A 54299-nucleotide genomic window follows, 5' to 3' on the forward strand; every position below is an offset into this window, starting at 1 on the left:
CAAGCCGCTGGTGCAGTTCACCGCCGAGCGTATGCCGGCCTTCCCGGACGTGCCGACGGCCAAGGAGCTGGGCGTGGAGATCGAGTACTACATGCAGCGCTCGGTCAACGGCCCGCCGGACATGGATCCCGAGGCGGTCGAGTGGTACGTGAACCTGTTCCAGGAGCTGTTCGACAGCGAGGAATGGCAGGCGTTCTGCAAGTCCGATGGTTTGACCTGCGAGACGATGATGAAAGGCGAGGACCTTGCCACGTTCCACGCGAACCAGAAGGTCGCGCACGAGAAGCTGATCGAAAAGGTCGGCGCCGCGTCCATCACCGGCGAGTAAAACAAGGGATATCACCGAAGAATTAACGGTGGTTGAAGGTCAAGGGCGGCGCAGGTGATGCGTCGCCCTTTTCAGTGGTCGATCAGGTTAACGGTGCCGGATTCTTCGAAAATGGCACGTCGGTATCGCGTCGGTATCGCTGGAGGTACTGCATCGGTACGCATTTCAAACTCCGCGCGATTTAACGGAACGTGCGCTGCAAAAGTCTTGGCCTGTGGAACGGGGGTCAGGGGCGGAGCAGGATCTTGCCGCGGTGGGTGGCGGATTCCATCAACTCGTGTGCCGCCGTCGCTTCCTCGAACGGGAATACCTTGTGAGTGTAGGTGCCGACCGTGCCCTCGGCCAGAAGCGGCCAGACTTTTTCCAGGAGATCTTGCGCCACGCGGGTCTTGAACGTGTCGGGGCGCGACCGCAGGGTGGAGCCGGTATAGGTGAGCCGCTTGAGCATCACGGGCATCAGGTCGATTTCCATCTTCGAGCCGCCGTTGAACGCGAGTTGCACGATGCGGGCATCGGCATGGGCGGCCTTGATGTTGCGGGCCACGTAATCGCCGCCGATGATGTCGAGGATGAGATTGGCACCGCCGGCCTCGCGGACGATGGGCACGAAATCCTCGGTCTTGAAGTCGATGGCGCGTTCGGCGCCGAGCTGCGTTACATAGTCGGCGTCGTCCTTGCCGGTGCAGGTGGTGAAGACGCGCATGTCCAGGGCGCGGCCCAACTGGATTGCGGTGGAGCCGATGCCGCCGGCGCCGCCATGGACAAGCAGGAGGTCCTTGGGGGCCGGGGGCCTGTCGAGGAAGAGGTTGGACCAGACGGTGAAATACGTCTCGCAAAGGCCGGCGGCATCGGTTGCATCCATGCCCGTTGGAATGGGCAGGCAATGGGTGGCGTCGACGGCCACGTATTCGGCATAGCCGCCGCCATTGGTCAGCCCGCAGATCGCATCGCCCACGGCCCAGCCGGTCACGTTGTCGCCCACGGCGGCGACCTCGCCCGAGACCTCGAGCCCCAGAAGGTCGGAGGCCCCCTTGGGCGGCGGGTAGTGGCCACGGCGCTGGACGAGATCGGGGCCGTTGACGCCCGTGGCGGTGACCTTGATGAGCACCTCGGACGGCGCGGGTTCGGGGACGGGGCGTTCGCCTATCTCCAGCACCTCGGGTTTGCCGGGTTCGCGCATTTCCACGGTTTTCATCGTCTCGGGCAGCATTTGGGTCGTCCTTTTCTTGAGCTTGACCCTGAATGTGCATTTAATGCGAGGGGTTTCAACCGGATTGGCCGGGATGGTGGGTTTTCACCCACCCTACGAGAGGCGGCTAGCCGAGTTCTGACAAGTCCACATCGGGCAGGCTGTCGAGGGCGTTCTTCAGCGCCTCGCCCCAGCCCTCGGAGACGGCCTGGAAATAGGGGCTGTCGGCCTCGATCCGGCCAGTCTGGCCGATTGTCAGGCTGTCGGTTTCGTAGATGTGGTAATCGAAGGGCGCGCCCACGGTCAGGTTGGCCTTGAGCGTGGAATCGAAGCTGACCAGCAGGAGCTTCATCGCGGCCTCGAAGCTGAGATCCGGATCGAAGGCGCGCACCAGGATGGGGCGGCCGTACTTGGTTTCGCCCATCTGAAAGAAGGGCGTGTCGTCGCCCGCCTCGATGAAATTGCCCTCGGGGTAGATCAGGAAGAGGCGGGGCGGGCTGCCGGCGATCTGGCCGCCCAGCATGATGGTGGCGTTGAACGTGCCTTCGGCGCGCTGGCCGGATTCGCCCGTGCGCTCGATCACCTCGCGCAGGGTGTCGGCGACCATGCGCGCGGCCTGGAACAGCGAGGGGACGCCCAGCAGGGAGGGCGTGCGGTCGCCGGGGGACTTGGCGCGCTCGTCCAGCAGGCTGATGACGGATTGCGTGGTGGCGAGGTTGCCTGCGGACAGTAGCGTGATCATCCGCTCGCCGGGGCTTTCCCAGCTTGTCAGCTTCTTGAAGGTCGAGATGTTGTCCAGCCCGGCATTGGTGCGGGTGTCCGACATGAAAACGAGGCCCCGGTCGAGAACCATTCCCACGCAATATGTCATGCCCGTCCTTCGCTATTGTTGGGTAACGTCGATCTCGACCTCGAGCTGTTCCTCGGGGCCGCCGATTCTGGTGCCTGTGATGGGCGCAGCATCGGCGTAATCGAGGCCCGTTGCAACGCGGACGTAGCGTGTGTCGGGCGAAATTCCGTTGGATATGTCGAAGCCGACCCACCCCAGCGCGTCGACATGCGCCTCGGCCCAGGCGTGCATCGCCTCCTGCGCGGTGCGGTCGTCGAGCATGAGGTAGCCCGAGACGTAGCGGGCCGGAAAACCCATGGCGCGGGCGCAGGCCAGGAAGATGTGGGTGTGGTCCTGGCAGACGCCCTTGCCGTGGGTGATGGCATCCTCGGCGGACCAGCTGGGCTCGGACGCGCCGACCTCGAAGGGCACGCTGTCGCGGATCGTCTTGCTGAGCGCGTGCAGGCGGTCGAGCGGGTCCGGCTCGTCGACCTTGCGGATCAGGGCGCGGGCTCCGGATTTGGCCTCGGTCCGCTTGGTGGGCTGTTCATAGAGCCAGAGCGGCGCGGGGCCGAGGTGCCGCCCCAGGATGCCGCTGACATCCTCGAGTACGACCTCACCTTCGCTGCTGACTGTGAGCTCGGTCGTGTCGCGGTCGAAGCTGATGAGCTCGACGGCGTTGTTGTGGTGGTCGGTGAAGTCCAGTTCCTTACGGCCATTCTCGATGCTGGTGGTCCAGTTCAGGATGTGCTGGGCGCGCGTGGTCTTGGGCGTCTTGCGCAGCTGTTGCAGGCCATAGGTCACGGGGCCGGAAAAGCGGTAGCGGGTGATGTGCTTGATTTGCAGATGCATGGGTGTGGGTCACTCGTAGAAGCGGTATTCGCGCTCGATTTCCTGCGCAAGGTCGGCGAGGAGGGCGATGATCTCGGTGATGAATTCGTGCAGGCCGTAGTCGAAGATCGCGTCGACCTCGTGGGCGAGGTACTTGCGGTTGATGAAGTCGAGCTTCTTCATGGCGTCGGAGGGATGCGCGTTGCCGGCATTGAGGCTGCGCAGGTTTTCCTGAAGCTGGGCGGCGCAGAAGGCGAGACTGCGCGGCAGGCGCTGGTCGAGAATGAGGAAATGGGTGATGTCGCGAGGGCCGGAATCGGCGCCGTATTCCATGCGGAAGCCGCCGCGCGCCGCGACGGAGCGCAGGATGGTTTCCCATTGCACGTTGTCGAGCGCCGAGCCCACGGCGCGCGCCGATGGCAGAAGGACGTAGTATTTCACGTCGAGGATACGCGCGGTGTTGTCGGCGCGTTCAAGGAAGGTGCCGAGCCGGGCGAAATCATAGCGTTCGCCACGCAGCATGGTGCCGTGGGTCATGCCGCGCACCAGCGAGGTGTTCTGGCGCAGGGTGCGCAGGCAGCCGGGCAGGTCGCGTTCGGCCACCTGGCGGGCAAGGTTTTCCTGTGCGTTCATGTAGGCGCTGTTGATCGCTTCCCACATGTCGCCGGTAAGGGCGGTGCGCACCAGTCGCGCGTTCTGGCGGGCGGCGCAGATGCAGGAATAGACGGATGACCCGTTGTTGCGGTCGCGCAGAAGCCAGTTGATCGCGGCCTCCTTGGTGACCTCGCCCTTTGCCGCCTCGAAAGCGGGCCAGACGCCGGCGGATTGCAGCACCGAGCGCCATTCTGCCGCGCTGTCACCCATGCGTGTCAGCGCGATGCGCTGGCCGGTTTCGATCAGGCGGGCGGTGTTTTCGGCCCGTTCGAGGTAGCGGAAAAGCCAGAAGAGGCCGTTTGCGGTTTTGCCTAGCATCGCATCAGTCCTCCAGCACCCAGGTGTCCTTGGTGCCGCCGCCCTGCGACGAGTTCACCACCAGCGAGCCTTTCTTGAGAGCAACGCGCGTCAGACCGCCGGGGGTGATCTGGATGCCGTCGGGATTGACCAGCACGAAGGGGCGCAGGTCGACGTGGCGCGGGCTGAGACCCTTGTTCGTGAAAGTGGGCACGGTCGACAGGCTGAGCGTGGGCTGGGCGATGTAGTTCGAGGGCTTGGCGTCGAGTTTCTTGGCGAAGTCGGCGATCTCCTTTTTCGACGCGGCGGGGCCCACGAGCATGCCGTAGCCGCCCGAGCCGTGGACCTCTTTCACCACCAGTTCGGCGAGGTGCTCGCGGACATAGGCGTAGTCGTCGGCCTCGGAGCAGCGCCAGGTGGGGACGTTGGGCAACAAGGGCTGTTCGCCGGTGTAGAACTCGACGATATCGGGCATGTAGGAATAGATCGCCTTGTCGTCGGCGATGCCGGTGCCCGGCGCGTTGGCGATGGTGATGCCGCCGGCGCGGTAGACATCCATGATGCCCGCGACGCCAAGCTGGCTGTCGGGATTGAAATTGAGCGGATCGATGAAGTCGTCGTCGACGCGGCGGTAAAGCACGTCGATGGGTTTGTAGCCGCGGGTGGTGCGCATCGCCACGCGGCCGTCGACCACGCGCAGGTCGTGGCCCTCGACGAGGTCGACGCCCATTTGGTCGGCCAGGAAGGCGTGTTCGAAATAGGCGGAGTTGTAGATGCCGGGGGTCAGCACGGCCACGACGGGCGCGTCCTTGGTGCCTGCGGGCGCGCAGGCGGCGAGCGAGCGGCGCAGGTTGGTGGGGTAGTTCTGCACCGGCTGGACGCGGTTGCGCGAAAACAGCTCGGGGAACATCTGGAGCATGGTTTCGCGGTTTTCCAGCATGTAGCTGACGCCTGATGGCGTGCGGGCGTTGTCCTCGAGCACGAAGAACTCGCCCGGGCCGGTGCGCACCACGTCGATGCCGACGATATGGGTGTAGACGCTGCCGGGCGGCTCGACCCCGATCATGTGGGGCAGAAACGCCTCGTTCTTGGCGATCATCTCGGCGGGCAGGCGTCCGGCCTTCACGATTTCCTGCTTGTGATAGATGTCGTGCAGGAAGGCGTTGATCGCGCGCACGCGCTGTTCGATGCCGCGCGACAGCTTGAACCATTCGTTGCCGGACAGGATGCGCGGAATGATGTCGAAGGGGATCAGCCGTTCTTCGGCCTCGGCCCGGCCGTAGACGTTGAAGGTGATGCCGGTGAGCCGAAAGAGGTCTTCGGCCTCGCGCTGTTTGGCGCGCAGGCGGGCGGGGTCTTCGGAGTCGAACCACTCGTGGAAGCTGGCATAGGGATCACGCAGGGTTTGGCTGGTGCCCCACATTTCGTCGAAGAAAGGTTCTGATGACATGTTCACCTCCGGCGTTTCATAGAAGCAGGCAGGCGCGAAGCTGGCAAGATAGTGCATTGCCGGAGGCTGAGTGGGTTGGGCTAAGGGGCCGGAACTGCTGGATTTTTGTGCAGGGCCTTGTCAGGCGAAGCGGAAGAAGACCGGCGCGGTGCGGCGGATATAGTCCTCGAAGAAGGTGGTGAAGGTGGCCACAGGCGGCGGAAACGCCTCGTAGGGCGGGTAGAAAAGCGTGAGCCAGAGCGGTGTGACCTGCCAGTCAGGCAGAAGGATCGTGACATCGCCCGAGGCAAGCCCGTCGGCCACGAGAAAGTCCGGCAGGACGGTGATGCCCTGGCCGTGGCTGGCCAGTTGATAGAGCAGGTCGCCATTGTTGGTGATGAGGCTGCTTCCCGCCTGGACGCTGCGATGGGCCTGCTCGCGGGTGAACTCCCAGGTCTCCGGCGTGCCGGTGGCGCTGTAGGAGAGGCACATCTCGCGCGGCAGGTCGGCGGGGTCGGTGGGTGCGGCGGTGCCCGCAAAGAGCGACGGGGCGGCGACGGCGTGGCGTGGTACCTCGCAGATCTTGCGCCAGATGGTGGACTTGTCCGACGGTGGGCCGGAGATGCGGATCGACAGGTCATAGGGGTCTTCGATGATGTCGACGAAGCGGTCGGTCAGGGTGACGCTGAGATCGACCCGGGGGTAGGCGTCGCGGAAGGCGGCGATCAGGCCCGGCATCAGGCGCAGGCCCAGCGACATGGGCGCGTTGAGGCGCAGGCGGCCGGCGTCGGGATGGGCGGCGTGCATCAGCGCGTCGGTGGTGGCATCGAGTTCCGCCAGAAGGGGGCGATAGCGGGCCGCCACCACGGCGCCGGCATCGGTGAGCGAGACCTTGCGGGTGGTGCGCAGGAGAAGCTGCTGGCCAAGGCTGTCTTCGAGCCGCGCGACAATGCGCGTGACGCTGGAGGGGGTCATGTCGAGCGCGCGGGCGGCGGCGGCGAAGCTGCGCCGCTCGGCCACTTCGAGGAAGACGCGGATGGGTTTGATATCCTGCATGAGAGCATTATTGCCCCATGTGCAATAGTCTATGCAAGTTTGTTGCTATTCCCCTGCGAGGGTCTTTGCCCCAGATTGCACGGTAACAGTTCTTCAACCGAAAGGGCGACAGCATGATTACCGAGATCAAGGGTCTGCATCACGTGACGTCGATGGCGGGCGACGCCAATGACAACAACGCGTTCTTTACCAAGGTGCTGGGATTGCGCCGGGTGAAGATCACGGTGAATTTCGACGCGCCGGAGGTCTATCACCTTTATTTCGGCGACGAGGTGGGCACGCCGGGGGCGGTGATGACGACCTTCCCCTTCGGCCAGATGCCGCGCGGCACGCGGGGCGTGGGCGAAGTGGGCGTGACCGAGTTCGCCGTGCCACATGGCGCGCTGGGCTATTGGAAAGACCGGCTGGCCGCCGCAGGCGTGACCGGGCTGGCCGAGGACGAAGCCTTTGGCGAGAAGCGTCTGGGCTTTGACGGGCCTGATGGCGATGGTTTCGCGCTGGTCGAAACGGACGTGCGCGGGCGCACGCCCTGGACCGGGGCGGACGTGCCGGAAAGTGCCGCGATCCTGGGCTTTCACGGCGCGCGCTTTGCGCTGCGCGATGCGGATGCCACGGGCGAGCTGTTGCGCTTCATGGGGTATCAGAAGATGGACACCCAGGGCGACCTGACGCGATACGTGATCGAGGGTGGCAATGCGGCCGACACGATCGACCTGCAGGAGGCGCCGAGTGCCAAACCGGCCCACCAGGGCGCGGGGTCGGTGCACCATATCGCGTTCTCGGTCGAGGATCGGGCGACGCAGCTGGACGTGCGCAAGCGGCTGGTGGACACAGGGTATGACGTGACGCCGGTGATCGACCGCGACTATTTCTGGTCGATCTATTTCCGCACGCCGGGCGGTGTGCTGTTCGAGGTGGCCACCAACGAGCCCGGGTTCGACCGGGACGAGGATACGGCGAACCTGGGATCGGCGCTGAAGCTGCCGGACCGGTACGAGCCGCACCGTGCGAAGATCGAGGCGCATCTGCCGCAGCTGGTGGAGTGAGGCGATGGCGCTGGATCTGTACCATGCCAAGACGCGGGCGCCCGATGCGGGCGCACCGCTGGTCTTTGCCTTTCACGGCACGGGCGGGGACGAGTCGCAGTTCTTTGACGTTGTCCGGCAGGTGAACCCACGGGCGGGGATCGTTTCGCCTCGCGGGGACGTGTCGGAACATGGCGCGGCGCGGTTTTTCCGGCGCACGGGCGAGGGGGTCTATGACATGGACGACCTGGCCAGGCGCACGGAGGCGATGGTGCGCTTCGTCGAGGCGCGGAAAGCCGCGTTTCCGGGCGTGCAAACATATGGCTTCGGCTATTCCAACGGGGCGAATATACTGGCCTCGGTGATGATGGCGCGGCCGGAGCTGTTCGACCGGGTGGGGCTGCTGCACCCGCTGATCCCGTGGGAGCCAGCGCCGGTCACGGGGCTGGACGGGCGACGCGTGCTTGTCACGGCGGGGCGGCAGGATCCGATCTGTCCCTGGCCGCTTAGTGCGCGGCTCATCGAATGGCTGGCGGCGCAGGGTGCGGACGTCGAGACAGTAATCCATGATGGCGGGCACGAGATACGGCCCGAGGAAGTGCAGGCGCTGGCGCGTCATTTGACCTGAAACAGGAGAGCGAGATGAGTTGGAACCCGACGCAGAACCCCGATTGTCCCGATGCCGCTGGGCTGGAGGGCATAGAAACGCTGATCATCCCGCGCGCGCGGGACCTGGGCGGCTTCGAGGTGCGGCGCGCGTTGCCGAGCCCCGAGCGGCAGATGGTCGGCCCGTTCATCTTTTTCGACCAGATGGGGCCGGCGGAGTTCATCACCGAGGGCGGGATCGACGTGCGGCCGCATCCGCATATCGGGCTGGGGACAGTGACGTATCTGTACCAGGGCGAGTTCGAACATCGCGACAGTTTGGGCACGCACCAGATGATCTATCCCGGCGAGGTGAACTGGATGCTGGCGGGGCAGGGCGTGACCCACTCGGAACGCACCAGCGAGGAGACGCGGGGCACGCGGCATAACCTCTTTGGCATCCAGACATGGATTGCCTTGCCAGAGGACCGCGAGGACATGGCGCCGGATTTCGAGCATCACAAGGAGGCGGCGCTGCCGTTCCTGAACGATGGCGGCGCGGAGGTGCGGTTGATCCTGGGCACGGGCTGGGGTGAAAAGAGCCCGGTGACGATGCAGTCGGAGATCTTCTATGCCGATGCGGTGCTGGCGCCGGGGGCGACTTTTCCGCTGCCCGACGAGCACGAGGACCGAGGGCTGTACGTGACGCAAGGCAGCGTGGAGATCGCGGGCGAGGTGTTCGAGGCAGGCCGGATGATGGTGTTCCGCCCCGGCGACCGGATGAGCGTGAAGGCGGGGCCGCAAGGCGCGCGGGTGATGGCGCTGGGCGGTGAGACGTTTAACGGGCCAAGGTATATCTGGTGGAATTTCGTGTCGTCCGATGTCGAGAAGATCGAGGCGGCAAAGAAAGCGTGGAAGGCGGCGGATTGGGACGGCGGACCGTTCAGGCTACCGCCGGGGGATGCTGACGAGTTCATCCCCATCACGGACGACATGGAGCGGATGAAGGTGAAGCGGCCCAAGGGGTAGAGCGTGCGGACGTGGTGGGGTGGAACCCCACCCTACGCAGCGTTCAGTAGAGCTTGATCGCGCCGGAGGTTTCGTCCGGCTCGGGCGTTTTTCCGGCGATGACCGAGGCGACGGACTGGTCGAGGATATCGTCCTCGGCCTTGCGCAGGCGGGTCAGCAGGTCGGGCAGGGTGCCGGTGGTGCCCGCCACCTGCTCCAGCGAGGGGCGGTCGCTCATGTCGCGGGTGCGACCGAGGCTGAGCCCGATGTCGCGGGCCAGTTCGGCCACGGTGACCCGGTGCAGGTCGCGCGAGAGACAAAGTTCGCCGTCCTCGGTTTCGACGATGTAGTTGGCCTCGAGCAGGGCCTCCACCGTGGAGTCACGCGCCAAGAGCGGCACGGCTTCGGCGAGGTCGTCATGGCTGAGCGACTGGCCATTCGGCGCCAGCCGGACCAGCGCGGCAAGAAGGGCGACGGCGACTTGCAGCGTTTCGGCGGGGGTGAGCGGACCGCCCGAGAGCGAGTCGCGGCGGCGCCACCAGTCGGGAAAGGAGGCGGTGAGCACGGCACCGAGGATGATCACCGTCCAGGAAGAATAGATCCAGATCAGGAAGATCGGGAATACCGCGACGGCGCCGTAGATCGTGGAATAGGTCGCGGAAGAGGTAACGAAGGTGTTGAACCCCCATTGCAGCAGTTGGAAGGCGACCGCGGCGAAGGCGCCGCCGATGAGCGCGTTGCGGACCTTGACCTGCACGGCGGGCACGACGCAGTAGAGCAGGGTGAAGACGAAGGTCGTGTTGACCACCGCGAGCACCGTGCGGGGCCAGTCCGAGCGCAGGTTGAGCGACGGCAGGTAGCCCGTGTCCTTGGCCCAGTCCTGAAGCGGGCGCATGACGTCGGTGGTCAGCGTGAAGCTGGCCCCGATCAGGAGCGGCCCCATGGTCAGGACCGCCCAGAAGGTCAGCAGCCGCACATGCAGGGGACGGGGCCGGGCGACGCGCCAGATGCTGTTGAGCGTGGCCTCGATGGTGGCCAGAAGCAGCACGGCGGTGACCGGCAGGGCAATGATGCCCGCCACGGTCAAGTCACTGGCGTTGCTGGTGAAATCCGAGATGTAGGTGCGCACGTCCGAACCGACTTCGGGGATGAGGATGCCGAAGAACATTTCCTGCATGCGGATCTTGACCGGATCGAAGGCGGGAAAGCCCGAGAGCACGGCGAAGGCGATGACGAGAAGCGGCACCAGCGCCAACAGGGTGGAGTAGGTGAGCGCGCCCGCCGCCTGGGTCAGGCCGTCATTCACGAAGCGGCGCATGGCGAAATAGAAGAAGCTTCCGATATCCTTGAGGATGTCGATCGGGCTGGTTTCGCGCCAGTATTCCAGACGGGATTTCTTGTTCGCCATATCGGGGAGATAGCATAGGTCCCGGACATCGTCTTTCAAACCGATGGCCTGACAGCGGCGATTTCCGCAAAGCGTGGGCTTTGAGACACCCTGGGGTTGAGGTCCCGGGTCAGGCCCGGGACGGGTGGCGCGTAGGGCGGTGTCCCTTGTTTTTTGCCCGGTCGGCGGGCTCAGGCGTCTTCCAGCACGAGTTCGGCGCATTTCTCTCCGATCATGATCGCGGGGGCGTTGGTGTTGCCCGAGACGATTTCCGGCATGATGGAGCAATCGGCCACGCGCAGGCCCGTCAGCCCATGCACGCGCAGGCGGGCATCGACGACGGCATTCGCATCGTCGCCCATCTTGCAGGTGCCGGTGGGATGGTAGATCGAGACCGAATTGTTGCGCGCCCAGTCGAGCGTGGCGGCGTCGTCGTCCATGCCGAGGTCACCCGAGGGCCGGAATTCCTCGGCGATCTTGGTCGACAGGGGCGCGTGGCGGGCGATTCTGCGGGCGATCTTGACGCCCTCGGTGAGGGTGCGGCAGTCGAGGTCGGTCGACAGGTAATGCGGGTGGATCTTGGGATAGGTCTTGGGGTCGGGGCCGTTCAGACGGATCTCGCCGCGGCTTTCGGGCCGCAACTGGCAGACTGACATGGTGAAGGCCGAGAAGGGATGCACGCCCTCACCGGGGCTGTCGGCGGACCACGGCTGGACATGGAACTGGATGTCGGGGGTTTCCACGTCGGGGCGCGTCTTGAGAAAGCCGGTGGCGAGGCTGGCGGCCATGGTCATCGGGCCGGCGCGGAACAGCGCGTATTTCAGCGCGATTCGGGCCTGCGAGGCGAGGCTGCGGACCTCGTCGTTCAGCGTGGGTTCGTTGCACTTGAAGACAAGGCGGGCTTGCAGGTGGTCCTGCAGGTTGCGACCCACGCCGGGCAGGGCGTGGTGCGGCGTGATGCCGTTTTCCTTGAGGTGGTCGGGGTCGCCGAGGCCCGACAGCATGAGGATCTGCGGACTGTTGATGGCGCCGCCCGACAGGATGACCTCGCGGGTTGCGCCGATGGTCTGCAACTGGCCGCCCTTGTCGCGGTACTCGACGCCGGTGACGCGCTTGCCGTCGAGAAGCACGCGGGTGACTTGCGCGTGGGTGACGATGTTCAGGTTCTTGCGGTCGCGGATGGGGCGCAGGTAGGCCACCGCCGCGCTGCATCGGCGGCCGTTGCGGGTGGTGAGCTGGAAATAGCCCACGCCCTCTTGATCTTCGCCGTTGTAATCGGGGTTGAACGGGTAGCCTGCCGTCTGGGCGGCGGCGACCCAGGCGTCGCAGATGGGGCGCTGGATGCGCATGTTGGACACCGAAAGCGGCCCGGCGTCGCCGTGGTACGCGTCGGCGCCGCGCTCGTTGTTTTCGGCCCGTTTGAAAAGGGGAAGGACATCGTCCCAGCCCCAGCCGGTGTTGCCCATCTGGCGCCAGCGGTCGTAGTCCTGCGGCTGGCCGCGGACGTAGAGAAGCCCGTTGAGCGAGGACGACCCGCCCAGCACCTTGCCGCGCGGCCAGTCGATGGCGCGACCGTTGAGGCCCGGGTCGGGTTCCGTCCGGTAGCACCAGTCGACCGTGGGGTTGTGCATCGTCTTGAAGTACCCGACGGGGATGTGGATCCACGGATTTCGGTCGGGCGGGCCTGCCTCGAGCAGCGTCACGCGCACCTTGGGGTCCTTGCTGAGCCGGTTGGCCAGGACGCAGCCCGCAGAGCCCGCGCCAACGATCACGTAATCGGTATTCACCAGTTTTCCTCCCATTTCACGAAAAAACTCTATGCAGAACGGGAAAGCTATTCTAGTGTTTTTTGAAACGATACGTCTCAAAAGTTGTCAAAATGGGAGGATTAAATGGCAATTTATGACCGAGTGAAGGGCGTTTCGCGCCGGGATTTTTTCAAGATAGCAGGGACTTACGGCATGAGCTCGACGCTCTTGGCGGCGGGTGCCTTTGGTGGCGCGATGACGTCGGCGAACTTGGCCCGTGCGGCGGAATCGACCTACGAGAGGCGATTCTCGAAAGAGGCCAAGCACACGCTGAAGTTCGGTGCGTCGGGTTTCAACCCGCAGAACCTGCTGATCGAGCGGGCGGGCGCGCTTGAATTCGCGCGTGACCTTGAAAGCCGCACGGACGGCGAGATTCGCGTCGAGTTTATCGGCAACAACCAGATCTGCGGCCAGCTGAGCTGTGTCGAGAAGACCCAGCAGGGCATCATCGACATCTATGCCGCGTCGACCCAGAACTCGGCCGGCGGCGCGCCCTATCTGAACGTGCTGGATTATGCCTACATGTTCCCCGGCCGGGCGTCGCAGTACCACTTCCTTTACAGTCCCGAGTCTCAGCGCATCCTGCGCGACCCGCTGGAAAAGCGGCACGGGCTGAAATTCCTGTTCTCGCACTGTGAATTGCGGGGCATCCAGTTGGGTCTGTCATGGGAGGACAAGCCGACGGTGACCAAGCTGGAGGAGCTTTTCGGCACCAAGAACCGGGTCACGGGCACGCAGCTGGGCCGGATCGCCATGCAGGCGCTGAACCTCAACCCGGTGCCGGTGGCATGGGAAGAGACGCTGGACGGGCTGAAGCAGGGCCTGATCGACGGGGCGGAGACCTGGGCCTCGGCCGTGGCTTATGCCAACATGTCTCCGGTGGTCAGCCAGTGTGTCGACCTGAAGTTTTTCTGCGGGACCGAGCACACGTCGATGAGCGCGAGCGTCTTCGACGGGCTGGACGCGCATCTGCAGGAGGCCGTGATGGAAAGCGCCTACTGGGCGCAGACCCATGTGCAGGCGGCGAACGAGGCGGCTTTGGTCAAGACCGTCGGATTCTCGGACCCGCAGCTGCCGAACACGATCTTTGCCGAGAACAACGTGCGCAACGCGTTCCTGGCAGACGACCAGATCAAGATGGCCGAGGAAATGTGTTCGCCGGAATACCAGCCGGACCTGTGGGCCGACTGGCGCGAGCGCCTGAACAACTGGGCCGGTGGCATCGATACCTATCAGGAAATCTATGACATCGCACGCGAGGTCCCCGCGGACATGCTGCCCGAGAATGTCGAGCCGCGTCGCTGGTGGAAATCCTGATACTGACTTAAGAAAAATATCGCCGGCCCCCTGACCCGGGCCGGCGATATGCGGTCAGGACCGGCGTGATAGGCCGGAAGTCAACGAAAATGGGAGGGCGTCATGTCGATCTTGTCCGACGTGGGAGCAATTTTCTCTGCTGTCGCATCGAACGATGCGTGGATGATCCGGGAAGCGCTGAGTGCCGATGCGGCGTGGTACCTTGGAACGGCGGTGGCCTTGGTCGGGGGGCTGGCTCTGGCGGGGATGTACCGCGCGCTGCCTTTCGTCGAGCGGCACCTGGAGCGCACGATCATGGTGGTGGCTTACCTGGCGGTGGCGTTCATCATTTTCTGGGGCGTGATCGACCGCTTTATCTTTTCCAACCAGCAGCCGTGGTCGACGACGATCCCGCCCTTGCTGTTCATGATCATGGCGTGGTTCGGTGCGACCTATAACGTCGCGCTGCGCACGCATCTGAGTTTTTCCGAATTCCGCAGCCGGATGCCGCGGCCTGCGCAGTTCGCCTGCCTGATGCTGGACGCGGTGCTGTGGTTCACATTCTCGGTGATCGTGATGGTCACAACGGCGCGGGCCGCGGCCCTGTCGGCGTCGAATTTCCAGATCGTGCTGGGCACGGACAATACCCTGCAATGGTGGTTCCTGATCACCGCGCCCATCGCGTTTCTGCTGATGGCGGCGCGGACGTTTCAGAACCTGTTCGAGGATATCGCCAACTGGCGGTCGGGCCGGCCGCTGATCAAGCAAGCCGTGATCGGGGGGGACGTATGATGACCGATGGCACCCTCATTACGCTGATTTCACTGGGCGTGACGTTCCTGTTCATGCTGGGCGTGCCGGTGTTCCTGGTGATCGCCTACTGGGTGATCGGGTGCAGCTTCGTGCTGAACCTGACGCTGGACAACCTTGGCGCTGAACTGCTCAACGTCTTCAACAAGGGGTTTGCCCTGTTGGCGATGCCGCTGTTCATCCTGACCGGGGACCTGATCAACAAGTCGGGGATCGCACGACGATTGTCCGATTTCGCCTATGCCTGTCTTGGGTGGTTACGCGGCGGTCTGGCCATGGCGAGCCTTGGGGCCTGCGGGCTGTTCGCCGCGATTTCGGGGTCGAACTCGGCCACCACGGCGACCATCGGTTCGATGCTGCATCCCGAGATGGTGAAAGGCGGCTATGACGAGCGGTTCTCGGCGGCCACCGCCGCCGCAGGTGGTACGGTGGGGATCATCATCCCGCCGTCGATCATCTTCATCGTCTACGGCTTTCTGATGAACCTGCCGATCTCGGACCTGTTCGTGGCGGGGATCCTGCCCGGCGCGCTGATGGTGTTCGGCATGCAGTTCGCCTGCTGGATCATCTGCCGGATGAACGGCTGGGGCTACCTGATCCCGCTCCAACTGAACCGGGTGCTGAAGACGGCGTTCGGCGCATGGCTGGGGTTTTTTGCGATCGGGCTGGTGCTGTGGGGCATCTATACCGGCAAGTTCTCTCCGACCGAGGCGGCGGGCGTGACGGTTGGCTTCTGCATCATCGCGGGCCTGCTGAGCTGGGTGGTGAGCCGGATCTTCCGGGTCAGGAGCGACAGGCCGTGGGAGGAACGGTCCTATGCGTCGATGTTGGTGGTTGAAGGGTTCACCATTCCTGAAATCCCGGGCATCGTCATGCGCTCGGCCCAGATCACGGGAATCCTCGCGCCGCTCATCGCCATCTCGGTGGTGATGCAACAGATCCTGTCGCTGTTGGGTGCGCAGGAAGTGATCGGCACGTTCCTGACCTCGATGGGCGGCTATTACCCGGTGCTGTTCACCGCGATGCTGATCGTGTTCTTTTCGGGCATGATCCTGGAATCGCTGCCGGTCACGATCATCCTGGCGCCTATTCTTGCGCCGATTGCGGCCAGCGTGGGTGTCGATCCGGTGCATTTCTCGGTGATCTTCCTGGTGGGCGCGTCGATCGGGTTCATTACGCCGCCCTATGGGCTTAACCTTTACGTCGCATCCGGCGTGACGGGGGTGCCGTACTTCCGCTTGCTGAAGTATACCGTGCCGTATCTTGTCGCCTTGATCAGTGTCTGGGTTCTGGTGTCTGTTGTCCCCGAACTTGCGCTGGTCTTGTTGCCGAACAGGTAGGAAAGACGTGACATGCCCGACGATCAATCAGAAGACGGAAAGTACCTGATCCCTACCAACCTGCGCCTGCTGGTGCTGCTTGAAGAGGTGGCGAAGGCGGGCGTACCGGTGGCGCCGTCGACGCTGGTCGCGGCGCTGGGCCTGCCGAAGCCGACGGTGCATAGGTTGCTGAGCACGGCGGAGGCGGAGGGGTATTTGCAGCGCGATGTCGACGGGCGCTCGTTCGGGCCGGGCAAGAGGTTGCGGACACTGGCGATCAACACGCTGTCGTCGCAGCGCATCCGCACCGAGCGGCTGATGATCATGAAGGGGCTGGCCGAGGATGTGGGCGAGACCTGCAACCTGGCGGCGCCGGGACGGTACGGGATGGTGTATCTCGACCGGGTCGAGACGCATTGGCCGCTGCGCATCCAGTTGCCGGTGGGCACGCAGGTGCCGTTCAATTGTACCGCCAGCGGCAAGATGTACCTGTCATCGCTGCGCACCGACAAGCTGTCCCGGCTGTTGCAGAACCTGGACATGCCGCGGCGGACCGAACGGTCGCTGACCGATGCGGATGCGCTTATGGCGGAGCTGGCGCGCATCAGGGAGCGGAATTATTCGACCGACAACGAGGAATTCATGGACGACATGACCGCCGTTGCGGTGCCGATCCGGGACGATCAGAACCGGCTGGTGACGACCTTGTCGCTGCACTCTCCGATCCAGCGGTGCAGCCTGTCGGACCTAGAGGCTTACCTGCCGCGCCTGCGCGAGGCGGCGCGGCAGTTGGAAGACCTGATCTGAGGACGGACTGGGCGGCCTGACGGGGGCGGGGATGCGCCGCCGAAGATCGCCCTGCGGCCCTCGTGGATCAGGCTTTCTTGTCTTCTGGGAATTCGACCGGACCGCCCTGGTCGGCCCAGGTGGAGAAGCCCTCGCGCAGGTGCGAAGCCTCGAACCCCATGTCCTGAAGCGCGGCTGTGGCCAGCGCCGAGCGCCAACCGGACGCGCAATGCAGCACGTAGCGCTTGCCGGGTTGGGCGAAGACGTCGCGGTGATAGGGGCTTTCGGGGTCGACCCAGAATTCGAGCATCCCGCGCGGGGCATGAACACTGCCGGGGATGAAGCCGCTGCGCTGGCGTTCGCGCACGTCGCGGATATCGACGATCACGAGATCGGGGTCTTCGTGCTGCGCGATCAGGTCCTTCGTTTCGACCTCTTGGATGCGGGCGCGGGCGTCGGCGACCATCTGGGCGGCGGTTGTCTTGAGTTGGGTCATCAAAGCTCCTTTGGGGGCGTTCAGGCGTTGGGTCGCGCGTCGAGCCAGGCGATCTGGTCACGAATGAAGTTCGGGTCGGTTTCCATGCGGATGAAGACTGCCGTCAGCGCGGCGACCGCTGCGGGCATGTCGTCGTCCGGGCTGCCAACGGGCATCAGGATTTCGCAGGTGCCGTCGGGGGCGACGGTCAGTGCAAATGTGTCGGACGGGATCACGGTGCCGGTATCGGAATGGGCTTGCATGGGTCTCTCCTGACGGTTTTCCCAGCAATAGAGACGGGGCGGCGGGCTGTCAAAACGACGCGGCGGGCGCGCGCGCGTGGTGCTGTTTGCGCGAACGTGATCGCGGGACCGCCCGGATTTGTGGAAACGCCGACGTGACCGGTCTATGTTGCGCGATCAGGGAGGTGCCATGCGCGTTGTTCGACTTGCTTTCATGCTGATCTTTGCCGGGCTGGCCGCGCAGGCGGATCAGCGCGAGGACTACCTTGACATGGCGCAGCGCGGCTGGAGTTACGAGCTGCGTACCACGATGATCGGGCGGGACATGGAAATCCCGGTACGGATCAACGGGCGCGACATGGCGGGGGCCGCGCTGTGCGTGGTGGGCGAGAAGCCCCACCCCGAGACCCGCGCGGTGCTCGATGCGTTCCGGGGCCTGATCGGAGACGTTTACGGCAAGCCGCTGCCGATGCGGTTTGCCGGGGACACGGCGCAGGGCTGTGGGGCGGGGCGGGTCGTGTTGTTGCGGCTGTATTCCGGGCGGCCGCCGAACCGGGCGCTGTCGCAGGACGTGGACTGGATGAACAGCGCTTTCGGTCTGGGCCTGCCGCGGGGGCGGGACTATGCGGCGATGTCGCCGGCGATGGCGCAGACGTTCTTTGGCCACCTTGGGCAGGTGACGCATATCATGGTCAAGCAGCCGGGGCCGTCGACGCCCGGAAAGCTGGAGCGCAAATTCTATCGCTCGATCCTTGTGGAAGAGTTGTTCCAGTCGTTCACCTTCGGGATGGATGTGCTGAAGTTCGACCGCGACGCGCGGTTCGTGTCAAAACTGCAGGAATTTCCCGTGAACATGGGCAGGATGCCGTGGAGCTCACGCGGGTTCATGCGGGCGATCCTGGGGTCGAACCCGGTAGGGCTGTGCCGGTTTGACGTTTTCATGCTGCATGCGGTGGCGCAGTCGCCGGGGGCCGAGACAAACGCGCCGGAATTCATAGATTTCATCGACGTGAACTACGAGCGACTGGATGCGCTGAGCGCGGAAAGTTTTGCCGATGCGCGGTTTGCGCCACTGATGGACCCGGACTGCGCGGCCGACCGGACGGTGCGTTAGGGATTACGACTTTCGGTTAGGTAGGCGGCGACTGGCCGCTTGCCCTAGCGTTGATGTGATGCGCCGCGCGGTGGGAGAGGCTGCGGGGTGCTGTCAAACGGTGTGTTTCGGGAGGACAGGATGTGCTGAAAGAGGCCGGCCAGCGCGATATCGCGGGATTGTTGCAGCAGTTGGGAGATGGGCTGATCGGGCATGAGAGCCTGATCGAGCGAATGACGATCGCGCTGTTGACCGGGGGGCATCTGCTGGTCGAAGGGGCGCCGGGGCTGGCCAAGACGCGGGCGGTGAAATGCCTTGCGAAGGCGGTGGAAGGGTCGTTCGCGCGTATTCAATGCACGCCCGACCTGATGCCGGCCGACCTGACCGGTACGCCAGTCTACAAGCCCGGCGATGGCAGTTTCGAGTTCGTCAAAGGGCCGGTCTTTCACAACCTCGTCTTGGTGGACGAGATCAACCGGGCGCCGCCCAAGGTGCAGTCGGCCCTGCTGGAGGCGATGGGCGAAGGACAGGTCACGGCAGGCAGCGAGACGCACGGTTTGCCCGATCCGTTCCTGGTGGTGGCGACGCAGAACCCGATCGAGCACGAGGGGACCTTTCCGCTGCCCGAGGCGCAGCTGGACCGGTTCCTGCTACACGTGGTGCTCGACTTGCCGGATCTCGAGACCGAGCGGGCGATCCTGAACCTTGTCGAGGCCGAGACGCATGGCGAGGCGGTGGCGTCGGACGCAACGATCAGCCAGCAAAGCCTGAAGGAGGCGCGCAAGGCGGTGGCGGACGTGCATCTGGCCGCGGAGTTGCGTGACTATATCGTGCGGCTGGTGATGGCGACGCGGGGCGGGGATTTGGCCGGGGATATCCAGCACGCGGTGTCGCCGCGCGGCACGCTCGCGCTGGCGGCGGCGGCGCGGGCGCGGGCGTTTCTGAAGGGGCGCGACCATGCGCTGCCCGAGGACGTGGCGGCCTTGGCACCCGATGCGCTGGCGCACCGGATGGTGCTGAGCTGGCGGGCGATGGCCGAGGGGCGCCGGGCAAGGGACGTGGTGGCGGATATCGTCAAAGCGGTGGAGCCGCTGTGAGTGCCGCGTTGGAGCAGCCGGGGGTCCGGCTTGCCGCCGGGGACCTGATCGCGCTGCGCGCCCATGCGCTGACCGGGCCGGGCGGCGCGGAGCAATGCGCCACGCTGCCCGGAGGCCATGCGACACGGGTCAAGGGGCAGGGGATCGAGGTGGCGGATATCCGGGACTACCTGCCCGGCGACGACATCCGGCATCTGGACCGGGCGAGCACGGCGCGGACCGGCAAGCTGCATGTGCGGCAGTTTCAGGCGGAGCGAGACCGGGTGCGGTACCTTGTGGCCGATATGCGCAGCGAGATGCTGTGGGGCTTGCGCCGGGCGCTGTTGTCGGTGGCGGCCGCCGAGGCGCTGGTTCTGGATGCCTGGCCGCTGATCGAGCAGGGCGGGCGTGTCGGGCTCTTGGCGGTGACGGACCGGGATGTGACCGTGGTGCCGCCACGCGGGCGCATCCGCGGGATGCTGGACGTGATCGGCGGGCTGGTGGAGGCCCATGCACGGGCGCTGGAGGATGCGGCGCAGGACAAGGGCTCGACCGGCGGGGCGCTGTCGCTGGACCGGGCGCTGCACCGGCTGGAGCGGCTGGCGCCATCGGGGGCGGAGATCGTGATCGCCTCGGGGTTCGACGCGCCGGGCGAGGAACTGGTGAAGGTGCTGGACGGGTTGGGGCAAAGGCGGGCAATCCGGCTGCTTTTGGTGTCGAACACCGACGCGTTGCCGGCGGGCCGGTACCCGGTACGGCTGGCCGATGGGCGACGGGCGAATTTGCGGATCGGTGTGAATGACTCGGTTCCGACAATGGTACGCATCGCGGGGCGCGAGGCGCTGGTGGTGGATGCCGGGGCCGACCCACGCGAGACGGCGCGGGTCTTGATCCGCTATCACGATGAGCATGCGGCATGAGCGGCGCGCCCCTTTCCGAAGCGGCGATGCGCGACAGCCTGCTGGATATAAGGTTGCCGCCGGGAGGCGCGGTGGAGGCCGTGGCGGACGTCCTGGTGTCGGCGGGGCTGGCGGGGTGTGCTGCGCTACTGGTGATCGGAGGGTTGCGGCTGGCATTTACGCGACGGCGCAGCGGCGCGACACCGGGGGTTGAGGCGCGTATTGCCGCGCTGGCGGAGTTGCCCGAGGACGCACGGCGCGTGGGTTTGCTGCACTTGCTGAAGGAGGTTGCGCCGGAGCGGTATGATGCGTTGCGCCCCACTCTGTACCGGCGGGAGGCGGAGATCGACGTGGAGGCGGAGGTGAGGGCGCATGTTTGAGCTCGCGCAGCCGCTGGCGCTGTTGCTGCTGCCGCTGCCGTGGTTGGTGCAGCGGTTCGTGGCGGCGCGGAGTGCGGGGGGACGGGCCTTGGTGCTGCCACGCCGTGTCGGCGAGGATCTGCTGGATCGAGCGCGACGCGGCGGCGTGGGCGTGGCGGGCGTGCCGCTGCGCGATGGAGCGTTGTGGATGGCCTGGGCGCTGCTGGTGGTGGCGTTGTCCGGTCCGAGGGATCTTGCGCCGGTGTCGGCGCTGAAGGTGTCGGGACGGGACCTGGCAATTGCGCTGGATCTGTCCGGCTCGATGGTGCGGGACGATTTCGACCTCGACGGCCGGCAGGTGACGCGGCTGGAGGCGGTGCAGACCGTCGGCGCGGAGTTTGCCCGGCGGCGGGGCGGCGACCGGCTGGCGCTGATCGTGTTTGGCTCGGAGGCCTATTACGCGACGCCCTTCACGTTCGACATCGAGGCGGTGGCGCAGGAGATCGAGACCTCGGTGATCGGCATCTCGGGGCGGGCGACGAACGTCTCGGACGGTCTGGGCCTTGCGCTGAAACGGATGAAGGACAGCGATGCGGCGAGCAAGGTGGTGATCCTGCTGTCGGACGGGGTGAACAACGCGGGCGCGACGAAGCCGCTGGGCGTGGCCGAGCTGGCCGCCCGGATGGGGGTGCGGGTGCATACCATCGCGCTGGGACCCAAAGACCTGGAGAGTGCCGAGGAAGGCGAGCGCGGCGTGGTGGATGCGCGGAGCTTGCGGGCGATTGCGGAGGTCTCGGGCGGCGAGAGTTTCCGGGTGCGCACGACCGAGGATCTGCAGCAGGTGGCGGATGCGCTGGACCGGCTGGAGGCGAATGACAGCGACGGGCTGGCTGCCGAAATCTATCGAGATTACTGGCCCTGGCCCGCCGCGGCGGCTGCGTTGCTGTGCCTATTCGTGATCGCGAGGGACCCGGCATGAGCCTGGACGTCACCCTGCTGCGGCCCCTGTGGCTGTTGGCGCTGCCCGTGCTGGCGGGGCTGGCGTGGTGGCTTTGGTCGCAGCGGCAGGGGTTGGGCGACTGGCAGCGGGCGGCGGACCCGGGCATGATCCGCGCGATGGCGGCGCTGGGCCGGGTCGAGGCGCAGTCGGGGCGGTCGGGGCTGTGGGCCGGGATGGCGGTGCTGGTGATCGCGGTGCTGGCGCTGGCGGGACCGGCGGTGGAGCGGCGGGACACGCCCAGTTTTCGCAACCTCGACGGGGTGCTGTTCGTGGTCGATGCCTCGAGCAGTGTGACGGAGGATGACCGCTGGCCGCAGATGCAGGCGCTGGGGCGGTTCGGGCTGGCCAACCTGGGAACGCGGCCCGGGGGAATCGTGGTCTATGGCGGGGACGCCTATCTGGCGACGGGCATGACGCTGGATCATTTGCAGCTTGGGCAGACGTTTTCGTTGATCGGGCCGGAGCTGGTGCCCGACCCCGGCACAAGGCCCGCGCGCGCATTGGCGCTGGCGGTGGCGCGGCTGGAAGAGGCCGAGATCATCGCGGGGGACGTGGTGCTTTTCACAGATGGGGCGGGGTTGGGGCCGGAGAGTTTGCGGCTGGCGGCACGGCTGTCGGAGATCGGGGCAAGGCTGTCGTTGGTTGGGATGGGCGACGCACCGGCGCTCGTGACCCATGCGCAGGCAGGCGGCGGGCGGGTCTTTGGGCTGAACGACGCGGAGGCGCTGGCCGGCTGGCTGGGGCAGGACATGGCGGCGCGGCTGGAGCGGCAGGATTATCCGCTGATTTTCTGGAGCGACATGGGTCGGTACCTGCTATTACTGGCCGCCGTGCCGATGCTGCTGATGTTCCGCAGGCAGGCCGCATGAGGGGGCTGGCGCTGATAACGGCGGTGTTCCTGCTGGCCGGCCTGAGCCTGGGCGGGACGGCGTCGTTCGGGCGCGTGTTGTTGGCGGTCGGGTTGCCGGGATGGGCGGCGGAGGTGTTCGACGCGCCGGACTGGCGGGGCGTGGCGCGGTTCCGCGCGGGCGAATACGGCGCGGCGGCGGAGGCCTTCGCGGCGGCCGGGCAGGACTATAACCTCGGAAATGCGCGGGCTTTCGAGGGGGAGTATGCGCAGGCTTTGGAATCCTATGATCTTGCCATTGCAGCTGGGGATCCGCGGGCGCGGGCGAATTTCGATGTGGTCGCGGCCTATTACGCGGGCCTTGCGATCGACCCCGAGGCGCTGGCCGTGCTGCCTGACCGCAAGCGTGGGTCTACTGCCGACGCTGAGGTGGGGCAGGGCGACGCGCGTGCGGCCTCGACCGGCGACGGGGTCAGCAATACCGGCGCGGTGCTGGGCATGGCGGAGCTGGAAAGCCGTGGCAAGCTGGGCGTACGGCGCGTGTTCAAGGATTACTTCATGGTGGCCGACGAGCGCTGGCTCTTGCAGTTGGAGGACGTGCCGGGGGAATTCATGTCCGAGCGGATCTTGCAGGAACACAAGCGGCGCAGGAAACTGGGACTGTCGCCGCCCGATCCGGAGGATCCGGGATGATGAGTGTTTGTGAGACGCGCGCCTCGGTTCCGCCCCGGCCCTCGAGCCGGGGCCCGTCGCCGGGGAAGGCGAGAGGTCCCGGATCAGGTCCGGGACGGGAGGTTCATGTGTTTGCGCTCGGCGTGTTGGCGCTTGCGATGCTCGTGCTGCTGATGCCGGCAGTGGCGTTCGGGCAGTCGCGCGAAGTGCGGCCGGGGGAATTGGCGCTGGAGGTCAGCGTGGAAGAGCGGCAAGCGACGCCCTACACGCAGGAAATGGTGCTTTTGACCATCCGCGGCACCTATCGGCGCTATATCACCCGGGAAAAACTGGTGCAGCCGGAGCTGGAGGGGTTCAACTGGTCACAGCTGGGACCCGACACCTGGCGCGATGAGCGCGTGGACGGGCGTAAGGTCAAGGTCTTTATCCGGCGCATGGCGGTTTACCCGGAACGGCCCGGCGAACTGACCATCGGGGCGTTTCGGCACCGGCTGACGCTGACCGACGAGGGCGACGACTGGTTCGAGCACGACGTCGCGTCCGAGCCGATCACGATCAAGGTGGACCCGGCGCCGGCGGATGGCGACTGGTGGTTCCCGGTGCGGCAACTGGAAGTGTCGGACCAGTGGTCGAACGCGCCCGACCAGCTGACGCCGGGAGAAGGCGTGTTGCGGGTGATCCGCGTCGAGGCGCTGGGCGCCACGCCCGAGATGATCCCGCCGATGCCGGAGCTTAGCTCGCCTTCGGGCATGATTTTTGCCCACCCGGAAAAGCGGCTTATCCAACTGACGCCGGAGGGACCGAAGACCATCGCCTTCTGGCGCTGGACGATCCGGCCGGGCAATGACGTGTCGGCGGTCGTGGAGCCCTTGAGCTTTGACTATTACGACACAACCATGCGCGAAAAGCGGACGGTGGAGATCAACGCGCAGCGGGTGGCCTATGGCGCACGCGTGAGGGCAAGTGCGCCCGGTGCCCAGGCGACCGCGCAGGCCGTGCCCGAACCCGCCGAGGCGGTGTTGCCGGGCGGTCCGGCGCTGGCTGCTGCACTGGCGGTTTTCGCGGCGGCGCTGGCGCTGGGGCTGCGCGGTCGGGCGTGGTCGGGCGTGCCGCGGCTATCGGACTGGGTGCCGGGGTGGCACCCTCAGCGACGTGCGCTGCGCCGTGCGGCGCGGGCCGGGCGGGTCGGTGAGGTGCGGAAGGCTCTGGTGGCACTTTCAGGAGCGGATCCGGGAGCCGAGACGTACCGCAAGCGGTTGGCGGAACTGGATCGGGCGGTCTATTCCGGCGCGGCCCCGCCGGGCGACGTGACGCGGTTCGCCCGCTAGTTGCACACGGGCGCCCCCGGCTGTTTCCGATTTCGCGGGGAACTTGCCCGCTGTGCGATTGGCCAAGCATTGCCGGTTCGGACAGGCCTGCGCCAAATGGTTGATCATTCTCGATTTGGTGCTAGGTTTCCATTTGGGAGGATCGGCATGTTGGCAGCAAGAGATGAATGCGCGGACGCGCAGCCTGTGTCGTCGGTGATGATCGTGGACGACCATCCGCTGTACAGCGACGCGCTGGAAACGGCGCTGACGCTGGGATTCCCCGAGTGCAAAATCCGCAAGGCGGGCAGTCTTCAGGCGTGCTTCGACCTGTTGGACCAGGAGTTTCACCCCGATCTGGTGATGTTCGACCTGAAGTTGCCGGACGTGACCGGGGTGTCGGGTTTCGAGAAATTGCGCGAGCGGTTGCCCGAGGCGCGCGTGCTTGTGATCTCGTCGCTGGCGTCGAGCGAACTGGTGCACACGCTTTTGCGATCGGGCGCGATGGGATTCCTGCCAAAGGACGCCTCGGCCAAAACGCTGCAATTCGCGGTGTCCGAGATCACCGCCGGGCGGCGTTACATTCCCGCCGAGTACGTCAATGTCGAGGAGGCAGGCGGCGAGGACGATCTGTTCAAGACGACGCCCGAGCTGAGCATCCTGACGCCGCAGCAGGTTAATATCCTGAAGCTGATTTGCGCGGGCAAGCCCAACAAGCAGATCGCTTACGAGCTGTCGCTGGCGGAAGCCACGGTCAAGGCGCATATCACCGCGCTGTTGCGCCGGCTGGACGTGCGCAACCGGACCCAGGCGGTGGTGTTCGTGGAGTCGGTGATGGCGCGTCATGCCGAACCCGAGGCGCGCGCCTTTTTGCAGCACTAGGCGCGGGCACGTGAAGCCTGCCCCCCCTGAATTTGTCATGATCGGGGAATCCCGGGCCCCGGATCCCGCGAGCGCCGTCGCCGAGGCGGCCGAGGGGCTGGCGGGCAAGGGGCTTTGTTTCGTATTTGCGGTCCTGCCCGACAGTCTTGATGTGCAGGAAACCAGCGCGATTCTGTCCGAGGCGTTCCAGGGCGTGCCGGTCTTCGGGTGCAGTTCTGCCGGGCAGATCACCACCGACGGGTATGACGATCAGGCGCTGTTGTTGATGGGCTTCCCGCGCAGGAACTTCCGCTGTGCCTCGATGCTGTTCCGGGACCTGCACCCGGACCACGCCACGGCCTTTGCCGCCGAGGCGCAAAAACAGGCGGAGCGGTTCCGGCACACCGCCGGCTGGAACCGGTTCGCGCTGATCGTGGCGGACGGGTTGTCCAAGCAGGAGGATCTGCTGGTCTCGACGCTTGACGCGGTTCTGGGCGACGTGCCGATTTTCGGCGGCTCGGCGGGAGACGGGCTGAAGTTCGAGCGGACCTTCGTTCTGCATGACGGTGAGACGCATTCCAATGCCGCGATGCTGTTGCTGATCGAGACCGACCTGCAGTTCCAGGGCGTGGCCTTCGATCATTTTCAGCCCGAGGGCGCGCAGATCGTCATCACCTCGGCCGATCCCGAGGACCGGCTGGTCTACGAGATCAACGGGGCGCCGGCGGCGGAGGAATACGCGCGGCTGGTGGGCTGCCCGCCCGAGGCGCTGAGCCCGGAGGTGTTTGCAGAAAACCCGATGATGCTGCGCCACAACCTGACGCATTACGCCCGTGCGATCAGCGATGCCAAGCCGGGCGGTGCTCTGTCGTTGCTGGCGGCCATCGACGACGGGTTGATCCTGACGCTGGGCAAGGCGCAAGGCAGCCTGGATGCGCTGCACGCGGGTCTGTCAACGCGGGATGCGGCGGGGCGCGAGCCGGATTTCATCCTTGGCTTCGACTGTTTCCTGCGGCGGCTGGAATTCGAACACAAGCAGCTGACGCATGAGGTGTCGAATATCCTGCGCGCCCACCGGGTGATCGGGTTCAACACCTATGGAGAGCAGAAATCCGGCCTGCACATGAACCAGACCTTCGTGGGCGTGGCGTTCTTCAAACCCGAAGCGCGGGTGCTGAACTGATGCTGGTGAACCCCGACGAGCCGCTGGATGTACAGGTCGAGCGCCAGGCGCGGATCATCGACGCGCTGATGCGGCGGGCGAACCGGCAGGACGATGTGCGCCCCTCGGCGTTTCGTGCGTTCCAGTCCGCCATCGAGTTGCAGGAGAAGATGCAGGCGCAGGGCCGCGACCTGGCGCGCGCGGTGTCGGAGCTGGAGACGGTGCGCGGCGAGCAGGAGCGGATGCGCAAGAGCCTGGTGGCGGCGCTGTCGTCGATGGAGGGTGGCTTTGCCCTGTTTATCGACGGCAAGCTGGAGCTTTGCAATCACCTGTTTTTGCAGCTTTTCCCGGATATCTCGAACAAGATCGACACGGGGCTGTCGATCGGCCGGTTCTTTGCGCGGCTGGTGTCGAGCAAGTTCTTCCGCTCGGCCGACCGTAACCTGGCCACGCTGCCCACCACGCTTGAGAAGCGGCGCGACGAAGGCGTGATCACCTCGGTCATGATCGAGATGGCCGACGACCGCTGGTTCCAGCTGAGCGCGCAGCACACGTCGGGCGACAACGTCGTGCTTCTGTTGACCGAGATCACCGATTTCGTGCGGCGCAACCGGTCGGAAAAGGAAAGCCTGATCGACCGGCAGGAGGATTACCTGAAGGCGGTGTTCCAGACGCTGACTTCGGGGGTATGCACGTTTACGTCCCGGGGGCGCGTGCTGATGCATAACGCGCAGTTCCGGGAGCTTTTGAACGTGCCGGCGTCCCATGTCGCGGAAGGTGAGCCGGTGACGGCGCTGGTGGATTATCTTTTCGACACCGGCCTGACCGTGGAAGGCGGTGATACGAGCATCGAGGGGATGTATCGCAAGCTGGTCAAGCAGGGTGCGTTTCGACAGCGCGTGCGGCTGGGCCCGATGCGGGTGCTGGAACTGCACATGCACGAGATGCCCGACAGCGGATACCTGGTGGAGGTCGAGGACGTCACGCTGGAGGCGCAGGCGACCGAAACGCTGGAGCGCCGGGTGATGGAACGCACGGCCGAGCTGACCCGTGCCAACGAGAAGCTGACCGAGGAATACGAGAAGAAGGCGCGGGTCGAGGAAGCATTGCGCGATGCCAAGGACAAGGCGGAGAAGGCTGTGTCGTCGAAGACGCGCTTTCTGGCCGCCGCGTCTCATGACCTGTTGCAGCCGATCAATGCCGCGAAGCTGTTGATCTCGACCCTGCTGGAGACGTCGCGGCACACCGACATGCACGGGCTGGTCGAGCGGCTGGAAGGGTCGTTTCGCTCGACCGAGCAACTGCTGCACTTGCTCTTGGACATCTCGCGGCTGGAAAGTGCGGCGCCTGACACCGTGTCGCCGCTGGTGGTGAACCTGACGGCGATGATGAACAGTATCCATGCCGACCAGAGCCTGGTGGCCGAGCAGAAGAACGTCCGGCTGAAGATGGTGCCCTGTTCGGTGCTGGTGCGGTCGGACCCGGTGTACCTGTTGCGGTCGATCCAGAACCTGGTGGTGAACGCGATCCAGTATACCCAGCCCGGGGGGCGCGTGCTGGTCGGGTGCCGCCGGCGCAAGGGGCGCGTTGTGCTGGAGGTGTGGGACACCGGCATCGGGATCCCCAAGCGCGACCAGCAGCGGGTGTTCGAGGAGTTCGCGCGCGCCGATGGCGAGAAGCTGGCCGCGGGCGTCGGCCTGGGCCTGTCGGTGGTGGAGCGGGCCTGTCGCCTGCTGGGGCACAAGCTGTCGGTGAAATCCAAGCCCGGCGTTGGGTCGGTCTTTCGGATCGAGTTGGAGACGGTCGTGGATGCGCCGGCGGTCAATGAGCCGCTGAGCCTTGCATCCAACGCCGATGACCTGCTGGAAAACCAGATCGTGCTGCTGATCGAGAACGACGAGGATGTTCTGTTCGGCACCACCAAGCGGTTGGAGCAATGGGGGGCCGACGTGCTGGCCTGCCGATCGATCGACGAGGCGGTGACCTGTGTCGAGGATATGGGCATGGCGCCCGACATCATCCTGGCGGATTACACGCTGGACGATGACGAGACCGGCGTGGATGCCATAGCGAAGGTGCGCAAGCTGACCGGCGTGCATGTGCCGGCGATCCTGATCACCGCCGACCGCAGCCCCAGGGTGCGGGCGGCGGGGCTGACCTATGACATCTCGGTGATCTACAAGCCGGTGAAGCTGAACCGGTTGCGGCCGCTGATGGCGTGGAAGATCGGTCAGCAAGGGGATGCCGAGGGACAGGGTGATACGAAAGTGGCCGGTGACAGCGCTGCCGGAGCCTTTAGTGTCTGGTCCGAATAGGGAGGAGATTGAGCATGATGACGCGTCTGACAAGCGCCCTGATCGGGGTTGCCCTGAGCTGTGCCACGGCTGTGGCCGCCCCGCTGAACGGGCAGGAAACATATGACCTGTTGTTCAAGAACGGCACGCTGGACGAGGTGTCGCGTGACACGTCCCTGGTTTACCAGAGGGAGGTCAGTAACGCGCTGGCGCCCGATGCGGCGGAGCGTGACAGCGGCAAGGTGGCGCTGACCGTGGGCGAGGGCGAGAGCCCGATGGCGGTGCTGGAACTGCGGCAGGGCGAGAAGTACCGCAAGCTGGGACAGTTCCCGGCAAGCGTGGGCAACCCGATGATCATGTTCTTCTACGAGAGCACGGTGCGCGACATGGCCGAGAGTGCCGGCGGCAGCAAGTTCTACATCCGCAACCGGGTGAAGGAGGCGCTGGTGCAGCCGAACGAGGTGACGATGGGCGAGGCCGAGTATGACGGTGCGACGGTCGAGACGCAGACGGTGACGATGCAGCCCTTTGCCGAGGACCCGAACCGCGCCCAGATGCGCGGCTTTGGTGATTTGGAGCTGACGGTCACGATGTCCGAGGACGTGCCGGGCTGGTATCTGAGCCTCTTGGCCGAGGCGCCGGGGCCGGAGGGCGGTGAGGGGTACCGTTCGGAAGTGACATTCGAAACGCTGGAGGAGGCGACGCAATGAGACAGCCGTTTGAGTTCAGTCCCCCCCGTCCCGGGCTTGACCCGGGACCTCTGCGCGCGAAGGCCGGGAGGCCCCGGCTCGGGGGCCGGGGCGGCGTAGGGCGGATGGCTGGTGCTGTTCTGGCGTCGATGCTGATTGCAGTGCCGGGCCTGGCGCTGGGCCAGACCGCCGCCGAACGCTTGAACGATTTCCCCACCGCGGCGCGGGCGGATTACGTCTTTGCCTGCATGTCCACGAACGGTACGACGCGCGAGATGCTGCAGAAATGTTCGTGCTCGGTGGACGAGGTGGCGCAGATCCTGTCCTACGAGGAATACCTGGAAGCCGAGACGGTGTTGTCGATGCGCCGGGTGGGCGGCGAGCGCATGGCGGTGTTTAACAGCTCGGCCGCCGCGGCGAACCTGGTGGCGGAGCTGCGCCGGGCGCAGGCCGAGGCAGAGATCGTCTGCTTCTGAACCGACCTCAGCTGGTCGGTTCGACCTCTTTCTTGCCGGGCATGGTGCGGTAGACCAAGGGCGCGTCGGTGTTGGACGCGTGGGTGTCCGCCTGTGCTTGTAGCGCCCCGTGATGCGGCGACTTGATGCAGACCGGATCTGTTGCGGCGGGGTCGCCGACGATGGCCATGGCCTGGCACCGGCAGCCGCCGAAATCCACCAGCTTGCGGTCGCAGGACTTGCAAGGCTCCTGCATCCAGTCGGTGCCGCGATAGGCGTTGAAGGCGCTGCTCTGGTACCAGATCTCGTCCAGCGGCTTGTCGCGCACGTTTTCGAATTCGAGATGCGGGATGGATTGCGCGGCGTGGCAGGGCAGAACCTGCCCGTCTGGGGCGACGTTGAGGCCCGTGCTGCCCCAGCCGCCCATGCAGCGCTTGGGGTAATCGTCGTGATAATCCGCGGGCACGTAGTCGATCACCAGTTTGCCTTTGAGGGCGGCGCGGGATTCGGCGACGATGCGGGTGGCCTCGCGGGCCTGTTCCTTGGTCGGCATGAGGGTGTCGAGGTTCTTGAGGGCCCAGCCGTGGAATTGCACGGTCGCAACCTCGATCCGGCGGGCGCCCATTTCCTGTGCCATCTCGATGGCGCGGGGCAGCTGGTGCAGGTTGCGCCGGTGCAGGACGGCGTTGAGCGTCAGGGGAAAGCCGATCTGGCCGATCCACTCGGCCACCTGCATCTTGCGCTTGTAGCCGCCGTTATAGCCGCCGATTTCGTCGGCCATTTCGGGCGTGGTGCCTTGCAGGGACAGCTGGATGTGGTCGAGGCCGGCCTCGTCCAGTTCTTTCAGCCGGCGCTCGGTCAGGCCGATGCCGGAGGTGATGAGGTTGGTATAGAGCCCCGCATCGCGGGCGGCCTGTACGAGCGGAACGAGATCGCGGCGGGAGGCGGGCTCGCCGCCCGAGAGGTGGAGTTGCAGCACGCCGAGCCTTGCCGCCTCGTCGAAGACGCGGACCCAGGTTTCGGTGTCCAGTTCGCTGTCCTGCCGGGCCAGTTCCACGGGGTTGGAACAATAGGGGCAGGAGAGCGGACAGCGGTGTGTCAGCTCGGCGAGCATGGCGATTGGGGCGGGTATTTTCATTGCGCTACGTCCAGAAATCTGCGGTCGCGCAGGGCCGTAAGGAAGCCGTTGCTGTCCTCGGTGATCTGCTCGACCGGGGCGTTGTACTTGTCCGACAGGGCCTGCGTGATCTCGCCGAAGCTGCGCTGCCCATCGACCTCGGTCAGGATGGCGTGGCCGATCTGGTCGAGGGTGATGGCGCGTTCGGGCGCGAGAAGAACCCACGTGTCGCGCACCTTGTCGAAATGCAGGCGCACGCCGCGGGGCAGGGAGGGAATGTCGGAAGCGATCATCAGGAGGCCCTTTCGAGCAGCAGCCCTTCGCCCGGTTGCCAGCCGCCGGGCGGAATGCGGGCGGGTTCGACATAGGCGCTCCAGAGGGCGTCGAGCTGGGACCAGAGCACGTCTGTCTTGAAGATCAGCGCGTTCGCGGCGGCGTCCTGCTTTTCCTGCGTGTCGGCGTGGTCGAGCACCCAGGCGAGGCCGAAGGCGACGTCCTTGGGTGCTTCTTTCAAACGGGTCTTGAAGTAGCTGAGCGAACTGTCGTCAGCGAAGTCGTAGTTCTTCAAGAGGCCCTCGATCCGGTTGGCGTGGATCTTGGGGGCGAAGAGCTCGGTGAGGGACGAGGCAACGGCCTCCAGCAGGGTCTTGTCGCGGACGAAGCGGACATAGGCGTCGCAGGCGAATTTGGTGGCCGGCAGGACGCCCTCGCGGGAGGCGACATAGGCCGGGTCGAGGCCCACGGCCTCGGCCAGCCGGAGCCAGCGCTTGATGCCGCCTTCGTTCTCTGCGGTGCCGTCGTGATCCTCGATCCGGCTGCGCCAGGCGCGGCGCAGGTCGGGGTCTTCGACGCGGCTCATGAAGGCGGCGTCCTTCATCGGGATCGTGTGCTGGTAGTAGTAGCGGTTCAGAACCCAGGCGCGGACCTGGTCGGGCGTGCAGTCGCCGCCATGCAGGCGGTCGTGGAACGGGTGCAGGTCGTGATACCGCTCGGCGCCGATCTTGCGCAGGCGGGCTTCGAACTCTTCGCGGCTTTGCGTCATGGGGTGATCTCCATTCCGTCCTGTCCGATGATCCAGCCCGCTGCCTGTGCCTCGGCCTTTTCCGCCGAATTGGGGCGCAGCACCGGGTTGGTGTTGTTCATGTGCACGAAGACCTTCTTGCCGATATCCACCCCCGCGAAGGCGGCGATGGAGCCGTCGGGACCGGACATGGACATGTGGCCCATGCGCTGGCCCGTCTTCTTTCCCAGCCCGGCGCGGACCATTTCATCGTCGCGCCAGAGCGTGCCGTCGAAAAAGACCATGTCGGCCCCCTGAAGGCGCTCGCGCAGGTCGTCGGTGAGGCGGGCGCAGCCGGGGATGTAGAAGGCCGTCGTGTCGCCGTTTTCCAGAACGACGCCGACGGTCTGTTCGCCCATCAGGTCGGTCTCGACCGTCTCGCCCTCCATGTAGAGCGGCACCTTGCCGGGGACAGCGAAAAGCGTCGCGGTGAGGTCGGGGGCCAGTTCGAACGGCGCGTCGAGGGCGATGTTGGTGCGGGTCACGACGTCGGCATTGAGCGCGTCGAATATGGGATTGGCAGCCAGCACCTCGTGAATGCCCTTGGTTGCGAACAGCGTGAAGGGCTGCATCTCGCGTAAGGTAAGCAGGCCGGCCACGTGGTCGATATCGCCATTGGTTACCAGCACGGACGTGAGCGGCAGTTTGCGCAGGTCCGTCGGATAAAGCGCGGGCGTGTGCGACATCTGCTCCCGAATGTCCGGAGAGGCGTTCAGAATTGCCCAATCAACACCGTTTCCGGTGACGGCGAGGGACGATTGCGATTGTGAGGGTATGTCGCCTGAACGTGCAAGGTTGCAGTTGTCACAACCACAATTCCACTGGGGCAGGCCGCCCCCGGCAGCAGCGCCGAGTATTTGCGCGCGGAATGACATCAAGTATCCTCCCGCGCGCAAGCAGTCTTAGATCAGGACTTCGCGCTCTTCGTCGAAGTCAGGTCCGTACATGTTGATTTCCATGCCGCATTCGATTTCGCGGATGATCGGTTTTGCCCATGCCATGATGGTATCCTCCTTTGAATGACAGTTTAAAGATGACAAGTCGGCCGCGTTATTGCGACTCTTAATTTCTGTGAAACGCTTAGACTTTAGTCCCGGTTCCCGGCGTCGGTACGTGGTGCAAGGCCGTCTATGACGAAGCCCTGGTTGCGTACTGTCTTGATCTCGAAAGCAAAATCGGCGTCGCGGAGTTTCTTCCGCAAATAGCCGATATAGACGTCCACCACGTTTTCGTTACCCGAGCCCTCGGCCTGCCAAAGCGCATCGAAGATGTCGCCGCGTGGCAGGGGGGTGCCGTCGTGGGCGATCAGAAGGCGCAGAAGGTCGTCTTCGCGCTCGGTCAGAGAGACCTTGGCGGTCTCGGTCTGCAGGACGCGGTCGGCGTTCAGCGTGGCGGGCTGCGGGCGCTGCGACGTGGCGCGGCGTTCCTGCACGCGCAGGCGGGCGACCAGCTCTTCGAAGCTGAAGGGTTTGACCACGTAATCGTCGGCCCCGGCCTCGAGACCCGCGGTGCGGTGTTCGACGTCAGAGAGTGCCGAGAGCATCAGGATGGGCAGGGTGGCGCCGTCTTCGCGGGCGCGGCGCACGAGGTCGAGGCCGCTGTCGGCGCCCAGCATGACGTCGATGATGGCGCCCGAGAAGGTCTCGGCGCGCAGTTTGTCTAGCGCGTGGTCGTAGCGGTTGACCGTTTCGGCCTGATAGCCGTGCAGACCCAGCCCCCGCGCCAGGGCGGAGGTGATTTCCGGGTCGTCGTCGACGATCAGGAGGCGGGTCATGGTGATGCGGTCTCTTTCGCGGCTGCGACGGTGAGGATAGCGCCGTTTTAGCCGGATGAAAGGGGAAGGCGAACCGCGATCTTTGTCCCGGGTGCGTCGCCGAGGGCGTCGGCGGGGGGGACGGGGCTTTCGAGGGTGATGGTGCCGTCATGGGTCTCGACCACCCAGCGGGCCAGGGCCAGGCCGATGCCGAAGCCCTGGGCCGAGGCGCTGCCGGCTTGGGAGAAGCGTTCGAAGATGCCCGTCTGGTCTTTGGCTGCGATGCCGGGGCCGTTGTCAATGACGGCGATTTCGGCGGTCTGGTCGTCCGATCGTGCGTCTAGGCGGACATGCCCGCCGTCGCGGGCGTGGCGGATGGCGTTGCGGACAAGCCCCACCAACACCTGACGAATCCAGTTGCGATCGCAGGTGAGCGTGGCGTGGGGAACGTCCGAGAGCGTGAGGGTCATGCCTGCGTTGTCGGCCTCGGCGCGGACTTCTTCGTGCACTTCGGTCATCAGGTCGGGCAGGCCGACAGCGGCGTGTTCGAGCGCCAGCTGCCCGCTGTCGGAGCGCGCGACGCGCAGAAGGTCGTCGATCCGGCGATTGAGACGCGCGGCGCGGGTCTCGATCGTGGCGAAGGCGTCGGCCTCAGACCCGCCTGCCGCCCGACCGATCTGGGCCTCCATCAGGATGACGGTGAGCGGCGTGCGCAATTCGTGGCTGACATCGGCAAAGAAGCGGCGGCGATTCTCGTCGATTTCGGCGAGGGTTTCGTTGGCGGCGCGCAATTCCTCGGTGCGGGCGGCGATGATGCTGTTCAGTTGTGCACGGTCCTGCTCGACCGCGGATTTGCGGGCGGCGAGCGCGTGGGCCATGCGGTTGGTCTCGGCGTAAAGCCCGCCGATTTCGTCCCGGCGGGTTTCGGGCAGGTCGATTGCGAAATCCTCCTGCCCGATCTTCTGTGCCGCGTCGCGCAGGCGGTCCAGCCGGGCGAATTGCGGGCGGATGAGGCCGAAATAGAAGGCCAGCACCATCACGACCGCGGCCACCGCGATGGCGATGGCGGCCAGCGTCAGCTTTTGGCGCAGGCTTACGATATCGGCGCGGATGTCGGCGCGGAAAAGCTGTTCGGTCTGAACCGCCTGGCTGAGCAGAGGGTCGAAGCCAGTGGCGAAACTGTCGATATGGGCCTGCAGGCGGGGTCTGTCGACGTCGTCGTCGCCAAGGCCGCGCATGGTGCTGTTCAGGAGGGCTTCCATCCTGGCGAGGCCGAGGGATTGGGTGCCGAAGCGGGACTGGGCGTCGATGCCGAGGTCCTCGGCCTCCTGCACGGCCTGGGCCACGTTTTGTTGCAGGCGCCCGAAAGACGCGCGTAGGTTTTCGACCACGGGCTCTAGCCGCTCGGACCGGGTGTCGGCGGGCAATTCGCGCTGCACCGCCTCGGTCGCGACGACGAGAAAGGTGGCGGCCTGGGTCGAGAGGCCCGCATAGCCCGACATGCGCTGTTCGGCCTTGAGCGTGGCATCCAGACGGTCGGACACGGCCAGCAGCCCCAGCCACAGGATCAGCGCGGTGACCCATGTGCCGACCCCCAAGGCGAGGGCGCCGAGGCCGAGAAGGGTCTTCAGCGACATGGCAGGACCGCCTTTTTCGCGGGCATTTGCGATGAAGTGCCGCATTCTTTTGCACAAATTCTGGCGTGACGCGGTGCGCAGGGTCCGGTTACGCTTTTCTTAGGGGAATTGCTGTTGGATGACTGGAGGCACGGGAGCGAGGACCAACGCAACGCGTAAGGAACGATTATGATAGAGCTCCTGTTCGTCGCCTGCCTGGCGACAGATCCAACCCAATGCCGAGAGCGCAGCCTTGTGTTCTCCGATGTAACACCGATGCAGTGCCTTGCCGGGGCGCAGCCGGAACTGGCGCGCTGGGTGTCGACCCATCCCAACGAACGTGTACGAAGCTGGCGGTGCCGGACAGTGAACGATACCGAGTTCGACATCTGAGGTCCCCTCAGGTCTTGCGCTTCATCAGGCCGCGGGCGGGGTCGTAGCCCCAGATGGCCAGCGCGCAGAAGACCAGAGTGCTGCCTGTGACCCAGGCGAGCGCGGTCCAGTTGATCTGGAGATAAAGCGAGAAGCGGATGAGCTCGACCGCGTAGGTGAAGGGGTTGAGCGCGCAGATGTCGCGCAGGAGCGGTGAGCTTTCTGCCATTTTCCACAAGGGGTAGAGGGCCGAGGACATGAAGAACATCGGGAAGATGACGAAGTTCATCACGCCCGCGAAGTTCTCCAGTTGCTTGATGAAGCTCGAAAGGACCAGCCCGAGGCCGCCGAGCATGAGGCCGCCGAGGATCAGGCTGGGCAGCACGGCGAGGTAGCCCCATGTGGGCATTGTGATGCCGAAGGCCGCCGCGATGGCGAGGAAGGTGTAGACCTGCAGCACCGAGATGATCGTCGCGCCGAACAGGCGGCAGATCAGCAGCCACCATCGCGGGAAGGGGCTGGTCAGCAGAAGGCGCATCGAGCCCATTTCGCGGTCGTAGACGAGGCTGAGCGAGGATTGCATCCCGTTGAAGAGCAGCACCATCGCGCAAAGTCCGGGCACGATATAAGTCTCGTAGGTGACGTAGGTCTGGTAGGGCGGGATGATCGACAGGCCGAGGGCCGCGCGGAAGCCTGCGGCGAAGATCAGCAGCCAGACGAGAGGGCGCACGAGCGCGGCGATGAAGCGCTCGCGCTGGTGTACGAAGCGCAGGAATTCGCGGGCGATGATCGCCTTGGCGACGCGGAAGGTGCCGGTCATGCGACCTCCCCCGTGCGCGACAGGAACCAGTCCGACAGGCTTTGATCGCCGCGGGCGGCCCCGGCGGTGCCGCGGTGGATGATTTGGCCCTTGTGCAGAACGACGAGGTCGTCGCCATCGCGCACCTCGTCCGTGAGGTGGGTGGTCCAGAGGACGCAGAGGCCGGTTTTCGTGAGTTCGTGAACGTGGTCCGTTATGCCTTGTCGCGAGGCGGCGTCGAGGCCGACGGTGGGCTCGTCCAGCAAGAGCACGTGTGGGTCGTGAATGAGGGACCGCGCAAGCTCGGTGCGGCGGCGGTGGCCGCCGTTGAGGTCGCGGGCCTTTTCGTCGGCGCGCTGGCGCATGTCGAGCTGGTCGAGGGCGGCGTCGATGCGGCCGGGGATCTCGGATTTCGGCAGGCCTTGCAGGGCGGCGAAATAGGCAAGGTTCTGGCGGACTGACAGGTTGAGATCGAGCGTCGATTGCTGGAAGACGACGCCTAGCTTTCCGAGCGCCTTGCGGGGCTCGCGGCGCATGTCGTGGCCCGCGACGGTGATATCGCCTTGGGGGGCCACCAGCAGGCGGGTCAGCAGGGCAATGAGCGTGGATTTGCCGGCGCCGTTGGGGCCGAGAAGCGCGCAGAAGGTGCCGGGGGCGACGTCGAACGCCACGTCGTCCAGCGCCTGCTTGGCGCCGTAGTTGAAGCTGAGGTTGTTGACGGTCAGGCCTGTGGTCACGTGGTCTGGTCCTTTGTCGTTCCGGCGAGCTGTGCGCCGTCTGGCCCACCTTCCAGTGTCAGGGTCCGGTGTGCAAGCCGTGTCGCCTCGGCCATGTCGTGGGTCACGAAAAGGGTCGCGGGCTGGTGGCGGGCGATGAGCTCTTCGGTCAGGGTCAGCATCCGGTCGGCGGCGGCGGCGTCGAGCGACACGAACGGCTCGTCCATGATCAGCAGGTCGGGCTGGCCCGCAAAGGCGCGGGCGAGGGCGAGGCGTCGCTGTTGGCCGAGGGAGAGTTGACCGGGAAAGAGAGTTTCCTTGCCGGTGAGGCCGACCTCATCGAGTGCGGCGAGGGCGCGTTCGCGCGGCAACTCGGGATGCAGGAGCGTAAGGTTGTCGAGGGCGGAGCGCCACGGCAGCAAGGTGGGTTCCTGGAAGACCATGGCCATCGCCTGAGGCCGGTCAATGTGGCCGGTGAAATCGGTGTCGATACCCGAGACCAACCGCAAAAGGGTGGACTTGCCGATGCCGGAGGGGCCGACAAGGGCGACGGTTTCGCCCTGCGCGATCCCGAAGGCGATGGGGCCGAGCACGAGGTCGTCGCCGAAGCGTTTCTCAGAGATCGAGACGGTGATCATGCGCGGCGCCACCGGGTTGCGTGGCGTTCCCACGGTTGCAGCAGCGCCCATTCCACGAGCAGCATGACCGCGATGAAGGAGAATGCGTAGACCAGCACCATGGATACGTCGAATAGCTGGAAATAAAGGTGGATCTGGAAGCCCACGCCGGAGGAGCGGCCGAGGAATTCGACCACGAGCACGATTTTCCAGATGACGGCCACGCCGCCACGGGCGGCAGCGGCGATGAAGGGGCCGAGTTGCGGCAGGATCACGTGGCGCAGGCGCGTCCAGCCCGACATGCGGTAGACGCGGGCCAGCGCGTCAAGCTGCGGGTCCAGCGCACGGGCGCCTTCGCGGATGACGATGGCGACGTTGGGCACCTTGTTGAGCGTGACGGCGGCGATGGCGGCGGCCTCGGTCAGGCCGATCCAGAGGTAGCAGAGCACGATCAGTACCAGCGCGGGCAGGTTGAGGAAGATCACCAGCCACGGGTCGAGCCAGCGGTTGAGCGCGGGGGAGCGACCCATCGCGAGGCCGATGATCCCGCCCAGCGTCATGGCGAGGCAGAAGGCCCAAAGCACGCGCAGGAGGGTGGCGGAGAGGTGGGTCCAGAGTTCGCCGCTGGCGATTTCCTGTGCAAAGAGGGGCGCGAGGGCCCAGGGGGTGGGCAGGACCTGCGGGTCGGCCTTGAGCGTTGACGCCACGACCCAAAGGGCCAGAAGCCCCGCGATGGAGAGGAGCGGCGTCAGCTTGGTCTGCATTTACTGGACGTCGGCAAATAGGCCGTCGGGGAGTGTGTCGGCCTCGCCCACCAGCTCGGCGCCGCCGAGGTCGTGCATCAGGCTGAGAAGGGCCTGGGCGGCGTCGGTGTCGATCGGCTTGCGCGCCGGAATGCCGGCGATCCAGTCGGTGCGCAGTTGCTCGAATTCGGCGTCGCTGTCGGCATTCATCATCGGGCGCAGGTCTTGCCAGATCTCGTCGGAGGACATGAGCAGGGTTTTGGCCTCGCGGCTGGCCTCGAAGAAGGACTGGGCGAGGCCGGGGTTCTCCGACAGGAAACCTTCCTTGAAATAATAGCCCAGCAGCGGCGTTTCGGGGTCGAGGCCCAGCTCGCGGGCGGCGGTGTCGACGGAAATGAGTTCGTGCATGCCGGCGGCCTTCATCTTGGCGAGGTAGTGCCAGTAATTGATGGCCCCGGCGAGGCTGCCGTCAAGGGCGGTGCGGAAAACGAGGGGCGGGGCGCCGAAGACCTGTTCGGTTTCCGCCTCCAGGTCGAGGTCATGGGCCTGCTGCGCATACGCGCGCAGGATGAGCCAGGACTTGTCGAGCGGGCCGCCGGCGATGCCGAGTTTCTGCCCGGCAAGGTCTGCAAGGGTTTCGGCGGTGGAATCTGCGGGAACGACCACGCCGCCCACTGCGCGGGAATAGGGGATAAACACGTAAGGTTTGCCCGCGGCGCGCTGGCGGGCAACCCAGATCCAGTCGGCGACGGCCATGTCGGCTTCGTTGCCTTCGACCGCGATGCGGGTGGCGCCATTGTCGGCATAGGGCTGAATGTCGAGGGTGAAGCCGTATTTTTCGTCGAGGCCTTCATCGACGATGGTCTGAAGCTCCCAGTTGACGGTGCCGATCTTGAGGGTTGCGGCACGGATCGTGGGGGGCTCTTGGGCGTAGGCCGCCATGCTGCTTAGCAAGAAGGAGAGAGATGCTATGATGCGCAACATGGCGGGCCTTTACTCCATGGGAGAACGGTCAATTTACTCGGCGCGGCGTTCGACCTCGTTCAGGTCGGCGTCGAGTTCGATGTCGAACTGGTTGCCGCCCTTGCAGATCACGTCGTCAAGCTCGTAGCCGCCGTCATCTTCGGCTTCGATATCGGCGGGGTCCATCTGGCATTCGATGGAGGCGAGATAGGCCTCGATCTTTTCGACCGTTTCGGCGTCTACGTGGTCGTCGGCGAGGGCGGGCGAGGCGACAAGCGCCGCGATTGCGAAAATACGTTTCATTTTCAGGGCTCCGTTACTGGATGTTGAAGGTAACTTGTTGGGTTTCGCCGGTGGAGCCGGGGATGCGCAGCGTGTGGCTGCCCGGCTTGATGGCGATGAACGAGATCGTGGCCACGCCCGCCTTGTCGAATTCGAGCGAATCGACGGCCATGGGGCGGATCTCGATCTGGTTGATGACGATTTCGTTCATCCAGATCGCGCGGAAGAAATCGCTGCCGGTGACGGCCAGCTCGGCGGAGCCGTCGGCGGTGATTTCAAGCGTGTAATAGGCGCCTGATTGCAGGTTCACGCTGCCGGTCTCGTGCAGGGGCTGGCCCGAGGCGAGGGTGATCGGGATGTCGTCACCGCGATTGCAGGCGGCCAGCAGACCAGCAAAGCCGAGGTCGTCGCAGAGCGGTGCGGCGGCGGCGGGGCCGGTGAGGCAGGTGGCGGCGGTGGCCGCGGCCATCATCAGTTTCTTCATCTTTTCTGTCTCCTTCATTATTCGATGGTCACCACGCCCCAGGGCTGTTCGCCAACCTGGATGGAGCGCACGGCCTCTTCCTTGGCCACGTCGATGACGGTGATGTCGTTGGAATTGCCGTTTGTCGTCAGCAGGTATTTCTCGTCCGGTGTGAAATCGAGCTGCCAGACGCGCTGACCCACGAGGATGTAGTCGAGCACCTCGAGGCTTTGGGCATCGACCACGGCGACGCGGTTGGAGGGGCCGAGCGCCACGAAGAGGCGCTTGCCGTCGGAAGTGACCTTGGCGCCCACGGGTTGCAGCCATTCGGGCTGGACGTTGGGAACCTCGAAGCTGATCTTCTCGATCAGGGTGGGCGTGCCGTCCTCGGCGATGTCCATGACGCTGACGGTGCCGCCGATCTCGGATGTGACGAAGAGGCGGGTGCCGTCGGCGGTATACTGGGCGTAGCGCGGGCGCTGATCGACCAGCACGTTGTGCTTGATCTCGTAATCCTCGGTCGAGATGAAATGCGCCATGTTGGTCGTCTCGGAGGTGTTCACCACCCACTTGGCGTCGGGGCTCATGCCCATGCCTTCGGGCTCCACCCCCACGGGGACCTCGGCCAGCACGGTGCGGCTGTCGGTGTCGGTGACGGTCACCAGGTTGTCATCCTCGTTGGCGATATAGAGCCGCTTGCCGGAGGGTTCGATGATGAACAGTTCCGGGTCGGGACCAGAGGGGAGCGAGGGCAGTTCCTCGTAGGTTTCCGAATCGAACACCCGGACGAGGTTATCGTCGGACGCGCAGACATAGATCTTGGTGCCGTCGGGGCTGGCGGTGATGCCGCGGGGGCGATTGCCGGCGAAGAATTCGTCGGTCACTTCCCATGTTTCGGTATCGACCACGGTGATGGTGTTGCCGCGTTCGTTGGTCACGAAGGCCTTGCCGGCCAGCGCGGGCCCGGCGGCGAGCGCCAGGGCGGAGGTCAGAAGGAGTGCCTTGAGTTTCATGTGTTCCCCTTAGTTGCTGAAGGCCGTGCAGGCCGATTCCGGGCGGTCGAGGCCGAGCGTGTCCTGCACGGCGTTCTGATGCAGGAAGCCTTCCTGCGGGCTGACGCTGATTGTGACGCGGTCGTCATAGAGCATGACCTGCTGGCGCATCTGGCCGTTCCAGTCGCGGAAGGTGACTTCCTGCCCCTTGAAACCGGCCAGTTCGAATTGGTCGGAAAGCAGGTAGTCTTTCACCCCGTCGGGTTCGGCGGTTTCTGCGCGGGTCACGGCCTCGCCCACTGCGCGCAGGGCGATCCAGACGTTGTAATCGGCGTCCTTGATGTAGCGGTTCGCCAGTTCCTCGAACCGGGTCTGAAGCTGGGTTGCGCCGTAGGCTTCGTGCCCGCCATGCATTTGCACGGGGCGCAGGCCGGACGATCCCATCACGGGGCGCGGATCCCACAGGTGATAGGTGAGGTAGGCGGCGAAATAGTCGGTCTCATCCGCGGTGATGACCACGTCATGCTCGGGCAGGCCCTGCATGAAGCTGGGCAGTTGGCGCTGGACGAGAACGTGCCCAGAGTCGGTGCGGCGGGCGCCGCCGGTGTCCTCGAATGTGCGTTCCTCGACAATATTGGCGCCGAACTTGGTGGCGGCGCGGCGATAGGCGTCTGCCAGCGCCATGTCGGCGGGGTTGGAGCCGGAGATGAGCACCCAGCGCGGCCATTTCTTCCAGATGGCGAATTGCGCGATGGCGTCGGCCTGCTGGGCATAGCTGGTGGCGGTGTGCAGGAGGTTGGCGCGGCATTCCTCGTTGCGCATGGCCATGTCGCCGGCGCGGGTGTTGAAGACCAGCGCGCCATCCTCGGCAGCACGGTCGGCGAGGCGCAGAACGTCCTCTTCCCGGGCGTGGATGACGATCAGGCGGATGCCGTCGGCGAGAATTTCATCGAGAGCGGCATCGGCGGCGTCGGGCGTGGCTGATTTCTGTACCGTCTCGTAGGTATGGCCCATGAAGCTGCCGGTGCTGTTATTGTCCTGATCGGCCAGCGCGGCGCCGGCGAAGCCCAGGTCCTCGGGCGCCTCGTCGAAGCGCGAAATGGGGCGCTGGACCTGGTAGTCGACTCTTAGGACGGCGGCGCGCACGTCGATCGCGGCGGCAGATCCTGCGGTGAAAATCAGCGTGGCGGCGCAGAGCAGCGCGGCCGCGAAAAGCGTCGCAAAACGGTTCAGCACTTTTATCCTCCCTTACCGCCAGATTGCCTCTCGCGGCCCGACCAATACCAATTGCCGTGTTTCGCAATCACTGTACGCAACGCAGAATGAAGGGCGACTCTTAACTTCTAAGAACGTCCGTATGCGATTGATATTGTTCCTGTTCCTGGCTTTCGCCCCGGCTGCGTACGCGCAAGGCGAGGTGGCCTTTTTCGGGCTTCATCTAGAGGACAGTTCGGACCAGACGACACAATCTTCGTCGCTGATGGCCGCTGGGCCGGATGATGCCGACCTGGCCCGCGTGGAGATGCTGGAAGGGATGCTGACGGAGCGATTCGAGGCGGAAGGTTATACGCTTTTGGACCTTGCGCCGGTGGCGGAGGAGTTGGAGCGCGTGAGCAACCCGGCGAGCTGTTACGGATGCGATATTCGCATGGCCAAGACGCTGGGCGCGGAGTTCATCCTGGTGGGCGAGGTCAACATGGTGTCGCCTGTTCTTGTGTCCATCGCGGTGCAGTTGAAGGATGGCACCAGTGGCGAGATCGTGAAGGGCGGCAGCGTCAGCGTGCGCGGCAGCACCGACGAGATCTGGGCGCGGGGGATGCGACAAATCTTGAAAAACCGAATCTTCAGGGAGGAAGATACATGAGAAGACGAGTGTTCATGGCCAGCCTGACGGCGCTGATGCTGCCGGGTATGGCGCTGGCGCACGGGCCGACGCGGCAGAAGGTGACGCTGACCACCGAGGTGGCGGCGGACCCGGCCGAGGTCTGGGAGGCGATCGGGAATTTCCAGGACATGTCCTGGCACCCGGCGGTGCACTCGACGGAAGGCGAGGGCGGCAACGAGATCGACGCCACGCGGGTTCTGACGCTGGGCGAGGACGGTGGGCCGACCATCGACGAGATCCTCTACAAGTACAGCGACGAGAAGATGAGCTATTCCTACCGGATCACCGAGGTGGCGGTCGAGACGCTGCCGGTGACGAATTACTCGTCGCACCTGACGGTGAAGCCGCGTGACGGGGGCGGGTCGATCGTGGAATGGCGGGGCGCGTTCTATCGCGGCTATCCGAACAACGATCCGCCGCCCGAACTGAATGACGAGGCGGCGATTGCAGCTGTCAGCGGCGTCTACCAGGCGGGGCTGGATGCCCTGACCGAGCGGTTCGGTGCGCCGGGCTCTTAATGCGCTGGCGCTTTGCCTGGCCACGCCGGTGGCCGGGCAGACCGCCTTTGTCACCTGTCAGCCTGCTGATGCGTTGAGCGTGATCGACGTGGCCCGAGGGGTCGAGGTTGATCGCTGGGACGTGGCGGGCAAGCCTGCCGGGGTCGCCGTTGGTGGTGATGCGGTCTATTCCGTCTCCCCGGATACCAAGACCGTGCGGCGTTTCACGCTCACCGGCAGGCTTTTGACCGAAACGGTGCTGGATGGCGGACCGACCGGCGTGGCGCTGGACGCGGCGCGCGGGCGGCTGTTCGTGTCGGACTGGTACAATGCGCGGCTTTGGGTTTTGGACGCCGAAAGCCTCGAGGTCTTGCAGGAGCTCGAGACCGGGGCGGAGCCGGCGGGGATCGCGCTGTCGGAAGATGGGCGGTTTCTGGCCAGTGCCGAGAAGGATGCCGACAGGGTGTCGGTCTGGGATGCAGAGACTTTGGAGTTGTTGCACCGTGTCGGCGTGGGCGTGCGGCCCTACGGGCTTGGCTTTGCACCCGATGGGCGGCTGTTGGTGGGTAACGTGGGCAGCAATGACGTGAGCGTCGTGGATGCGTCCGTGGGCAAGGTTCTGGCCACGGTACCGGTGGGAGAACGGCCTTACGGCGTCGCCTTTGCAAGCGGGCGGGCCTTTGTGACCAACCAGTATGCCAACACCCTGAGCGTGATCGACCTGGACACGCTGGAGCCGGTCGAGGAGGTCAGCGTCGGGGAATATCCCGAAGGGATCGACGCCACGGCGGACGGCGCACATGTGGTCTTTGCCAACTGGTTCGAGAACACGGTGACCGTGATGGACGCACAAACTCTGGACGTGGTATATGACGTCGAGACATGCGACGGGCCGCGGGCCTTTGGCATATTCCTGTCGGGAGGAGACACGGAATGATTGGAACACCCATACGCGCGTTGAGTGCGCTATGCGTGATGGCTGTGCCGGCGCTGGCGGGCACCTGGGAGGATCTGAGCGCCGAGATGTATGGCGAGCGGGCGCTCTTGGACGGCGCCGAAGTGATCGCCATCGACGCGCCTTACCGGACGGGCAACGATGCGCGCACGCAGCTGGGGGCGCAGGTGGTGGCGCCGGAAGGGGCCGAGATTGCCAGCGTGACGCTGGTGATCGACGAGAACCCGATGCCGGTGTCGGCCGTCTTTGACCTGGATGCGCCGCTGCCGGCGTTCTTTTTCGACGTGACCATGCGGATCAATGGGCCGACGCCGATGCATGTCGTGGCCGAGACGACCGATGGGCGGCTCTTCGTCTCTGAGGCCTTCGTCAAGACGTCGGGGCAGGGCGCCTGTGCGGCCCCGCCGGGGACCGATCCGAAGCTGGCGCTTGAAACGCTGGGACAGATGGAGATCGAACTGGCCGGGCGGTTGACCGGTCTGGGGCAAAGTGCGGCGGACAAGCTGGCCAATCGGCTGAACCGGATGGACGTGGACATTTCGCACCCGTCGCATTCGGGGATGCAGATGGACCAGATCACGCTGCTGTTCTTGCCCATGCGCTATGTCGAGACGGTGGAGATCGACCTGGACGGTGCGGGATATGTCGAGATGACGGGGTCGATATCTCTGTCGGAAAACCCGCAGGTGGCGCTATCGGTGCCGAGCCGGGCGCAGGCGGTGGATGTGACGATGACGGACACCGATGGCACCGTGACCCACGCGCACAAGAAACTGACCGGATATTAAGAAAGGGCGGCCCCGGGCACATGATGCGCCCGGGGCCTGTCTTTTGTCTTTACTCGCAGGCCGCGGCGAAGCGCGCGGTCTTGTTCTCGACGCTTTCGACGCTCAGCGTGCAGCCGTTCTCAAGCTCGACTTCGGAGCCGGATTCTGCGGATTGCACGTTGAAACCATTTACGGCGAAGCGCACGGTATCGTCGGCAATCGAACTGACGAAGATGCGGATGTCGCCGTCGTTCAGCATCGCGGTAGAGCCGACGCCGAAGGTTTCGGTGTCTTCACCCGACGAAGAGCCACTGTCGCTGGAGCCTGAGCCACCTTCGCTGAGCTGAGCCTCGAGCGCGGCCACACGTTCCTCAAGCGCGGCGATCTTGTCTGCGCTGGATTGCGTGCCTTCGGAACCTTCGCTGCCGCTCTCGGAGGATGCGGCCTGCTCTTCGGAACCTTCGCTGCCACTCTCGGAAGATGCGGTCTGCTCTTCGGAGCCTTCGCTGTCGCTTTCGGAGGATGCGGTTTGCTCCTCGGAGCCTTCGCTGTCGCTCTCGGAAGAGGCTGCCTGCTCTTCAGAGCGTTCGCTGCCGCTCTCGGAGGATGCGGCCTGCTCTTCGGAACCATCGCTGCCGCTCTCGGAAGATGCGGTCTGCTCTTCAGAGCCTTCGCTGCCGCTCTCGGAGGAGGCTGCCTGCTCTTCGGCGCCTTCGCTGTCGCTCTCGGAGGAGGCTGCCTGCTCTTCAGAGCCTTCGCTGTCGCTCTCGGAGGAGGCTGCCTGCTCTTCGGCGCCTTCGCTGTCGCTCTCGGAGGAGGCTGCCTGCTCTTCGGAGCCGTCGCTGTCGCTCTCGGAAGAGGCGGCTTGCTCTTCGGAACCTTCGCTGTCGCTCTCGGAAGAGGCGGCTTGCTCCTCTGAGCCTTCGCTGTCGCTCTCGGAAGAGGCAGCCTGCTCTTCAGAGCCTTCGCTGTCGCTCTCGGAAGAGGCGGCTTGCTCCTCTGAGCCTTCGCTGTCGCTCTCGGAAGATGCGGTCTGCTCTTCAGAGCCTTCGCTGTCGCTCTCGGAGGAGGCTGCCTGCTCTTCGGAGCCTTCGCTGTCACTCTCGGAGGAGGCGGCTTGCTCTTCAGAGCCTTCGCTGTCGCTCTCTGAGGATGCGGCCTGTTCTTCGGAACCTGCGCTGTCGCCTTCGGCAGAAGCAGCTTCTTCCTGGGAACTTTCGCCTTCAGCGGCTGCGGTTTCTTCCCCGGAGGTTTCGCTGTCACCTTCGGCAGACGCGGTCTCCTCCTCGGAGGTTTCGGTGCTGGCTTGGGCTGTCTGATCGCCCAGCGGTTCGGGTCTCGGGCGCAGGGCGGCAACGGCCAAAAGCACGGCCACGGCCGCGATCAGAACCCCGTAAATCAACTTGTCATTCAATGTTTCCACTCCCAGGTCTTAGTAATTTCGATGCGCGAGTCGCTTTCAAACCATATGGGACGACCCGGCCAAACGGCAAATTTCCGGCGCGTATTCGCCCGTCAGGGGTTGGGGAACGGCTCAACTTCTTCCAATGGAAAATCCTGAAACGCCCACCCGTCCGTACCATCGGGGAACCAATAGACCTGCGAATGGTTCCATTCGATTGCGCGTTTCGCGGCGTTCCAGCTCATCCAGCACTCGGCGAGGCAGAAGAAAACGACCGGGCGGTCGGGGTCGCCCCCGGTGGCGTGATCCAGCCCGTCGCGGAAATAGGTGGCGGTGACGTCGGCCAGCGCACCGTAGCCTACATTGGGCAACCAGACCGCGCCCGGGATGCTGGGGCGGGGCTTGTCGCGCCAGATGGTGCCTTCGGGCAGGTTCTCGGGTTTCGGCGCGCGGGGGAGGACGTCGATGAAGGCGGCTTCGCCTGTTTCCCACAGGGCGTGCGCCTCTTCCGCGTCGATGACGGTGCCGCCCTCAAGCGTGGCAGGCACCGGGGCGCGGTAGTGGTCCATGCGGTAGTCGGAAGGTTCAGCCACGTCCTGGGCGGTGGCTGCGCTGGCGGCCCCGGCCGCGAGGGCGAGGGCCACCAGGAGCTGTTTCACTGGCCCGATTCCAGCATCTCATTGCCCATGTCGCTGACCAGCGGCACGCCGGCCTCGACCAGAAGCGCATTGATCTCGTCCTGGTGACGGCGGATGAGCGAATTCAGCTCGCGCTGCCAGACCTTTTCGCCCTGGCGCACGCCCATCGTGATGCGGAAAAACAGGCGCGGGGGCAGTTCCTCGTTGATGAGGGGGATCACCTTCATGTCGGGGTAATCCGCCTTGACCAGCGGGCCGCCGAGCGGGCCCCAGAGGATGGCGGCGTCGGTGTCGCCGGCCTTGAGATCGTCGAGCATGTTGATCGCCGGGTTCTCGTGCCGGCGGTCGACGACGAGGTTGTAAGGCTTGGCCTTGCCGATCAGCCCGTGCCGGGCGAGATGCGCAGACGGCGGCGTGCCGGCGATGATGCCGATGCGGGCGCCCTTCAGAGCGTCGTCGGTGAGGGTCTCGACCGAGGCGAGCGGGCTGTCCTGCGGGACGATCAGGGTGTAGACCGAGCTGAAGTAGTGGTTGGTGTTCAGCACCAGTTCGTGGCCCTGGGCGTAGCCCATCACGATGTCGCAGCGCTTGACCTTCAGCGTGTTGCGGATGAATCCCGTGGCCTGCGGATACCAGGTGTATTGCACCGGCAGGTCCAGCTTGGACGCGATCAGCTCGGCCAGCTTGTTCTCGTACCCCGTGCCCTCCTTGGTGGACATGGGGTAATTGGCCGGATCCGCGCAGACGCGCAGGGCGTTCTGCGAAACGAGATCGGAAGTCTGGGCCGTCGCCGGCCCGGACATCATCAGCGCCGAAAAGCAAAGCGCCGCCGACCCGGTGAGGCGGGCGGCGGCGCGCAATGCTGCGGATTTAGCCCATGCAGGCATCTTCATCCTCTTGGATCGATTCTGACTTGGCTTCTTTCGAGCCGGGGCGTCCGCGCGGGACGGCCTCCATGCCGCGAGCCTTGAGATAGACGTAGATGTCGTCGAGATAGCACATCACGTTCGGGTTGTCGCCGAAGTGGGGCATGACGGAGTTGCCGTTGCCACGGCCGTTCACGACAACATCGTAGAAGTCGTAATAGCCCATGTGGACGGCGGAATTCTTGACTTTGGGGGCGTAGGACGAGCCTTCGCCATCGGGGCCGTGGCAGACGTGGCATTCGGCGTGATAGCGGCGGAAGCCCGAGAAGGTCAGCCAGTCGACGGTGCCGTCTTCGGCCACGTTGTATGTGGGCAGATCTTCCTCGTTGAAGTAGCGCCCGCCTTCTTCGTAGGCGACGGTCTCATCGTGGTTTGCAGGATCGACCGGCTGATCGCTCCAGTTCTGAGCCGAGGCGGTGATCGGCAGTGCGACCAGGGCCGAGGCGAGTGTCAAGCGGAGTCCGGTGCTCATGATGCGGTCATACCTTTCCTGTTTCGGGTACTGATAATGCGTTGTTTATCTTGGGCACGGGGCCGGCCTTCCCGAAGGAGGACCGGCCCCGGCTGTTGCGTAAACCTTAGTCCGGCAGAGCGAACACGGTCAGCTGGCCACCCAGTGCAGTGTAGTCGCTGAGAGCGGCGTAGCCACCCACGGCGCCCAGACCGTCATTGGGGTTGGTCAGACCGGCCGCGAGACCGATGCCGGCCCAGCCACCGACGCCCGAGAGGACGGCGACATACTGTTTGCCTTCACGCTCGTAGGTCATCACGTTGCCGATGATGCCCGAGGGTGTGCGGAACTTGTAGAGTTCCTCACCCGTGGAGGTGTCGACCGCCTTCAGGTAGCCCTCGAGCGTACCGTAGAAGGTGATGCCACCGGCGGTGGTCAGAGCACCGGACCAGACCGAGAACTGCTCGGGGTTGGACCACTTGATTTCGCCGTTGATGTTATCCCAGGCGATGAAGTTGCCCATGCCGCCATGGCTATCCGGGGCAGGGTACATCGACAGGGTCGCGCCCACATAGGGCTGACCTGCGGTGTAGCTGACGCGGAACGGTTCGTAGTCCATGCAGACGTGGTTGGTCGGGACCAGGAACAGCTGGGTTTCCGGGTCATAGGCCGCGGGCTGTTGGTCCTTGGTGCCAAGCGCCGCCGGGCAGATGCCGGTGGAGTTGACGTCTTCGCCGTTCTGCTCGGTGGAGTATTGCGCCACCACTTCGGGACGACCGTAGGTGTCGGAGTCGGGGTCCATGTCGACGCCGGAGGTCCAGTTCACGACCGGGTCGTACTTTTCGGCGACCAGAAGTTCACCCGACACACGGTCCATCGTGTAGGCCAGACCGTTACGGTCGAAGTGGGTCAGAAGCTTGCGCTCCTCGCCGTCAATTTCCTGCTCCGTGAGGATCATTTCGTTGACGCCGTCGTAATCCCACTCGTCATGCGGGGTCATCTGGTAGAACCACTTGGCCTCGCCCGTGTCGATGTCGCGGGCCATGACGGTCATGGACCAGCGGTTGTCGCCGGGACGCTGCGAGGGGTTCCACGTCGACGGGTTGCCGGTGCCGTAGTACATCAGGTTCTCTTCGAGATCCGCCGAGTACCAGCCCCAGGTGGTGCCGCCGCCGATTTGCCACTGGTCGCCTTCCCAGGTGTTGGTGCCGGAGTTTTCACCGACAGGCTCACCCAGGTGGGTCGTGTTCTCGGGGTCCACGAGGATGTCCTCGTCAGGGCCCATCGAGTAGGCGCGCCAGGCTTGGCTGCCGTCCGACATGTTGTAGGCGGTCACGTGACCACGCACGCCGAACTCACCGCCCGAGATGCCGACGATGACCTTGTCCTTGACCGGAAGAACGGTCGCGGTGTTGGTCTCGCCGATGGACGGGTCGCCGTTGACGACTTCCCATTCGACCGAACCGTCGTCGGCATTGAGAGCCACGACCTTGGTGTCGGCCTGGTGCAGGAAGATCTTGCCGTCGGCATAGGCCACACCGCGGTTCACGGTGTCACAGCACATCACCGGAATGACGTCCGGATCCTGCTTGGGCTCGTACTTCCACTTGATCTTGCCTTCGTCGGCCAGGTCGAGCGCGTAGACGATGTTCGGGAAGGGCGTGTGGACATACATGGTGTCGCCCACGACGAGCGGCGAGCCTTCGTGACCGCGCAGAACGCCGGTCGAGAAGGTCCACGCGACCTGCAGGTCACCCACGTTTTCCTTGTTGATCGTATCCAGCTTGGAATGGCGCTGGTTCTTGTAGTCGCCCGTCTGGATCGCCCATTGGCTGGGGTCGTCCATCTGCGTGACAAGGTCGTCATTGGCGACGGCCATGCCAGCGCAGAGCGCCAGACCCGAAGTTAAAAGCATAAGCTTCTTCATTGTAGTCCTCCCATGAAAGCAGCGGTCTTCCGCCGCATTGGAATGGCCGATTTATCGACCGTTAAAGCGGGGGTCCCAAGCTCTCTCCTTCGAGGAGCCCCCGCGTCTCGGACGTGCCGCGTTATTCGCCGGTCGAGGCGAGGTACGCGATCACGTTCATTCTTTCTTCTTCCTTGCGCAGACCGGCGAAGGCCATCTTGGTGCCCTTGGCATAGTCGCGCGGTTTTTCGAGGAAGGCCGCCAGTTCTTCCGGCGTCCACTCCTTGCCCTCGGCGCCCATCTCGGCGAGCACGTCGGAATAGTCGAAATCTTCATTCGCCGCGACGGGTGAGCCGACGATGCCGGTCAGCACCGGGCCGACCTTGTTCTTGGCGCCTTCGCCCACGGCGTGGCAGGCCATGCATTTGCGGAACACTTTTTCACCGGCTTCGGCGTCGCCTTCGACGTCTTGCGCAAAGCCCAGTGCGGGCGTGGTGGCCAGGATGCTGGCGGCGAGGATGGTACGAATGGTCAAGTTGATGTCTCCCTAGTCAACAGTGTCAGTACACACATCATTGCAGCAGGCGTTCGGCGTGCCACGAAACATGGTCGGCAGCGAAGGTCTGCACGAAAAAGTAAGAGTGGTCATAGCCCGGTTGGATCCGGATCTGGCCCGGCTGGCGGCGTTTGGCCATCGTGTCGGCCAGCGCCTCGGGTTTCAGCAGGTCGAGGAACTGGTCGCTCGATCCCTGGTCGATCAGCACGTCGCCTTTCCAGCCGTGTTCTTCCAGCAGCAGCGTGGAATCGTGTTGCGCCCAGGTGCTTTCGTCGTCGCCCAGATAGGCACTGAGCTGCTTGCGCCCCCAATCCGAGCGGGTCGGATTGGCGATGGGCGCGAAGGCCGAGAGCGACTCGAACTTGTCGGGGTTGCGCATGGCGATGGTCATGGCACCGTGCCCACCCATGGAGTGCCCGGTGATACCGTGACGGTCCTGCACCGGTTGGGTTTCCATGATGATCGAGTAGAGCTCGTTCACGATGTAGTCGTACATGCGGTAATGCTGCCGCCACGGGTCGCAGGTGGCGTTGACGTAAAAGCCAGCCCCCTGGCCCAGATCATACGCCTCGTCATCCGCCACGTTCTCGCCCCGGGGCGAGGTGTCGGGGAACACCAGCGCGATGCCTTCCCGCGCTGCGTGTTCCTGGAAACCGCCCTTGGTCATGGCGTTTTCGTGGTTGCAGGTCAGGCCCGAAAGGTACCAAAGCACCGGAACCGGGCCATCCTTGGCCTGCGGAGGCTGGTAGACAGCGTAGGTCATCTCGCAGGCACATGTGTTGGAACTGTGCTTGTAGACGATCTGTTCGCCGCCGAAGCTCCTGTTCTGAGAGACGACCTCGTGGGACAAATCAGAACTCCACCACGGCGCGGATCGATTTGCCTTCGTGCATCAGTTCGAACCCGTGGTTGATCTCGTCAAGCGTCAGCTTGTGAGTGATCATGGGGTCGATCTCGATCTTGCCGTCCATGTACCAGTCGACGAATTTCGGAACGTCGGTGCGGCCCTTGGCGCCGCCGAACGCGGTGCCTTTCCAGACCCGACCGGTGACCAGCTGGAAGGGACGGGTGGAGATCTCGGCGCCCGCGGGGGCCACGCCGATGATGACCGAGCAGCCCCAGCCGCGGTGCGAGCATTCCAGCGCGTCGCGCATCACCTTCACGTTGCCGGTGGCATCAAAGGAATAGTCCACGCCGCCGATCTGATCATTGCCCCGCTTGGTCATGTTCACGATCTCCTGGACCGTGTTGTCGACCTTGGTGGGGTTCACGAAATGGGTCATGCCGAACTTCTTGGCCATCTCGGCCTTGTCGTCGTTCAGGTCGACGCCGATGATCATGTCACAGCCCGCCATGCGCAGGCCCTGGATCACGTTGAGGCCGATGCCGCCGAGACCGAACACCGCGGCGGTCGAGCCGATTTCGACGCCGGCGGTGTTGATCACCGCGCCGATGCCGGTGGTCACGCCGCAGCCGATATAGCAGATCTTGTCGAAGGGCGCGTCGTCGCGCACCTTGGCCAGCGCGATTTCGGGCATGACCGTGTGGTTGGCGAAGGTCGAGCAGCCCATGTAATGGTGGATGGGCGTACCATCCAGCATCTTGAACCGCGTGGTGCCGTCGGGCATCAGGCCCTGGCCCTGGGTATTGCGGATCGCCGTGCAGAGATTCGTCTTGCCCGAGAGGCAGGACGCGCATTCACGGCATTCGGGCGTGTAAAGCGGGATCACGTGATCGCCGGGCTTGAGCGTGGTGACGCCTTCGCCGACTTCCATCACCACGCCGGCGCCCTCGTGGCCCAGGATGGCGGGGAAGATGCCTTCGGGGTCGTCGCCCGAGCGGGTAAATTCGTCGGTGTGACAAAGGCCAGTGGCCTTGATTTCCACCAGAACCTCGCCGGCCTTGGGGCCTTCGAGTTCGACTTCCATAATTTCCAGTGGTTTGCCGGCCTCGAGGGCCACGGCAGCTTTAGTGCGCATGATAGTGTATTTCCTCCCGTTCGCGCCGCAGACAGGCACGTGATTCAAAGCTATGGTAGGGGGCGGCAATGCCGCGGCACAATTAGTACCTTGGTTGGTATTCCATTGTGAACCCTTGCCGGGGATGGATGGGCGTGTTCCCATGGGACCAAGGGAGGATCGTATGAGGACGTTTGTTTTAACGGCATTTGCCGGCTTTTTGGGCGCCGCCGCCCCGGCAATGGCGGAAGATTTCTCGGATCCGACATGGCCTTGCGTGCAGCGCAAGGTCGAAACCTTGTCGCTGGGGCTGATGTGGCCCATCGCGTTGCCGGAAGACGAGGTCGAGGATCCGGCGCTGGCGGCGGGAATCAGGGACCTTGCAGGCACTTTGGCCGTGCGGCGGCTGGAGATGGACACGCTGCGGCAGGCGGCCGAAGAGTTTACGGATCGCTGGCCCGAGGACACGGAAGCCAACCTTGGCCGGGCCTTCGCGCAGACATTCAAGTCGCTCAACACGCGACGGTCGCAGATCATCAACGGAATCGCGGATTTCTCTCTGGGGCAGATCGCACTGGCCGAGAAGATCGACGAGATGCGGCTGGAGATGGACACGGCGCTGGAAGCGGAGAACCCGGATTTTGACCGCGTCGATGAATTGGAGGAAAAGCTGGATTGGGACCAGGTGATCTATTCCGACCGGCAGCAGTCGATCACGTATCTTTGCGAGACGCCGCAGCTGATTGAAAAGCGGCTCTTTGCCATCGCGCAGATGCTGCAGGGCGTGGCGAAGGAAA

At 64.9% G+C, this 54299-nt stretch carries 60 protein-coding genes and 1 pseudogene (1 of these 61 running past the window's edge); 27 read left to right on the forward strand and 34 right to left on the reverse strand.

Annotated elements, in window-relative coordinates; all coding sequences use genetic code 11:
- Window positions 1-328: pseudogene (locus tag C2I35_RS20405) on the forward strand (tripartite tricarboxylate transporter substrate-binding protein); the annotation flags it as partial.
- Window positions 329-554: 226 nt separating this feature from the next.
- Here C2I35_RS20405 and C2I35_RS20410 read toward each other — a convergent pair.
- The 6 genes from C2I35_RS20410 to C2I35_RS20435 all read right to left on the reverse strand — a co-directional run bounded on the left by C2I35_RS20410 (window position 555) and on the right by C2I35_RS20435 (window position 6613).
- Complete coding sequence (locus C2I35_RS20410) at window positions 555-1538, reverse strand: NAD(P)H-quinone oxidoreductase (RefSeq protein WP_103764892.1); 984 nt, start codon at window positions 1536-1538, stop codon at window positions 555-557.
- 106 nt (window positions 1539-1644) lie between these two features.
- Window positions 1645-2388 carry a proteasome-type protease gene (locus C2I35_RS20415; protein ID WP_170067269.1) on the reverse strand — a complete coding sequence of 248 codons (744 nt, stop codon included), beginning with the start codon at window positions 2386-2388 and terminating at the stop codon, window positions 1645-1647.
- Between the two features lie 12 nt (window positions 2389-2400).
- Window positions 2401-3198: a transglutaminase family protein gene (locus C2I35_RS20420; protein WP_103764894.1), complete on the reverse strand. Its 798-nt coding sequence runs from the start codon at window positions 3196-3198 to the stop codon at window positions 2401-2403.
- Window positions 3199-3207: 9 nt separating this feature from the next.
- Window positions 3208-4149 carry an alpha-E domain-containing protein gene (locus C2I35_RS20425; RefSeq protein WP_103764895.1) on the reverse strand — a complete coding sequence of 314 codons (942 nt, stop codon included), beginning with the start codon at window positions 4147-4149 and terminating at the stop codon, window positions 3208-3210.
- A gap of 4 nt (window positions 4150-4153) precedes the next feature.
- Complete coding sequence (locus C2I35_RS20430; protein WP_103764957.1) at window positions 4154-5578, reverse strand: circularly permuted type 2 ATP-grasp protein; 1425 nt, start codon at window positions 5576-5578, stop codon at window positions 4154-4156.
- Between the two features lie 120 nt (window positions 5579-5698).
- A complete protein-coding gene (locus tag C2I35_RS20435; RefSeq protein WP_103764896.1) occupies window positions 5699-6613 on the reverse strand; it encodes a LysR family transcriptional regulator in 915 nt (304 codons plus the stop codon).
- Window positions 6614-6726: 113 nt separating this feature from the next.
- Between C2I35_RS20435 and C2I35_RS20440 the strand changes: the two genes are divergently transcribed.
- The 3 genes from C2I35_RS20440 to C2I35_RS20450 are packed head-to-tail and all read left to right on the forward strand — an operon-like array spanning window position 6727 to window position 9252.
- Window positions 6727-7659, forward strand: coding sequence for a ring-cleaving dioxygenase (locus tag C2I35_RS20440; protein WP_103764897.1), 933 nt, complete (start codon window positions 6727-6729; stop codon window positions 7657-7659).
- Between the two features lie 4 nt (window positions 7660-7663).
- On the forward strand, window positions 7664-8266 hold the full coding sequence (locus C2I35_RS20445; RefSeq protein ID WP_103764898.1) for an alpha/beta hydrolase: 603 nt from the start codon (window positions 7664-7666) through the stop codon (window positions 8264-8266).
- A gap of 14 nt (window positions 8267-8280) precedes the next feature.
- Window positions 8281-9252, forward strand: a complete 972-nt coding sequence (locus C2I35_RS20450) for a pirin family protein (RefSeq protein ID WP_103764899.1) — start codon at window positions 8281-8283, stop codon at window positions 9250-9252.
- Window positions 9253-9295: 43 nt separating this feature from the next.
- Here the strand turns inward: C2I35_RS20450 and C2I35_RS20455 are convergent, their stop codons facing one another.
- Both C2I35_RS20455 and C2I35_RS20460 read right to left on the reverse strand, forming a co-directional pair.
- Complete coding sequence (locus C2I35_RS20455; protein WP_170067270.1) at window positions 9296-10678, reverse strand: YihY family inner membrane protein; 1383 nt, start codon at window positions 10676-10678, stop codon at window positions 9296-9298.
- 131 nt (window positions 10679-10809) lie between these two features.
- Window positions 10810-12420 (reverse strand): GMC family oxidoreductase, encoded by a 1611-nt coding sequence (locus C2I35_RS20460; protein ID WP_103764901.1) that lies wholly within the window; start codon window positions 12418-12420, stop codon window positions 10810-10812.
- A gap of 90 nt (window positions 12421-12510) precedes the next feature.
- On the opposite strand from C2I35_RS20460, the gene C2I35_RS20465 reads away from it, so the two are divergent.
- From C2I35_RS20465 to C2I35_RS20480, 4 genes are all read left to right on the forward strand, one after another.
- Window positions 12511-13743 carry a TRAP transporter substrate-binding protein gene (locus C2I35_RS20465; RefSeq protein ID WP_103764902.1) on the forward strand — a complete coding sequence of 411 codons (1233 nt, stop codon included), beginning with the start codon at window positions 12511-12513 and terminating at the stop codon, window positions 13741-13743.
- A 102-nt stretch (window positions 13744-13845) separates the two neighbouring features.
- Entirely contained in the window at window positions 13846-14514 is a 669-nt protein-coding gene (locus tag C2I35_RS20470; protein ID WP_103764903.1) for a TRAP transporter small permease, read from the forward strand.
- Entirely contained in the window at window positions 14514-15872 is a 1359-nt protein-coding gene (locus C2I35_RS20475; protein ID WP_103764958.1) for a TRAP transporter large permease, read from the forward strand. The genes C2I35_RS20470 and C2I35_RS20475 overlap by 1 nt, the downstream gene beginning before the upstream one ends.
- A 12-nt stretch (window positions 15873-15884) precedes the next feature.
- Window positions 15885-16658 carry an IclR family transcriptional regulator gene (locus C2I35_RS20480; protein WP_103764904.1) on the forward strand — a complete coding sequence of 258 codons (774 nt, stop codon included), beginning with the start codon at window positions 15885-15887 and terminating at the stop codon, window positions 16656-16658.
- A 67-nt stretch (window positions 16659-16725) separates the two neighbouring features.
- Here C2I35_RS20480 and C2I35_RS20485 read toward each other — a convergent pair whose 3' ends face one another.
- Both C2I35_RS20485 and C2I35_RS20490 read right to left on the reverse strand, forming a co-directional pair.
- Entirely contained in the window at window positions 16726-17133 is a 408-nt protein-coding gene (locus tag C2I35_RS20485) for a rhodanese-like domain-containing protein (protein ID WP_103764905.1), read from the reverse strand.
- A gap of 20 nt (window positions 17134-17153) precedes the next feature.
- Window positions 17154-17375, reverse strand: a complete 222-nt coding sequence (locus C2I35_RS20490) for a hypothetical protein (RefSeq protein ID WP_103764906.1) — start codon at window positions 17373-17375, stop codon at window positions 17154-17156.
- A 169-nt stretch (window positions 17376-17544) separates the two neighbouring features.
- Between C2I35_RS20490 and C2I35_RS20495 the strand changes: the two genes are divergently transcribed.
- The 13 genes from C2I35_RS20495 to C2I35_RS20555 all read left to right on the forward strand — a co-directional run bounded on the left by C2I35_RS20495 (window position 17545) and on the right by C2I35_RS20555 (window position 30089).
- Entirely contained in the window at window positions 17545-18468 is a 924-nt protein-coding gene (locus C2I35_RS20495; RefSeq protein ID WP_146050099.1) for a hypothetical protein, read from the forward strand.
- A 122-nt stretch (window positions 18469-18590) separates the two neighbouring features.
- Window positions 18591-19544 (forward strand): AAA family ATPase, encoded by a 954-nt coding sequence (locus tag C2I35_RS20500; RefSeq protein WP_245890574.1) that lies wholly within the window; start codon window positions 18591-18593, stop codon window positions 19542-19544.
- Window positions 19541-20443 (forward strand): DUF58 domain-containing protein, encoded by a 903-nt coding sequence (locus C2I35_RS20505; protein ID WP_103764908.1) that lies wholly within the window; start codon window positions 19541-19543, stop codon window positions 20441-20443. Before C2I35_RS20500 ends, C2I35_RS20505 begins: the two co-directional genes overlap by 4 nt.
- Window positions 20440-20802 (forward strand): hypothetical protein, encoded by a 363-nt coding sequence (locus C2I35_RS20510; RefSeq protein WP_103764909.1) that lies wholly within the window; start codon window positions 20440-20442, stop codon window positions 20800-20802. The genes C2I35_RS20505 and C2I35_RS20510 overlap by 4 nt, the downstream gene beginning before the upstream one ends.
- On the forward strand, window positions 20795-21760 hold the full coding sequence (locus tag C2I35_RS20515; protein WP_103764910.1) for a VWA domain-containing protein: 966 nt from the start codon (window positions 20795-20797) through the stop codon (window positions 21758-21760). Before C2I35_RS20510 ends, C2I35_RS20515 begins: the two co-directional genes overlap by 8 nt.
- Complete coding sequence (locus C2I35_RS20520; RefSeq protein ID WP_103764911.1) at window positions 21757-22650, forward strand: vWA domain-containing protein; 894 nt, start codon at window positions 21757-21759, stop codon at window positions 22648-22650. The genes C2I35_RS20515 and C2I35_RS20520 overlap by 4 nt, the downstream gene beginning before the upstream one ends.
- A complete protein-coding gene (locus tag C2I35_RS20525) occupies window positions 22647-23321 on the forward strand; it encodes a hypothetical protein (protein WP_103764912.1) in 675 nt (224 codons plus the stop codon). The genes C2I35_RS20520 and C2I35_RS20525 overlap by 4 nt, the downstream gene beginning before the upstream one ends.
- Before the next feature lie 107 nt (window positions 23322-23428).
- Window positions 23429-24628, forward strand: coding sequence for a hypothetical protein (locus tag C2I35_RS20530; protein ID WP_245890575.1), 1200 nt, complete (start codon window positions 23429-23431; stop codon window positions 24626-24628).
- A gap of 147 nt (window positions 24629-24775) precedes the next feature.
- Window positions 24776-25489 (forward strand): LuxR C-terminal-related transcriptional regulator, encoded by a 714-nt coding sequence (locus C2I35_RS20535; RefSeq protein ID WP_103764913.1) that lies wholly within the window; start codon window positions 24776-24778, stop codon window positions 25487-25489.
- A gap of 37 nt (window positions 25490-25526) precedes the next feature.
- Window positions 25527-26651 (forward strand): FIST N-terminal domain-containing protein, encoded by a 1125-nt coding sequence (locus C2I35_RS20540; protein WP_245890576.1) that lies wholly within the window; start codon window positions 25527-25529, stop codon window positions 26649-26651.
- The gene (locus C2I35_RS20545; protein WP_103764915.1) at window positions 26651-28945 is read left to right on the forward strand and encodes a hybrid sensor histidine kinase/response regulator; all 2295 of its coding nucleotides are present in this window, start codon (window positions 26651-26653) and stop codon (window positions 28943-28945) included. Before C2I35_RS20540 ends, C2I35_RS20545 begins: the two co-directional genes overlap by 1 nt.
- 14 nt (window positions 28946-28959) lie before the next feature.
- Window positions 28960-29634 carry a hypothetical protein gene (locus tag C2I35_RS20550; RefSeq protein WP_211286201.1) on the forward strand — a complete coding sequence of 225 codons (675 nt, stop codon included), beginning with the start codon at window positions 28960-28962 and terminating at the stop codon, window positions 29632-29634.
- A gap of 104 nt (window positions 29635-29738) precedes the next feature.
- On the forward strand, window positions 29739-30089 hold the full coding sequence (locus C2I35_RS20555) for a hypothetical protein (protein WP_103764916.1): 351 nt from the start codon (window positions 29739-29741) through the stop codon (window positions 30087-30089).
- A 7-nt stretch (window positions 30090-30096) separates the two neighbouring features.
- Here C2I35_RS20555 and pqqE read toward each other — a convergent pair whose 3' ends face one another.
- From pqqE to C2I35_RS20590, 7 genes are all read right to left on the reverse strand, one after another.
- Complete coding sequence (gene pqqE / locus C2I35_RS20560; protein ID WP_103764917.1) at window positions 30097-31206, reverse strand: pyrroloquinoline quinone biosynthesis protein PqqE; 1110 nt, start codon at window positions 31204-31206, stop codon at window positions 30097-30099.
- Entirely contained in the window at window positions 31203-31478 is a 276-nt protein-coding gene (gene pqqD, locus C2I35_RS20565) for a pyrroloquinoline quinone biosynthesis peptide chaperone PqqD (RefSeq protein WP_103764918.1), read from the reverse strand. The genes pqqE and pqqD overlap by 4 nt, the downstream gene beginning before the upstream one ends.
- Window positions 31478-32227, reverse strand: coding sequence for a pyrroloquinoline-quinone synthase PqqC (gene pqqC / locus C2I35_RS20570; RefSeq protein WP_057796099.1), 750 nt, complete (start codon window positions 32225-32227; stop codon window positions 31478-31480). The genes pqqD and pqqC overlap by 1 nt, the downstream gene beginning before the upstream one ends.
- Window positions 32224-33120, reverse strand: a complete 897-nt coding sequence (gene pqqB, locus C2I35_RS20575; RefSeq protein ID WP_103764919.1) for a pyrroloquinoline quinone biosynthesis protein PqqB — start codon at window positions 33118-33120, stop codon at window positions 32224-32226. The genes pqqC and pqqB overlap by 4 nt, the downstream gene beginning before the upstream one ends.
- 27 nt (window positions 33121-33147) lie before the next feature.
- Window positions 33148-33246, reverse strand: coding sequence for a pyrroloquinoline quinone precursor peptide PqqA (gene pqqA, locus C2I35_RS20580; RefSeq protein ID WP_057796095.1), 99 nt, complete (start codon window positions 33244-33246; stop codon window positions 33148-33150).
- An 86-nt stretch (window positions 33247-33332) separates the two neighbouring features.
- Complete coding sequence (locus tag C2I35_RS20585) at window positions 33333-34019, reverse strand: response regulator transcription factor (protein WP_103764920.1); 687 nt, start codon at window positions 34017-34019, stop codon at window positions 33333-33335.
- A gap of 47 nt (window positions 34020-34066) precedes the next feature.
- On the reverse strand, window positions 34067-35635 hold the full coding sequence (locus C2I35_RS20590) for a sensor histidine kinase (RefSeq protein WP_245890577.1): 1569 nt from the start codon (window positions 35633-35635) through the stop codon (window positions 34067-34069).
- A gap of 168 nt (window positions 35636-35803) precedes the next feature.
- Between C2I35_RS20590 and C2I35_RS20595 the strand changes: the two genes are divergently transcribed.
- Window positions 35804-36007, forward strand: a complete 204-nt coding sequence (locus tag C2I35_RS20595) for a hypothetical protein (protein WP_103764922.1) — start codon at window positions 35804-35806, stop codon at window positions 36005-36007.
- 7 nt (window positions 36008-36014) lie between these two features.
- Here C2I35_RS20595 and C2I35_RS20600 read toward each other — a convergent pair whose 3' ends face one another.
- The 9 genes from C2I35_RS20600 to C2I35_RS20640 are packed head-to-tail and all read right to left on the reverse strand — an operon-like array spanning window position 36015 to window position 42797.
- Window positions 36015-36806, reverse strand: coding sequence for an ABC transporter permease (locus C2I35_RS20600; RefSeq protein WP_103764923.1), 792 nt, complete (start codon window positions 36804-36806; stop codon window positions 36015-36017).
- Complete coding sequence (locus C2I35_RS20605) at window positions 36803-37522, reverse strand: ABC transporter ATP-binding protein (RefSeq protein WP_103764924.1); 720 nt, start codon at window positions 37520-37522, stop codon at window positions 36803-36805. Before C2I35_RS20605 ends, C2I35_RS20600 begins: the two co-directional genes overlap by 4 nt.
- Window positions 37519-38139 (reverse strand): ABC transporter ATP-binding protein, encoded by a 621-nt coding sequence (locus tag C2I35_RS20610; protein WP_103764962.1) that lies wholly within the window; start codon window positions 38137-38139, stop codon window positions 37519-37521. The genes C2I35_RS20605 and C2I35_RS20610 overlap by 4 nt, the downstream gene beginning before the upstream one ends.
- A complete protein-coding gene (locus tag C2I35_RS20615; RefSeq protein ID WP_103764925.1) occupies window positions 38136-38882 on the reverse strand; it encodes an ABC transporter permease in 747 nt (248 codons plus the stop codon). The genes C2I35_RS20610 and C2I35_RS20615 overlap by 4 nt, the downstream gene beginning before the upstream one ends.
- On the reverse strand, window positions 38883-39845 hold the full coding sequence (locus tag C2I35_RS20620; RefSeq protein WP_103764926.1) for an ABC transporter substrate-binding protein: 963 nt from the start codon (window positions 39843-39845) through the stop codon (window positions 38883-38885).
- Window positions 39846-39878: 33 nt separating this feature from the next.
- Window positions 39879-40127: a PepSY domain-containing protein gene (locus tag C2I35_RS20625; protein ID WP_103764927.1), complete on the reverse strand. Its 249-nt coding sequence runs from the start codon at window positions 40125-40127 to the stop codon at window positions 39879-39881.
- Between the two features lie 13 nt (window positions 40128-40140).
- Window positions 40141-40590, reverse strand: a complete 450-nt coding sequence (locus tag C2I35_RS20630; protein ID WP_103764963.1) for a cupredoxin domain-containing protein — start codon at window positions 40588-40590, stop codon at window positions 40141-40143.
- Between the two features lie 17 nt (window positions 40591-40607).
- Window positions 40608-41582: a YVTN family beta-propeller repeat protein gene (locus C2I35_RS20635; RefSeq protein WP_103764928.1), complete on the reverse strand. Its 975-nt coding sequence runs from the start codon at window positions 41580-41582 to the stop codon at window positions 40608-40610.
- Between the two features lie 9 nt (window positions 41583-41591).
- A complete protein-coding gene (locus C2I35_RS20640) occupies window positions 41592-42797 on the reverse strand; it encodes an ABC transporter substrate-binding protein (RefSeq protein WP_425442952.1) in 1206 nt (401 codons plus the stop codon).
- Window positions 42798-42918: 121 nt separating this feature from the next.
- Between C2I35_RS20640 and C2I35_RS20645 the strand changes: the two genes are divergently transcribed.
- From C2I35_RS20645 to C2I35_RS20660, 4 genes are read left to right on the forward strand one after another with little or no spacing between them, the layout of a single operon-like run.
- On the forward strand, window positions 42919-43425 hold the full coding sequence (locus C2I35_RS20645) for a DUF3280 domain-containing protein (protein WP_103764929.1): 507 nt from the start codon (window positions 42919-42921) through the stop codon (window positions 43423-43425).
- Entirely contained in the window at window positions 43422-43964 is a 543-nt protein-coding gene (locus C2I35_RS20650) for an SRPBCC family protein (RefSeq protein ID WP_103764930.1), read from the forward strand. Before C2I35_RS20645 ends, C2I35_RS20650 begins: the two co-directional genes overlap by 4 nt.
- Window positions 43948-44880, forward strand: coding sequence for a YVTN family beta-propeller repeat protein (locus C2I35_RS20655; RefSeq protein WP_103764931.1), 933 nt, complete (start codon window positions 43948-43950; stop codon window positions 44878-44880). The genes C2I35_RS20650 and C2I35_RS20655 overlap by 17 nt, the downstream gene beginning before the upstream one ends.
- On the forward strand, window positions 44877-45686 hold the full coding sequence (locus C2I35_RS20660; RefSeq protein ID WP_103764932.1) for a quinoprotein dehydrogenase-associated SoxYZ-like carrier: 810 nt from the start codon (window positions 44877-44879) through the stop codon (window positions 45684-45686). The genes C2I35_RS20655 and C2I35_RS20660 overlap by 4 nt, the downstream gene beginning before the upstream one ends.
- A 49-nt stretch (window positions 45687-45735) precedes the next feature.
- Here the strand turns inward: C2I35_RS20660 and C2I35_RS20665 are convergent, their stop codons facing one another.
- From C2I35_RS20665 to C2I35_RS20700, 8 genes are all read right to left on the reverse strand, one after another.
- Complete coding sequence (locus C2I35_RS20665; protein ID WP_146050100.1) at window positions 45736-47079, reverse strand: hypothetical protein; 1344 nt, start codon at window positions 47077-47079, stop codon at window positions 45736-45738.
- A 101-nt stretch (window positions 47080-47180) separates the two neighbouring features.
- The gene (locus C2I35_RS20670) at window positions 47181-47726 is read right to left on the reverse strand and encodes a PQQ-dependent catabolism-associated CXXCW motif protein (protein WP_371931649.1); all 546 of its coding nucleotides are present in this window, start codon (window positions 47724-47726) and stop codon (window positions 47181-47183) included.
- Entirely contained in the window at window positions 47723-48592 is an 870-nt protein-coding gene (locus C2I35_RS20675; protein WP_211286202.1) for a substrate-binding domain-containing protein, read from the reverse strand. Before C2I35_RS20675 ends, C2I35_RS20670 begins: the two co-directional genes overlap by 4 nt.
- Window positions 48576-49103: a c-type cytochrome, methanol metabolism-related gene (locus C2I35_RS20680; protein ID WP_103764934.1), complete on the reverse strand. Its 528-nt coding sequence runs from the start codon at window positions 49101-49103 to the stop codon at window positions 48576-48578. Before C2I35_RS20680 ends, C2I35_RS20675 begins: the two co-directional genes overlap by 17 nt.
- A 106-nt stretch (window positions 49104-49209) precedes the next feature.
- The gene (locus C2I35_RS20685) at window positions 49210-51009 is read right to left on the reverse strand and encodes a methanol/ethanol family PQQ-dependent dehydrogenase (protein WP_103764935.1); all 1800 of its coding nucleotides are present in this window, start codon (window positions 51007-51009) and stop codon (window positions 49210-49212) included.
- 121 nt (window positions 51010-51130) lie between these two features.
- The gene (locus tag C2I35_RS20690) at window positions 51131-51523 is read right to left on the reverse strand and encodes a c-type cytochrome (RefSeq protein WP_371931651.1); all 393 of its coding nucleotides are present in this window, start codon (window positions 51521-51523) and stop codon (window positions 51131-51133) included.
- A 37-nt stretch (window positions 51524-51560) separates the two neighbouring features.
- Window positions 51561-52394: an S-formylglutathione hydrolase gene (gene fghA / locus C2I35_RS20695; protein WP_103764936.1), complete on the reverse strand. Its 834-nt coding sequence runs from the start codon at window positions 52392-52394 to the stop codon at window positions 51561-51563.
- Window position 52395: 1 nt separating this feature from the next.
- Window positions 52396-53523: an S-(hydroxymethyl)glutathione dehydrogenase/class III alcohol dehydrogenase gene (locus C2I35_RS20700; RefSeq protein WP_103764937.1), complete on the reverse strand. Its 1128-nt coding sequence runs from the start codon at window positions 53521-53523 to the stop codon at window positions 52396-52398.
- Window positions 53524-53686: 163 nt separating this feature from the next.
- Between C2I35_RS20700 and C2I35_RS20705 the strand changes: the two genes are divergently transcribed.
- Window positions 53687-54299 carry the 5' portion of a hypothetical protein gene (locus C2I35_RS20705; RefSeq protein WP_103764938.1) on the forward strand. Its footprint extends 8 nt past the window's final position, so the window shows 613 of its 621 coding nt (coding positions 1-613); its start codon is at window positions 53687-53689; its stop codon lies beyond the right edge, outside the window.

Source organism: Roseovarius confluentis (assembly GCF_002917925.1).
Taxonomy (GTDB): Bacteria; Pseudomonadota; Alphaproteobacteria; order Rhodobacterales; family Rhodobacteraceae; genus Roseovarius; species Roseovarius confluentis.

What these genes read in the sequence shown, in the direction of transcription:
- C2I35_RS20410 (WP_103764892.1), bottom strand. Translation starts at nt 1,538, where the DNA reads ATGCTGCCCGAGACGATGAAAACCGTGGAAATGCGCGAACCCGGCAAA.
- C2I35_RS20415 (WP_170067269.1), bottom strand. Translation starts at nt 2,388, where the DNA reads ATGACATATTGCGTGGGAATGGTTCTCGACCGGGGCCTCGTTTTCATG.
- C2I35_RS20420 (WP_103764894.1), bottom strand. Translation starts at nt 3,198, where the DNA reads ATGCATCTGCAAATCAAGCACATCACCCGCTACCGCTTTTCCGGCCCC.
- C2I35_RS20425 (WP_103764895.1), bottom strand. Translation starts at nt 4,149, where the DNA reads ATGCTAGGCAAAACCGCAAACGGCCTCTTCTGGCTTTTCCGCTACCTC.
- C2I35_RS20430 (WP_103764957.1), bottom strand. Translation starts at nt 5,578, where the DNA reads ATGTCATCAGAACCTTTCTTCGACGAAATGTGGGGCACCAGCCAAACC.
- C2I35_RS20435 (WP_103764896.1), bottom strand. Translation starts at nt 6,613, where the DNA reads ATGCAGGATATCAAACCCATCCGCGTCTTCCTCGAAGTGGCCGAGCGG.
- C2I35_RS20440 (WP_103764897.1), top strand. Translation starts at nt 6,727, where the DNA reads ATGATTACCGAGATCAAGGGTCTGCATCACGTGACGTCGATGGCGGGC.
- C2I35_RS20445 (WP_103764898.1), top strand. Translation starts at nt 7,664, where the DNA reads ATGGCGCTGGATCTGTACCATGCCAAGACGCGGGCGCCCGATGCGGGC.
- C2I35_RS20450 (WP_103764899.1), top strand. Translation starts at nt 8,281, where the DNA reads ATGAGTTGGAACCCGACGCAGAACCCCGATTGTCCCGATGCCGCTGGG.
- C2I35_RS20460 (WP_103764901.1), bottom strand. Translation starts at nt 12,420, where the DNA reads ATGGGAGGAAAACTGGTGAATACCGATTACGTGATCGTTGGCGCGGGC.
- C2I35_RS20465 (WP_103764902.1), top strand. Translation starts at nt 12,511, where the DNA reads ATGGCAATTTATGACCGAGTGAAGGGCGTTTCGCGCCGGGATTTTTTC.
- C2I35_RS20470 (WP_103764903.1), top strand. Translation starts at nt 13,846, where the DNA reads ATGTCGATCTTGTCCGACGTGGGAGCAATTTTCTCTGCTGTCGCATCG.
- C2I35_RS20475 (WP_103764958.1), top strand. Translation starts at nt 14,514, where the DNA reads ATGACCGATGGCACCCTCATTACGCTGATTTCACTGGGCGTGACGTTC.
- C2I35_RS20480 (WP_103764904.1), top strand. Translation starts at nt 15,885, where the DNA reads ATGCCCGACGATCAATCAGAAGACGGAAAGTACCTGATCCCTACCAAC.
- C2I35_RS20485 (WP_103764905.1), bottom strand. Translation starts at nt 17,133, where the DNA reads ATGACCCAACTCAAGACAACCGCCGCCCAGATGGTCGCCGACGCCCGC.
- C2I35_RS20490 (WP_103764906.1), bottom strand. Translation starts at nt 17,375, where the DNA reads ATGCAAGCCCATTCCGATACCGGCACCGTGATCCCGTCCGACACATTT.
- C2I35_RS20495 (WP_146050099.1), top strand. Translation starts at nt 17,545, where the DNA reads ATGCGCGTTGTTCGACTTGCTTTCATGCTGATCTTTGCCGGGCTGGCC.
- C2I35_RS20510 (WP_103764909.1), top strand. Translation starts at nt 20,440, where the DNA reads ATGAGCGGCGCGCCCCTTTCCGAAGCGGCGATGCGCGACAGCCTGCTG.
- C2I35_RS20515 (WP_103764910.1), top strand. Translation starts at nt 20,795, where the DNA reads ATGTTTGAGCTCGCGCAGCCGCTGGCGCTGTTGCTGCTGCCGCTGCCG.
- C2I35_RS20520 (WP_103764911.1), top strand. Translation starts at nt 21,757, where the DNA reads ATGAGCCTGGACGTCACCCTGCTGCGGCCCCTGTGGCTGTTGGCGCTG.
- C2I35_RS20525 (WP_103764912.1), top strand. Translation starts at nt 22,647, where the DNA reads ATGAGGGGGCTGGCGCTGATAACGGCGGTGTTCCTGCTGGCCGGCCTG.
- C2I35_RS20535 (WP_103764913.1), top strand. Translation starts at nt 24,776, where the DNA reads ATGTTGGCAGCAAGAGATGAATGCGCGGACGCGCAGCCTGTGTCGTCG.
- C2I35_RS20540 (WP_245890576.1), top strand. Translation starts at nt 25,527, where the DNA reads ATGATCGGGGAATCCCGGGCCCCGGATCCCGCGAGCGCCGTCGCCGAG.
- C2I35_RS20545 (WP_103764915.1), top strand. Translation starts at nt 26,651, where the DNA reads ATGCTGGTGAACCCCGACGAGCCGCTGGATGTACAGGTCGAGCGCCAG.
- C2I35_RS20550 (WP_211286201.1), top strand. Translation starts at nt 28,960, where the DNA reads ATGATGACGCGTCTGACAAGCGCCCTGATCGGGGTTGCCCTGAGCTGT.
- C2I35_RS20555 (WP_103764916.1), top strand. Translation starts at nt 29,739, where the DNA reads ATGGCTGGTGCTGTTCTGGCGTCGATGCTGATTGCAGTGCCGGGCCTG.
- pqqE (WP_103764917.1), bottom strand. Translation starts at nt 31,206, where the DNA reads ATGAAAATACCCGCCCCAATCGCCATGCTCGCCGAGCTGACACACCGC.
- pqqD (WP_103764918.1), bottom strand. Translation starts at nt 31,478, where the DNA reads ATGATCGCTTCCGACATTCCCTCCCTGCCCCGCGGCGTGCGCCTGCAT.
- pqqC (WP_057796099.1), bottom strand. Translation starts at nt 32,227, where the DNA reads ATGACGCAAAGCCGCGAAGAGTTCGAAGCCCGCCTGCGCAAGATCGGC.
- pqqB (WP_103764919.1), bottom strand. Translation starts at nt 33,120, where the DNA reads ATGTCATTCCGCGCGCAAATACTCGGCGCTGCTGCCGGGGGCGGCCTG.
- pqqA (WP_057796095.1), bottom strand. Translation starts at nt 33,246, where the DNA reads ATGGCATGGGCAAAACCGATCATCCGCGAAATCGAATGCGGCATGGAA.
- C2I35_RS20585 (WP_103764920.1), bottom strand. Translation starts at nt 34,019, where the DNA reads ATGACCCGCCTCCTGATCGTCGACGACGACCCGGAAATCACCTCCGCC.
- C2I35_RS20590 (WP_245890577.1), bottom strand. Translation starts at nt 35,635, where the DNA reads ATGTCGCTGAAGACCCTTCTCGGCCTCGGCGCCCTCGCCTTGGGGGTC.
- C2I35_RS20595 (WP_103764922.1), top strand. Translation starts at nt 35,804, where the DNA reads ATGATAGAGCTCCTGTTCGTCGCCTGCCTGGCGACAGATCCAACCCAA.
- C2I35_RS20600 (WP_103764923.1), bottom strand. Translation starts at nt 36,806, where the DNA reads ATGACCGGCACCTTCCGCGTCGCCAAGGCGATCATCGCCCGCGAATTC.
- C2I35_RS20610 (WP_103764962.1), bottom strand. Translation starts at nt 38,139, where the DNA reads ATGATCACCGTCTCGATCTCTGAGAAACGCTTCGGCGACGACCTCGTG.
- C2I35_RS20615 (WP_103764925.1), bottom strand. Translation starts at nt 38,882, where the DNA reads ATGCAGACCAAGCTGACGCCGCTCCTCTCCATCGCGGGGCTTCTGGCC.
- C2I35_RS20620 (WP_103764926.1), bottom strand. Translation starts at nt 39,845, where the DNA reads ATGTTGCGCATCATAGCATCTCTCTCCTTCTTGCTAAGCAGCATGGCG.
- C2I35_RS20625 (WP_103764927.1), bottom strand. Translation starts at nt 40,127, where the DNA reads ATGAAACGTATTTTCGCAATCGCGGCGCTTGTCGCCTCGCCCGCCCTC.
- C2I35_RS20630 (WP_103764963.1), bottom strand. Translation starts at nt 40,590, where the DNA reads ATGAAGAAACTGATGATGGCCGCGGCCACCGCCGCCACCTGCCTCACC.
- C2I35_RS20635 (WP_103764928.1), bottom strand. Translation starts at nt 41,582, where the DNA reads ATGAAACTCAAGGCACTCCTTCTGACCTCCGCCCTGGCGCTCGCCGCC.
- C2I35_RS20645 (WP_103764929.1), top strand. Translation starts at nt 42,919, where the DNA reads ATGCGATTGATATTGTTCCTGTTCCTGGCTTTCGCCCCGGCTGCGTAC.
- C2I35_RS20650 (WP_103764930.1), top strand. Translation starts at nt 43,422, where the DNA reads ATGAGAAGACGAGTGTTCATGGCCAGCCTGACGGCGCTGATGCTGCCG.
- C2I35_RS20660 (WP_103764932.1), top strand. Translation starts at nt 44,877, where the DNA reads ATGATTGGAACACCCATACGCGCGTTGAGTGCGCTATGCGTGATGGCT.
- C2I35_RS20675 (WP_211286202.1), bottom strand. Translation starts at nt 48,592, where the DNA reads ATGCCTGCATGGGCTAAATCCGCAGCATTGCGCGCCGCCGCCCGCCTC.
- C2I35_RS20680 (WP_103764934.1), bottom strand. Translation starts at nt 49,103, where the DNA reads ATGAGCACCGGACTCCGCTTGACACTCGCCTCGGCCCTGGTCGCACTG.
- C2I35_RS20685 (WP_103764935.1), bottom strand. Translation starts at nt 51,009, where the DNA reads ATGAAGAAGCTTATGCTTTTAACTTCGGGTCTGGCGCTCTGCGCTGGC.
- C2I35_RS20700 (WP_103764937.1), bottom strand. Translation starts at nt 53,523, where the DNA reads ATGCGCACTAAAGCTGCCGTGGCCCTCGAGGCCGGCAAACCACTGGAA.